This is a genomic window from Clostridia bacterium, assembly GCA_024685775.1.
In the GTDB taxonomy this organism is placed as follows: Bacteria; Bacillota; Clostridia; order Christensenellales; family CAG-1252; genus CAG-1252.
In genome coordinates this window covers 1-57,671 of record JAIKVL010000025.1, presented here as the reverse complement: position 1 = coordinate 57,671, position 57,671 = coordinate 1, and the positions used below count along the sequence as shown (strand labels likewise).

Below are 57,671 nucleotides of genomic sequence, written 5' to 3'. Positions count from 1 at the left end.
AACTTCCGCGCGCTCCGACCTTTTTAAGGAAATCCGACGCGGTCTTCCGTTTTTCGGATCGGAAACGCGATCACCCGCTCTTTTTTCGGCGCGATCTCATATTTTTTCCTTTCTTTCCCATACTACGCCTATGCTGCTGAAAGAATCAAAAGAACGGATCAAAGCGGATTTCGGCGAAAGCTCGGACCTGACCTTCTGCCCCTCCGAAGCGGGCGGTCGCCCCGCGATGTACGTCACGTTCGATACGCTTTGCGATAAAGAACTCCTCGAAAACAACGTTATGCGCCCGCTATCCTTATTAAAAGGAGAGTTAACGAAAGAGAACATCCACGAAAAAGTTTTTACGACCGCGCCCGTTCGGATCACGCAAAACCTCGAAGAAGCGGAAAGCATGATCGCGGAAGGTGCGACCGCTCTTTTGATCGAAGGCGACGAAAATCTTTACGTCTTCTCGGTCAAAAAGTACGAACGCAGGAGCGTTTCGGAACCGCCGACAAGCAGCGTCCTCAAAGGTCCGCGCGAAGGGTTTACCGAAGATATCTCGATCAATGCGTCGCTTCTTCGCCGCCGCCTGAAAAACAAGCGCCTCGTCATAAAGGAACAAATCATCGGGAAGTACAGCGGGACGAAAGTCTTCGTCTGCTATCTATCGGACGTCGCGGCGAAAAAGACGGTCGACCTCGTCAACGAGCGGTTATCGCATATCGAGATCGACGGCGTCATCGACAGCTCCTATCTGACAAAATTCATCGAGGATGCGCCGACCTCGCTTTTCCCGCAAGTCGGGTCGATCGAGAAACCGGACGTCGTCGCGGCGAAGCTCCTCGAAGGAAGAGTCGCCGTCCTCTCGGACGGAAGCCCGATCGCGCTGACCGTCCCGCATATCCTGATCGAAAGCTTTCAAGACAGTCAGGATTATTTTAAAAGGAACGCGCGCGTAACGGTCACGCGCTTTTTAAGACTTTTCGCGGCGATCTTCGCCCTGTTTTTACCCGCGGCGTTCGTCGCCGTTCAGGAATTTCAATATCAAGTCCTGCCTTTGAAATTTCTGATCACGATCATCAACAGCACGAACGGGACTCCGCTTTCCCCGACCCTCGAAATGATCCTCGTCCTCTTGATCTTCGATATTCTGAACGAGGCGAGCGTCCGCATGCCGAAGTACGTCGGAATGGCTTTGTCCGTCGTCGGCGCGATCGTACTCGGAGAGACGGCGGTCAGCGCGGGGCTTTTGAGTTCGCCCGCCGTCCTCGTGACCGCGCTTTCTTCGATCGGGCTGTACCTCGTCCCGGACGACGTCGGAACGTACAGCATTCTGCGCCTTTTGTTCGTGGCGACCGCCGCGCTTCTCGGTCTTCTCGGGATCATCCTCGCCCTCGTCCTTTTGGTCGGACACCTCGTCACCCTGCAAAGTTTCGGCGCGAACTATCTCAGCCCCTACGCGCCTTTCGTCGGCGGCGACTTGAAGGACGGATTCGTAAAACGCGAGCTTTACGATATGGACGACCGCCCGTTTTCGATCGACAATCAAAACCCGAAACGGATAAAGAAAGACGACTTTTTACTCGAAAAACTCGGCGAAACGGAGGATCCTAATGAAACCGGACGTCAGTAACGTTCAACTTTCCGAGACGCGAAAGGTCTCCTACGCCGAATTCGCCCTGATTGCGATCGTCCTTCTCACCGCGACGAAGTTTTGCACGCTGCCGTCCGTCCTCGCGGGCGCGGCGGGGAGCAAAGCGATCTGGGTCGCCGCTCTGCTCGTCCTTTTCGAAAGCGCGACGCTGTTTTTCGCAGCCGAGATCGCGAAAGCGGGAGGACTGTTTCGCCTTGCTCTCAAAAAGCCCGTCCGCATCGCCTTCGCGAGCCTTTATCTCGCGTTCTTTTTGATCAAGATCGCCGCCTTTACGAGAGAGATCTCCTCGTACTACGCGCTGTCGCTTTTCGAAGGAATCCCCGTCCTTCCGATCGCCGCCGTCTATCTCCTCGCCTGCGTCCTGCTTGCGTCTAAAGGATTCGCGGGCATCGGGCGCGTCCTCGAAGTCTTTCTGTGGCTGGCAGTCTTCGTCTTTCTTTTTATTCTGATCTTTACGACGACCAAAGGCGACTTTTTCAATTTCCTCGCAATCTTCAACGCCGATTTCGACGGATTCTCGAAAGGCGTCTTCTTTTCGTTCGCTTGGTTCGGCGACGCGGCGGTCGTCTGTTTTCTCGACCTGTCGGGCATAAAGAAAAACGGTCTCGAAAAGCGCGAGGTCGCGCCCGATCCGTCGCTCGATGAAAATCCCGAAAAGGAGCCGTCGGGCGCAAGCCAAGGAACCTCGCATAAAAAGAAGATCGCCTTCGCCGCGCTGTTCTTTTCGCTCGCGCTCGTCCTCGTCTTTTACGCGATCTTCACCTCGGTCTACGGCGACGCGGCGAAGATGACCGACTTCGCTTTCATCAAACTCAGCACCTTCAAAGCGAATGCGGACGAACTCGGCTCGGCGGACTGGCCCGTGATCTTTCTTTGGGCGATCGTCGGCGTGATCTATCTTTCCCTCGTCTTTCTGTCGGGAAGGGAATGTTTGTGCCATTTGCGGGAAAGCGCGGGAATGCAAGTAAAAAAGGATTTTTCCTGCTTCGCCTTCCTCGGGATCGCCGCGCTCTTTCTTTCGACCGTGTTTTTGGATGAAGAAGGCGATTACGTCTCCTTTATGACGAAGATCGCAAACGTCGCGTCGATCGCGATCACCCTTTTGACCGTCGCGCTCGGGATCTTCGCGACCCCTGAAAGAAAGGAGAACGCGAAATGAAGACGCGCACGAAACGAATCATGAAGATCGCTTTGCTCGTGGTCGCCGTGGCGATCGTCGGGAACCTGATCGTCTCCCAACCCATTTTGAATAAAGCGATCGTCATCGGAATGGGGATCGACGAGACGGAAGACGGGGAAGTCGAAGTCACCGTCCAGATCGCGGTGGCGGGCGAAAGCTCGGCTCCCGGCGCGCCGAATCGCTATGCGATCATGTCGGGAAAGGCGTCCACGCTGATCGGCGCGATGGATCGGATCGCGCGAACGACCGCCTATAAACCCGCTTACTTCCATTGCCACATGGTGATATTCGGAGAAAGACTCACGAAAAACGGCGTAAAAGGGATCGCGACCGAACTTTTCAACGAAGACTCCGTTATGGACGACGTCGCGGTCATGGCGGTCAAAGGGACGGCGAAAGAAACGCTCGAAAGAAGCGTCTCGGTGCAAGGCGCGTCTTCGGTCTATCTGCAACAGCTGAACAAGATCAACTGTTCGACGGGCGGACACCCGACGGCGACCTTAAAAAGTTTCGTCACGAATTTCGAGACGAAAGGCGTCACGCCCTATCTTCCTTGGGTCGAGGCGATCCCCGTCCCGAAAGCGATCGGCGGCGCGGACACGGGCGGCGACGAACGGAATTACGCGTTCGATTGCTCGAAAACCGTCTTGTTTTACAAAGACGGGAAAGGCGTAATTACGGGAGAGAACGTGACCGCCGCGATCGGGCTTTCGGCGCAAGCGGAAGGAATGCTCCTGCCGATCAAGACGGACGAAGGATTTATGGACGTCAACGTAAAGCGGTCGCTTACTTGGTGGAAGATCGAAAGAAGCGGGAAGATCTCGCTTTGCTGCCTGTACTTCGTAAACGTCGTCACGCAATCCGTAAAAAAAAGCGCGAAAGAGATCCCCGACGCCTTCGTGATCGAACACACGAAAAAGTATATTCGCGGCGTAATGGAAAACGCCTATTTCGAAGAAGCGGAAAAGGGGTTGGACATCTATTCGCTTGCGGGAAAATATCATAAAAAGTTCGGCGAAAAAAGAGAGCCGCAAAGGCTCTCTCTCGATTTGAAATTGACCGTCCGCCTCGGCGACGCATAATCATTCCAGATTCAACAGTTCGAGGATCTTGGGTTTGCCGCGCTTGGCAAGCTGCTTTTCGAGGAAGATGAACAGAACGAAGATCGCCGCGCCGCACCCCGTCAAAGCAAGCAGAATATAGAACATTTTGAGGGAGATCTCGCTGATCTTCATCATATTGAAGACGCCGGGCAGGATCAGCCACCCGCCGAGATACAGAGCCAGCATCGTAAAGAAAATCACGGCGTGTTTTACGTCCATCGGCAGGCAAACGCGGAACAAGACCATAAAGTTCGCGACCGCGACCATCAAGACCGAAAGCATATCCGCCTCCTCGATCGAGAGGGGCATCGCTTTTTTGATGACCTGTATCGCGACGATCCCGACGACGATCGTCAGCGCGCCGGGCAGCGCTTTTCGAAGCGCGTTATAGATAAAGCTGCCTTCCGCTCTCTCTTTATTCGGTTCGAGCGCAAGCAGGAACGAGGGAAGCCCCGTGGCGGTCGCGCCGACGAGGGTCAGGTGAGAAGGTTCGAAGGGATAGCTTCCGATAAAGAGGAAAATGATCGCGAGAAGGGTCGCGTAGATCGTCTTTACGAGGTACAAAGAGGCGGAACGTTGCAGGTTATTGATCGAGCGGCGACCTTCCATGACGACTTTCGGCATCGAGGCGAAATTGGAATCGAGAAGGACCAAAGAGGCGACGCTCTTCGCGACGTCGCTTCCCGAAGCCATCGCGACGCTGCAATCCGCTTCCTTCAACGCGAGGACGTCGTTTACGCCGTCACCCGTCATCGCGACGGTGTGTCTGCGCTTCTTGAAGGCTTTGATGATATTGAGTTTTTGCTCGGGGGTGACCCTGCCGAAAATCTTATAGCGGCGGATCAGATCCTCGTAATCGGGGTTTTCGCCCCAACTCGCCGCGTCCGTGTACTTTTCCGCGCCCGCAAGCCCCGCTTTCTTCGCGATCGCGGAAACGGTGACGGGATTATCGCCCGAGATCACGCGGATATCGACGCCCTGCTCCGCAAAATAGCGCAAGGTGTCGGGAGCTTCGTCGCGGATCTTATCTTCGATCAAGACGAACCCCATGACGACGGGATCGACGGCTTTGCCCTCTTCGAGCGAAAGAGTCTTGACGACGGTCAGAACTCTTTTCCCTTCCTTTTGAAACTCCGCGCACTCCGCTTTGAAAGAAGGCGCGAGACTCGGCGCGAGAAATTCGATCGCGCCCATCAAATAGAACGCGCCTCCCGCCTCTTTCGCGCCGCTCCATTTGCGATCGGACGAAAAGGGGAAGATCTCTTCCGCCGCCGCGCTCTCCTCTTCCTTTTCGGAGAACGCCTTGACGGCTTCGTAGGTCGGGTTGTTATCCTCGACGGAACGCGTTATGAACGCGAGGGCTTTTTTGATCTCTTCTTCGGAAGCGGCTTCCGCTTTCAACCCCGTCACGATCATCGAACCTTCGGTGATCGTCCCCGTCTTATCCAAGCAAAGGACGTCCACGCGCGCCAAGGTCTCGATGCTGTAAAGATCCTGCGAAAGAGTCTTATGGGTGGAAAGACGGACGACGCCGACCGCAAACACCGTCGTGGAAAGCGCGATCAGCCCTTGCGGGATCATCGAGACGACGCTGCCCGCCATTTTGAGGACGGCGTCCTCGATGGAGTTTTTAACGATGAGATGCTGTTTCAGCAAAAGAGCGACGCCGAGCGGGACGACGATGATGCTCATCAATCGAATGATCGCGCGCAAGGAGCGCAAGATCTCGGAATTGCTTTTTTTGATATAGCGCGCGCCCGCGGCGATCTTGCTTGCGTAATTATCCGCGCCGACGTGGATCACGCGCGCCGAGCATTTGCCGCTGACGACGAAACTGCCGCTTTTAAGCTCTTCCCCTTCTTTTTTCAAGATCGGATCGGATTCGCCCGTGATCATACTTTCGTTGACTTCGACGCTTCCGCTGACGACGACCGAGTCCGCGCAAATTTGCCTGCCCGCGTCAAGGATCATGACGTCGTCCAAGACGAGCTCTTCGACGGGAATGATTTTCTCCTCCGCGTCGCGCAAAACGGCGACTTTGGGCGCGGAGATCAGAGAAAGCTTTTCGATGGTCTTCTTCGCTTTGATCTCTTGAAAGATCCCGACGAATAAATTAAAGAAAACGATGCCCATAAACAAGGTATCGTTCCACTTTTTGCCGCCGCTCATCGCAAGGATCAAGACGGCAAGGATGACGTTCAGAATATTAAACAGCGTAAAGGTGTTGGAATAGACGATCTTCCAAACGCTTTTGGTTTGAAGATCCTGCTTTCCGTTTACTTTGCCCTCTCTTACGCGCTGCTCGACTTCTTCCTTCGTCAGCCACAAAGAGGTTTGTTCCGCTTGCTCTTTCTCTTCCATTTTACTTTCCGCCGTTCTGTCGAACGTATTCATACATTCCGATCCCCGCCGCGACGGAGACGTTCATCGAGTCGATCTTTCCTTGCATCGGGATCTTTACGACGCCGTCCGCAAGCTTTTTCGAGAGCGCGGAAACGCCCGCGCCTTCGCTGCCGAGGATCAGGCAGACGTCCCCTTTGAGGTCGCAAGCCGCGGCTTCCGTCCCGTCCATATCCATCGCGTAGACCTTAAAGAAAAGGTCTTTTAAGGAACGGATCGCGTCGTTGATATTCGTTACTCTCGCGACTTTGACGTACTCTGCCGCGCCGCACGCCGTCTTGATGACCGTCTCGTTGACCGAGACCGAGCGATGCTTGCCGATGACGATGCCCGCCGCGCCGAGACACTCCGCGCTTCGAATGATACTGCCGAGATTATGCGGATCTTCGACCCCGTCCAAGACGATGACGAGCCTCTCGCCCTCTTTTTTGCCTTCGACGATCTCGGAAAGCGAGCTATAAGAGTAATCCGTCGTGTAAGCGAGGACGCCCTGATGCTTCTTCGTCGACGAAAGTTTATCCAAATTCTCGCGCGTGCAAAACACGGCTTTCGCGCCGAATTCCTTCGCTTGCATCGCGAGGGCTTCCGCCATTTTGTCGCCTTTTTGCGCGCAGATCTTATCGATCGTCTTGCCCGACTTCAAAAGTTCTTTTACCGCGTTTTTCCCGAATACGATCATTTTATTTCTCCATCATCTCGAATAATTCTTCGAGTCTTTCGTTCTCCCCCGTCAAATATAAATATCCGATCACGGCTTCGAGCCCGCTCGCGCGGCGATAATCCGCAACCGAATAGTTTTTCGCGTGGTGACGGTTTTTGCTGTTTCGCGCGCGAAGGTAGATCTCTTTTTCTTCTTCCGTCAGGCTTTCGATGACCCGCTCCACTTGCTCGGACTGCGCACGCGCGTTTACCTCTTTCGCGGCTTCGACGTGAAGCGCGCCGGCTTTCGCGGTGGACTCCGAAGCGAGTTTCGTTCGGACGAAAAGCGTGTCCACCCCGTCGCCGACGAACGCGAGAACGAGAGGATTCATTTGCCTGACCTTATTTTTCTCCAACGGAAGTTTAATCATACCGTATTTATTATAATATACGCGCGTTCAAAAAGCAAAAGAAAAGAGCGGCGATTCTTCATAGAATCCCTTTTTCGATCATATATTTTCCGTGTGCAAAGGTGCATAAAGCGTCCTTGATTGTGGATAACTTTGTGGATAAGTGGATTGCTTATTCATTTTTGCATTCTTTTTCGCATAAAATGTCGTTTTTCGGCGGAGGCAAACTATGTTCAAAGTCATTCGGTTCCACACCCTTCTCCTTTCCGTCGCGGCGATCGTTCTCGCGGCGGCGGTCACGCCCGCCTTTTTTCTGTCGCGGAGAGCCTCCGAAAACGCTTTTTCGCAAGCGGAAAAAAGGCGGGTCGTCGTGGACGCGGGTCACGGCGGAGAAGACCCCGGCGTGGCGGGCGCAAAAACGGGAGTCAAAGAAAGCGACCTGAATCTCAAAACGGCGCTGACCCTCGGCGATCTCCTTTCTTCCGCGGGCTTCAAAGCCGTACAAACGCGGGTATCGGAAGGATCGCTCGTCTCGGGGAAATACAGTAAATCGAAGGATATGGAAGAAAGAAAAAAGACGATCGAGCGAGCGAAACCGCAAGCCGTCGTCAGCATTCATATGAATAACTACCCCGAAGACCCGAAAAGGCGCGGCGTACAAGTCTTTTATTCGACCGAAGCGTCCGCCGCCTTCGCCGAGCGAATGCAAACGCACCTGAACAACGCGATGAACGTCCCGACGCTCGGGCGCGGGTTCGACCCGATCCGCGGCGACTACTACATCGCAAAATGCGGAAACTGCCCTTCCGTCATCATCGAATGCGCTTTCCTTTCAAGCCCCTTGGACGAAGCCCTGATCTCGGACGCGAACTACCGACTGCGCCTCGCGATCGAGATCGAAAAAGGGATCGAAGCGTATCTGAACGCCGCATAAGGAAACTTCGAGCGGGAACGGATATTTATTTGAGGGTTCGTTTTATTCTTTACCGCTTTCGGATTTGCGTTTTTTGATTGCGTTTTTAATATTCTTGAACCCGCATTTATCCGTTACCTTTTCGGTAACCAAAAGGAAAGACGGAAGGATGAAAAGGACGATCAAGACGGCGAACAGCGCGCCGAATCCGAGCTGCGTCCCCATCGCGGCGACGACGCCGGAAGACGCGATCGACAGGATGAATCCCGTCAGCGTCAGAATGATCCCGGAAGTAATGACCGTCGGGAAAACGGCGTTCAGGGCTTCCGCCATCGCGTCAAAGCGATCGATATACTTCTCTCGGATCGAGCGGTAGCGGTTGGTCAGGACGATCGCATAGTCGATCGTCGCGCCCATTTGGATCGCGCAGATAATCAAATACCCGATGAAGCAGACCGAGCTGCCCGTCAAAAACGGAAGGACGCAATTCAGCCAGATCCCGCCCTCGATCGTCAAAGTCAGGATCACGGGTAAAAGCAAATTGCGGAAAGTAAAGAGCAAAATGAGCAAAATGAACGCGAGGGTAAAAAGGTTTACGCGCAGATTATCCATCGGGAAATACCCCGCCATATCGTAGCAGACGACCGTTTCGCCCGTCATATAGAATTCGTCGTAGTACTCTTTCAGCCCCGATTTCAAAGCCTTGATCAAAGCGAGCGCCGCCTCGTCCTCCACGCCGGCATTGATATTGAACGTCATTCGGACGTAATTCTCCCCGACGAGATTATTCTTCGCGTAGACGAGCTGCCCGAGCTGCTCTTTATACTCCGACGGTAAGATTTTCGAGAAGTTCGGACTCTCGTAAAGGTAGGCGAGGAGCTCATAGATCGGGACCTCGGCGACAGCGGGATCGAGACCGTGAGAGGAACAATAACCGTTAAAGATCATCGGACCGAACGAAGCGTAGGTCGACGCGTCTTCCCCGCCGGAAAGCGCGCCGATAAAGCCCGACATACTCTCTTTGCTCACGCGATCGGAGAGATAGACTCCGTCCGCGATCTCGATCGCGGCGATTGCCGTCGCGGAATCGACGACCGCGAACGACTCGACGTAAGACGCGACTTCGCGCTGTCTTTGATCGTCGCCGTCGTTCGGGACGACGAGAACGAGGGGATTGACTTTGCCGAATCCCGCTTCTTCGGTCGCCTTCCGACCTTTGATCAAATACTCCGTGTTATTCATATCGAACGCATAGGTATTAAAAGATTGCCCGACCCCCGCGAAAATGACGATCGCAAGGAAGACGGGAACGATGATCTTTCGCGCGTGGACGATCTTCCTCGTCGGTTTGACGACGGACGGGATGAACGAACGGTGCCGCCCTTTTTCGAGGGGTTTCGCCAACAAAACGAGAAGCGCGGGCATCAAAAAGAGAACGGAGATCAAGCTCAACAAAATGCCCTTGGTCAGAGCAAGCCCGATCTCGACGCCGATATCGAGCTTCATTAAGATCAGCGCGCACATACCCGCGATCGTCGTCAGCGAACTCGCGAGGATCTCGGGAAAACCCTTTCTTTGCGCTTCGACGGCGGCGTCTTGGGCGCTCAGCCCGCCGTCGCGTTCTTCGACGTAACGGTGAAGCAAGATGACCGAATAGTCGATGGACAGCGCAAGTTGCAGGACGAGAGAAACGAGGTTCGAGATATAAGAGATCCCGCCGAACAGAAAATTCGTCCCCATATTGAGGAGCGCGGAAACGCCGAGCGTCAAAAGCATCGGGACGAGCTCGAAGAAAGACTTCGAAGTGACGACGAGCATAACGAGGATGACGATAACGATCGCGACGCCGATTTTGAAAATGCTGACTTCGGTGGAAATTTTCGTGTAGTACGAACTCGCCGATTGCCCGATAAACGCGACGTCATACCCTTTCGTCGCGTCGATCAGCCGATCCATCGTCGCAAACGCTTCTTTGGTGGAATCGTGATCGGTAAAAAGGATCGTGATCATCGCGGAAGAGGTCTCGGACTTATAGGAAGACGAAGGATCGAAGACGGTGGTCGCCACGCCCTTTACCGACTGCAATTCTTTCGCAAGAAGCGTCGCTCTTTCTTCGGTGATCTCTTTGACGACGGCGTATGCGTTTCCTTTATCGTCGAATTCCTTTTTCAAGACGGCGAGCCCGGTCGCCGCCGTGCTCTCATCCGGCAGAAACTCCGCCACGTCGTATAAAACCTTCGTCGTCGGGATCGCGATCGCCGCGAGGACGCATAAAGCGGAAAAGACCGCGATCAAAACGTAACGAAAGCGCACGTTGAATCGCCCGATCTTGCGCGTTATTGCATCCATCGATAGTTTTCCTTTCATGACCCTGTTCCTTCGGGCGATCCTTTCGCCCGCAAAAAAATCCCGTAGGTTGACAAACCTTCCGATTTTTATCATAATATACACGTGTCGATTATGCAACCAAATGCAACCGACAGATTTTACGGAACGGAACATAACGCAACACCCTTCCCGCGAAGTGTTGCGTTTCATAAAAAAATTTCGGAGGACGTATGGAGAAGAAAGAAGATCGCAGGATCGCGATGACCAAGCGAATGCTGAAAAACGCTTTGACCGAAATGCTGAAAGAACGGGATATTTATCACGTTTCCATTCGCGAACTTTGCGAACGCGCGGACGTAAACCGCACGACCTTTTACAAGCATTACGGAAGCCAATTCGAACTTTTGGACGATATGGAAACGGATCTTTTGGATCTGACCGCAAAGATGATCGCGGAAGACACGGAAAACAGCGGAAGCAGCGTGGAAAAGATCCTCGCCTTTTTCGAAAAGGACATCGAATTCGTTCGGCTTTTGATCAATTCCAACGTAGACCCCGAATTCCCGCAAAAACTCTTTTCTTTAACGGTCATCAAAAATTCATTGAAAAAGCGAACGCCGAAAACCTCGAAAAACGAAAACGAATACATCAACCGATTCGTCCTGTTCGGTGCGTACGAACTCGTCAAAAGCTGGCTGAATAAGGACGAAAGAGAAAGCCCGAAAGAAATGGCGGAGATCATCGTCCGCCTCTTCGCTTTGAATTTCAGCGAATAAGAGGAATCTTTCCGATGCCGTTATTTCAAGGCGCGTAATCGGCGATTTCTCGGCAAGCTCGAAATGACTTTATAATCGATCATCCCGAGCGTGTCGAAGGATCTCATCCGCTTCCCACTGCTTCGCATTCGGGGATTCCTCGACGACGGCGCCCTCGCGCCTGCTCGGAATGACGTGCTTTTTCCATTCGTCATCCTGAACGAAGTGAAGGATCGCCTTGTACTCCCACCTCCGAAGCAACGCTTTTTCCAAATTCGTCATCCCGAGGCACCCGAGGGATCGCCTTGTACAGTTACCCGCAACGCCCCGCTTTTATCATTTCGTCATCCTGAACAAAGTGAAGGATCTCATCCGATTTCTTTCTATCCCGAGTAATCGGCAAGGATTCGGCGATTTTTCCACTCCGCTTCGCTTCGGTCGAAATGACAGAGAAGGCTGCCTGCGCAGATCGTTTTCCGAATCGTCATCCTGAGCCGCGAGCAACCGGCGAGCGTGTCGAAGGATCTCATCCGCTTCCCACTGCTTCGCATTCGGGGATTCCTCGACGACGGCGCCTTCGCGCCTGCTCGGAATGACGTGCTTTTTTCCAAATTCGTCATCCTGCACCGAAGGTCCGCGTAGAGGCAAAGCCTCATAGCGAGCGAAGTCAAAGGATCGCCATATATCTTACCCGCAACGCCCCGCTTTTATCATTTCGTCATCCTGAACGAAGTGAAGGATCTCGTCCGATTTCTTACCGCTTCGCCTTAGGGAATTCCTCAGTGCGTTCGGAATGACGATCGAAAAAAAACGATCGATTATTCCGATTTACGAAAAATCGCACGGACGGTCGTCCGTGCGGTTTTGTTTTCCGAAAGCATAAGCGCCGCTATCCGCGCTCGTCGCGCTCGCTAAGAGATCAACTTAAATTTTTGTCCCGAATTTCCGAACGAGGTTCCGCCGTCCATAACGGTCGCGTTGACCGTGTATCCATTCGGATACATCGGATTCGCTTTTCCTTTAAAGGTTACTTTCGAGCCGCTTTGCGACCAAGTGCCGCCGACGTCCCAAACCGAGCCTGCGCCGTCATAAACTGCGGCGAATTGATACGTTCCGTCGGCATTGACCTTATAAGCGTTTTTCCCGAGAAAAGCGACGTTTCCGCTCTGCGCTACCGTATAGTCCTGAACGTAGATCCCGGGTTTCAGCTTACTGACGCCGATCCCTCCGCCGTTGATCGCGATCGGAAGGAAGATCATCAAAAGTCCGCCGATCAAAAGGACGAGACCGATGGCGATCATAGGTACTTCGTGCTTTTTATAGGGGAATTTGCCCTTTTGCTGTTCGGCGGGGAGTTTTTTGTATCTTGCGCTCGTGATGACCATAATCGGCACCGCCGCTGCCGCGCCGATCACGGTGATAATGATCCCGAAGATCAAAAGCAAGTTCGCTTGTTTTTCTTCTTTTTGCGTAGCTGTCGCAAGGATCTTCGCGTCGCCGCGCTTGACGTACATGATCGGGCGAACGGCTTCGACGGATTCCACTCTCGCGCACTTTTCGTGCTCGTCGTGGCGATACAGCCTTACGGTATCCTGCCCGAAGTTCTGGAAAGAACTGTTGACCCAATAATAAATATGGTCTTTATTATAGCACCAAGTCGCGCCCTTGACGATCGCGTAATCGGTGGGTCTGCCGTTATTTCCCGCCGCGTCGTAATCCTCGCGGTTGCCGACGGCGATATAGTCGTTTACGATCGTCGATTCGTCATCCGAGCGATAGTCGATCGTGTTTTTATTCGCAAAGACGTAAATGCTCTTTTGCTCCGCCTCGGTAAAAGCGGTGTTCAGGAAATCTCCGTTCAGCCAAGCGCGGATCTCACTGTAACGCCAGCCGTTCGCGGGGGTGTTTTCGGGGACGCCCTCCATCGTGTTATGAAAGGTCGACCAATAGCCGGCGTTTTCGTACTGCGTCAGCCAAGCGTGCGTGTCGAGATAATACTTGGAAACGAGCTTGACGGTGTTATTCCCCTCATCGTCCACCATAACGTTCCATTCGATGGGTTCGAGCTTGAAATAGTAGGTCGCGCCGGGAACGGGCTGCGTTTCGTCGTCAAAGGGGATATAATCCGTATCCGCCGTTTCCGTGTGGAACTGCGGATTTGCGCTCGTCACTTTGACGAACTTATTTTTGCCCGAGGTATAGTAGCCGTTTTCGTCCGGCGTTGCGCTCATTTTCGAGAGTTCATCGTCCGTCGCTTTGGTCTGCGGATAATAGCCGAACCAAACGGAATCGCCCTGCCGCGTCATCGTCGTCTTGGTCGCGGCGAAAGCGATCGACGGAGCCAGCCAAACGCAAAGCACGGACAGCATCAGCACCGCTGCGATCGGAATGATAAATAAAGATTTTTTTCCAATGGTTTTCATAACTCACCTCTCAATTATTTAAGCGCAACGACGAAAACGAGATTCCCGTTCAAATCGCCTTCCTGCACATCAAATTCCGCTCGACCGTAATCTCCGTAATCTGCGGTTAAAACGTTGTTGTTGCGGAAATAGACGCCCAAACACTGATATTCTTCGTTGATCCAATACCAAAAATTCAGAGTTCCGATCTCAACGGGCACCGTCATAGAATCGGGTATTTCGCGGATAATCTCTTGGTTTTCCTTTGAATCGACCCATCTGATCTCGCTGAAAACTCCCGACAGAGAATACTCGTTTTCATCACCGACCAAACCTTGAACGTATATATGCAAATTCCCCGATGTCACGGGAGTATTATCAAAAGTCGCTCGCAGCGTCACGTCCGCGTCGGGCATCGTGAAAACGTACGCGCCGTTTTGCTCTGCGATATCGTTCCAAACGTCGGTTTCATAGGAATATTGCAGCGTGGCAAGATGATAGTTTTCGTCGGGCGTGACGGTCACGGTCACCGTTTCCCCCGCTTCCGCATACGCTTTATCAGCCGCGATCGTTCCGTGTTCGGGATTATTTACGGTGATCGCGTGCGAGCCACTCGGCACTTCTTTGTCTTTTAAGATGACAAGCAAATGTGAGTAGCCGACAGTAAAGGTATAATGTCTGTCGTCAACCTTTGTCGTCGAATTTGTTCTGCTGTCCCAGCGTACGTCTTCGACTTCATAGAGTGGATTGAGATAGGTTATGTTGAGCGTCGCAACGTGTCGTTTTATACGGGTGTTCAATTCAATCGTCTCATTGTCCATCGTGAGCGTATAAGTGATATAGTTTGCGATTTCGTTTTCGTATATTTGATCCAGTTGGTCATTGGCATTGCGCTTTGAGAAATAAACGCCTGCCACTTTTCCGAAGTCACGTCTGTTCATTACGATATTGCAATCGAAAGTAGGCATAACGAAACGGAATCTGTTTTCACCAACCTTTTGAACGTTGACGCGTTCACGGTTGCCCATCTCGTCTTCTACCGATGATTCAACAAAGACGTCTTCGTCTTCATAATACCACCCGTCGGTTGAGAGATCCGCTTCGTTTATTGAAAACTCAACAGTCGTTCCTTCAACCGCATCCGATCTTTCGGTGATTATATATCTACCTCCGCTTCCGCCAAGCGAAACCGAGTGGCGTTTTGAAACAAACGAGACTAAGAAAGTGACGTCGTGATCCGGCATAACGAAAGTCGAAGACTCAACGACTTCCCAATCCAACATACATACATTAAGTTTCCATTCGTTTGCGGGAGCCACGTTGACGGTCACGGTTGTGCCCGCTTGCGCGGTCACGAAAGCTCCTGTCTGCACGGTAGTTGAATCAACGGACACCGTGCCTTCGCCGCTTGTGTCAAAGTTTATGCGATACAACCCTTTGCCGTCGTCCGTGATCTGCTTTTCATTCAAAGTGACGGTCGGTGTCAGCGTGTTCGCTTTGTCTTGTTTATCCGCGGGAACGTCCTGCGCAAAAACGGAAACGTTGATCGTTCCCGACTTCGACGTCGTTATCTCGACTTTCGCGCCGCCGCCCTCCTCACACGCCGCAAACAGGCAAATAAGCGCCGCGACGGCAATCAACAGAATCACAATTTTTTTCATACTCAATTCTCCTCGACGCCCGAGATCGGCGTTTCTTCGATCGGGTGAGCCTCTTCGCTCTCCTTTTCTTCTTCGCGAAGCGCGAACAACGCTTCGTTCGGCTGCTGATTACTCCTCGCCATTTTCATGTATTCGACCAAAAGCTCGTAAGCGACGGGGGTCTGCTCTTTCATCAGTTCGTCGAAAGAAAGCGCGGTTTTTTCGCCCGTGTAGGCGACCCACTCGCGATTCTCGCGGTTCATGTAGTCGATGCGTCCGAGCCCTTCCGCCAAGGGGATATCGGCTTTTACGCTTTCGAGGATCAAAAGAGTCTTGCGGCGATTCAGATAAAGATCCGCCACGTCGTTGATCACGTCGACGTACAGATCCGCGACCTCCTCGAAGACCTCTTTACGGACTTTGAAATCGTCCACGAGGGTCAAAGCTTTTTTCATTCCGAGATAGTCGCGGACGATATGGCGGTCGATCCCGATCTCGATCTCTTTCGCGCTCTTTTTCTCATTCGCGCCGCCGAAATACCCGTTCACGCCGTTCTTCTCGAAGTAGGAGACGAAAGGATCCGCCGCCCGTTCGAGCGCGAAATGCGCGGTAAAACCGAGCATATAGGAAAGCTGACACTTGGAACCGTTTTTGAAAATATGATGCGCCGTAACGCCGAAAAGCTGGATGGGGTCCGCGTCCTTCAAGCGCTCCTTATGCGCCTTTTCCGAAAAAAGATCGGCGCCGAGCGAACCGAGCAAAAAGGCGTCGGGGTATAAGCCCACGATGGCGGAGATCGCGTAGGACGCGTCTTCGACGAGGTTTTGGGAAAAATAATAGTGAGTGAAATGTCGCGGCATAACTATTCTCCGATATAATTGACGATCCTTTCCTTTTCGATCCCTTGCGCCAAGACTTTTTCAAGCGCCGCGGAGAGATCTCCCACGGCGGACAAACGATGCGCGTCCGAATTCAAGACGAAATCCGCGCCGCTGTCGATCAGCGCTTCCCATTCACCGTCCAAATCGGAAAGGTGTTTCGCGTTGAGTTCGACGAGGACGCCCTTCTCGCGGCAAGCCGACGCGACTTGGTACACGTCCACCTTCAAAGAATGGTTGATATGAGCGAGCGCGCGGACGGGGTATCTCTCTATGACGTTCATAAGCGCCCGCGTGTTTCTACGGATCGCTTTTTCGCTCGTCTTAAACATCCCGTTGAAATACGTTACGGCGTAAGCCTCGAAAAAGGACCTTACGTTCTTCGGGATCGCAAACTTATGAAATCCGGCGATCAGATATTCGATCTCGGGGAGCTTCTCGAACGGAACGTCCAGATCTCCGTCGGTCGAAATAATATTCGCTTCCACACCCGCATAGACCTTGATCCCGGTCTTTTCTTCGGCTTCGCGGCAGGCCTTTTTCGCTTTCAGAAATTTTTCGTAACTCATCGTCGGGATATGAAACCCGTGATCGGTGATCGCGATCTCCGAAAGCCCTTTTCGCTGCGCTTCGAAGGCGACTTCGAGGACGGAATCTCTTCCGTCGCTGAACTTTGTGTGGATATGATAATCGCCGAGAAACATTTTTATTCCGCTTGCATGCTGAAACGATAGCCGACGCCTCTGACCGTCTCGATATAATCCATCGGGATCTTATCGCGGATGTGCGTCAGGTGGACGACGACGGTGCCCGCGTCGCCGAAGCTATCCACGCCCCAAACCTTATCGAAGATCGTTTCCTTGCGGAAGACGACGTTCGGATTGCTCGCGAGGAAATAGAGGAGATCGAATTCCTTCGCGGTCAGGAAGACTTCTTCTTTCTTATAGAAGACTCTTCTCGAAAGGGGTTTGATGACGAGGTCTCTGTACTCGATATCCACGCCCTTCTCCTGCACGTTCCCTTTGATCCGCTCGTAGCGGGAAATATGGGCTTTTACGCGCGCGACGAGTTCGGCGGGATCGAAAGGCTTTACGATATAATCGTCCGCGCCGATGCCGAGCCCACGAACCTTATCGATGCTGGCGACTTTCGCCGTTACCATTAGGATCGGGACGTCTTTCTCCTTGCGGAGCGCGCGGCAGATCTCGAAGCCGTCCGTATCCGGGAGCATAATGTCCAGAATGACGAGATCGAAGTCCTCTTTGATCGCGCGTTCTTTGCCCGCGGCGCCGTTGTTTTCGATCACGACCTCGAAGCCGTCGAGCTCCAAGTAGTCGCGCTCGATTTCCGCGATGTTCTTTTCGTCCTCAACAATTAAGATCCTTCTCAATTTCTTTTCCTCCTTTGGGGGATTTTGATGATGATTTTCAAACCGCCGTCGTTTTCGGCGGAAACCGTTCCTTCGTGCGCCGTGATGATCGTCTTTACGATCGAAAGCCCGAGCCCGCTGCCCGTCGTCGGGTTGGTTCGGGAGGGATCGCCCCTGTAATAACTCTCGAAGATATATTTGATCTCGTGCGGAGAGACGCCGGGGCCGTCGTCCGAAATTTCGAGGACGGCTTGACCGTCTTCGGAATAGATCGTGATCCGCGCTTCTCCCTCGGGCTTGGTCTTGTACTTCACGCTGTTATCGAGAATGTTTCGAACGACGCGGAGAAACTGGTCTTTATCGATATCCGCTTCCACGGGATAGGACGGAAAATCGGTAACGACACGGAGACCCTTGGTCGCGTAGATCGGGACGTTGATCGCCGCGAAGTCCTGAATGAGCTTTACGAGATCGCGCTCGCGGAAGCTGTACTCGATCGTGTCGATATCCATTTTCGAGAAATCGTTCAGTTGGTTGACGAGGGTATTCATCGTCAAGGTCGTCTCGTAGATCGTTTTCAGGTAACGCTCGGTTTTCGCGGGCGTGTTCGCGACGCCGTCCATCAAGCCTTTCGTGTAGCCTTGAATCGTCGTCAGCGGGGTTTTGAGGTCGTGGGAAATACCCGCGATGATCTCCCCTCTCTGGCGGTCGAATTCGGACTTCTGATGATCGAGATCCGCGAGCTTTTGCCGCATCATCTCGAATTCGCCGATGACCGCGCCGATCTCGTCTCGCTTGCCGCCGCGAAGCTGATAGGAGTAATTGCCCGCCGCGACTTGCTTCAAACCGCCGCGAAGGACGGTCAGCGGGGGGAAGATCGTGTGGTATTGATAATAGCAGGCGAAAAACACCGCCAATCCGCAGACGAAGATCATGATCGTGATCGCGAGACTGTTGAGGTAATTGAACTTCGCTTCTCTCGACGAGATCTTGACCGCCGCGTAGAATTTACTCCCCGACCTCGATTCGAGGACGACTTTGCTTGAAAAGATGACGATCTTCGGAGTCATCGAAGTACTCGTAAACGTGTAGCCTTTCAGCTCGTAGCCGCCGAATTTTTTCAAAAGATTCCCGTTCAGATCGTAGATCGAAAAACTGTAACCGAGTTGGTCGAGATTATCCGCTTTTTCCTTTTCCGTCAAAGAAGAATCGGTCAAAACGACGGACGCCTGTTCGAGCGCTTCCCGCGTCGTGTCCATAATCGAAAACTTGTTTTTTAACGCATTCGCGAAAAGATTATAGCCGAGAGCGAGAAGCACCATCACGGCGAAAATCAAAATATTCGTTAAAAGCAGCTTTCTTTTTATACTCATTGTTTTACTATTATATCACATCGCGCGTACAGAGCGCAAGACAGTCTTTCAGCTTTCTTCGCCCGGCTCCTCGATGAGCTCGACCTTGGAGAGTTTCTTTTGGATCTGGAAGGTCTTATCCGAAGCGGAATGAATGCCTTCCGCCGCCTTGTCCATATGCTTCTGCGTCGCTTCGAGGAGATCCGCGAAGCGGGTAAATTCGGTGCGGAAAGAAGCTAAAAGCGTCCAGATCTCGCGACTGCGCTTTTGGATCGCGAGAGTCTTGAACCCGACTTGCAAGCTGTTCAGCAGAGCGGCGAGCGTCGTCGGTCCCGCGATCAGGACGTGATACTTTGCGTGAATGGATTCGAGCAGTCCCTGCCGCTTCGTAACTTCCGCGAACAGCCCTTCGATCGGAAGATACATCACCGCGAAATCGGTGGTCTCGGGCGGCTTGACGTACTTTTCCGCGATCGTCTTCGCCTCGTCGCGAATGCGTCTTTCGAGCGCGGCGCCCATGGCGGTGATCAATTCCTTATCGCCGTTTTCGCTCGCGTCCACGAGGCGCTGATAATCTTCGAGCGGGAACTTCGCGTCGATCGGAAGCAGAACTTTTTCCTCGTTTTTACCGGGAAGGACGACGGCGAATTCGACCGCTTCGCGCTTCCTTCCGATCTGCGCGTTGACGACGTATTGCTCGGAGTACAAAACCTCTTCGATCAAGCTTCCGAGGGAGATCTCGCCCCAAACGCCGCGGGTCTTGACGCCGCCGAGGACTTTTTTGAGATCGGTGACGCCCTCGGTCAAATTGCGCATCTCTCCGAGCCCTTCTTTGACTTTGTCAAGCTGCTCTCCGATCAAAGCGAACGATGCGTTCAGTCGCTCGGTCAGCGTGGACTGCATCTTTTCTTCGACGACTTGACGCATCTTTTCAAGCTCCGCCGCGTTCTCCTGCCGAACGTCCGCAAGAGTGCGAACGATGGTCGTCCGCATATTTTCGAGATGCGTCTCGACGTTATTCATAAATTCCTGCTGGCGTTTGTCCTGCCGTTCCGCGTTTTGCGCGATATGATTCATAAATTTTTCGCTGCTCGCGCCTTGGGTATCCGCGACCATTTTGACGGCGTTCAGCGTCGCGTTATTTATGCCGTTGATCGCGCCGTTCAGAGTCTTGATTTGATAATCGCTTTCGCGTCGGACGATCTCCTCGATCTCCCTTTCGCCGACGCCGCTTTCCTTTTTCCTCGCGAGGACAAACAAAAGAACGCCGGTCAGAATCACGTTGATCGATAAAAGAATAATGATCGCAAGTTCCATTTTTATCTCCTTTTCAGTTCTTTCAAGATCTCGGGGATCTGCTTCATCAGGCTCTCTTTATCCCGCTTCGCGCCGAGGATCGCCTGCCTTTCCAACAGCTCGCCGAGGACGGCGGCGCGAAGGTTTTCCTCCACGCCGATCCGAGCGAGATCGCCCCCTCGAACGGGAAGCTGTTTTACGCTCAGGAAGACCCCTTCTTCTTTCATTTGATTTTTGATTTCGATGAGACGATTCGCGAAGACGTTTTCGGTGAAACAGCCAGTCCCCACGCTGTCCGCGTTTTTGATCGCGACGAGATCTTCGAGGTAGTTCCATTCCCGAAGAACGTACAGTCTTTTCTTGTTTTCTCCCGCCTCGCCGTTGAAATCGAACATATGCCAGCGGACGATCTCTTTGACGAACGCGATCTCCTTTTTGGAAAAGCGCAGGCGTTTCATCACGTTTTCCGTGATCGCCGCGCTCTCCACGGCGTGCAGATACATATTCCCGTCCCTGCAAGCGCAAAGCGGTTTCCCGATATCGTGCAAAAGCGCGGCGAGACGCAGCCGAGGCGGCGCGGCGGCGACGGTGTGAAGAGTGTGATAATAGACGTCGTACTTATGGTATTTCGAATTCTGCGTAACGCCGATTCCTTCGGTCAACTCGGGCAGAAAATATTCGTACAATCCGAGCTCGCGCATAAGTTCGAGCGCGCGATAAACCGCCCCGCGGACGCCGTAACGCTCGTCCGCGACGAGGATCTTCATAAATTCTTCGCGGATCCTTTCGGGGGAAATATCCGCGAGAAGAGGCGCGAATTTTTTCGCCGCCGCGAAGGTTTTTTCTTCGATCTCGAATCCCAAAGAAGCGGCGAAACGGACGAGGCGAAGCAGTCGCAGCCCGTCTTCCGAAAACACTTTTTCGGGTTCGCGCGTCGTTCGGATTACTTTGTTTTTCAGATCGTCCATCCCGCCCGTCGGATCGAAAAGCGCGCCGTCCGAAAGCCTTTTATACAAGGCGTTCACCGTAAAATCGCGGCGAAACGCGTCCTCTTCGAGGGTCTCCACGAAGGTAACTTCCGAAGGAGTGTGCCGCCCGGAAGAGATCGGATAGCTGTCTCTGCGGAAGCGCGTGTACTCGCAGAACTCATTCCCCATCGAGATCTTGACCGTTCCGATCCTCGGATTTACGTCCTTAAACGCAAAAAGCCCGCAGAGCTTTTTTTCCAGCTCTTCGGGTGCGAGGGGACCGCAAAGATCGACGTCGGACACGGGATAGGACAGAAGTTCGTCCCGAACGGCGCCACCGACCAAGTACAGCGGAGCTTTATCTTTCAGCAGGGAAAGGATCGCCATCGGGGAAAATCACCCCCCGATGATTTTAACGGTATAAACGTCCTCAGTGTTTTCGTCTACCTTGACTTTTTGGGAAATCTCCACGCCGCAGATCACGTAGACCTCTTTTCCGCAGGCGATCAAAGGCAGATCGGCGCGGTCGCGGTTCGGATATTTGATATTCGTAAGATAATTGCCGAGCGTCTTGGTGAAGCCGCCGAACGTCGTAAAGACGTCGCCCTCGCGGCGATTGCGGATGACCGCGCCGGCGGGGATCTTTTTCGGATCGAAGCGCAAACCGACGCCGCGATAATCGTCGATCACGAGTTTGCGCCCGTCGGGAAGAAGGGTCTCGCCTTTCTCAAAGGGGATCTCGTACGGCTCCGACTCGACCGCGCGCATAATGACGAGATGCCCGGGCGCTTTCAAAGCGATGAGCCCCTGCGACAGGCTGACTTCTTTTCCGGTCTCTTTATTGAGGAGAGACAGGACGTCCAAAAGGTTACATTGCTCGAAATCCAAAGCGAAGCCCTGCTCGATCATCGCCTTTCGGATGCTGTGGCGGACGAGCGCGGGATGCGCCGAATTCAAAGCGTCGATCGAGAAGACGATCCTCGATTTGTCGTCCACCTCGTACGGCACGGCGACGCTGTCCATAAACGAGACGGCTTCCTTCGCCGCTCCGGTCAATCTCTCGATGCTCTTTCTGTATTGCGGAAACATTTTTTCGACGACGGGGAAAACCTCGTGACGGATAAAGTTCCGAGTGTATTCCAAGTTATAGTTCGTGCTGTCCTCGACGTGGGGGACGGCGTTTGCCTCGGCGTACTCGCTGATTTCCGCGCGGCTCAAAGAGAGCATCGGGCGGATATACTTCCCGCTTCTCGCGCTCGGGATCCCTTCGAGACCCTTGATGCCCGTTCCGCGGAAGATACGCATAAGGACGGTTTCGCATTGATCGTCCAACTGGTGGGCGGTCGCGATTTTGGTGACGACGCCTTTTTTCAAAAGCTCGTCGAAATATTGATATCTGAGTTCGCGCGCGGCTTGCTCCAAGCCGATCAAATGCTCTTTCGCATAAGAAGGGACGTCCACCTGCGTGGAACAGACGGGGATATCGTGCTTTTCGCAGAAATCGAGGACGAAGGCTTGATCGTCCGCGCTTTCTTTGCCGCGGATTCCGTGCTCGACGTGGATCGCGACGACGTTGATCATCAAGCTGTTTTTGGCGTCGTTCAAATAATGCAGAAGGCTCATACTGTCCCTTCCGCCGGAAACCGCCACGCCGATCGTGTCTCCTCTCTCGAATAACGCTGTGTTGATCTGCATAAATTCTCCTTCAAGCGAACGCGCTTTTATCGAATAAAACGCCCGCGACGAAAAACGCAGGCGCAAAAATACGGATTTCGAAACGATCCCGCAAGACCCCCTCGCGGGAAAACCACCGGCGCGAACGCCGGTGGCAAAACGCTTTTATTCCTCCGAGATCGCGCCGACCGGGCAACCGCCTTCGCAAGCGCCGCAATCGATGCATTGATCTTTATCGACGGCGTACTTTCCGTCTCCTTCCGAAATCGCGCCGACCGGGCAGGTCGCGCTGCAAGCACCGCACATAATACATTCGTCACTGATAAGTCTGGGCATAGTTTTATTCTCCTTTTTACAAATAATCGCACCCTTATCGGGTTCTCCGTTTATTATAGCATAACCGCGTTGCGTTTTCAATAAGTTAACGAAAATATTTTGTCTTTTCGACGCAAAACGCGAGCGTTACGAGCGCAGTTTTCCTTTCAAAGTAAAGTCTTCGAATCCGTTTTGGCGAAGCGCCTCGTAAAGGACGATCGCGACGCTGTTCGAGAGGTTCAGAGAGCGAAGCTCTCCCCACATCGGGATGCGGACGGTTTTGTCGTAATTCTTTTTAAGAATCGCTTCGTCGATCCCTTTCGTTTCTTTGCCGAACAGGATGAAATCGCCGTCCTTATAGGAAACGTCCGAATAGACCTTCGCCGCCTTGGTGGACGCGTAGTACATTTCCGCGCCCGCCTTAACCGCGCTTTCGTTCTTCTCGTAAAAATCTGCGAGCGAGGGATAGACCTTGACGGTGACTTTGTCCCAATAGTCAAGCCCCGCGCGCCGAACGGACTTTTCGTCGATCGAAAAGCCGAGCGGCTCAATCAAGTGAAGGACGCTGTTCGTGGCGGCGCAGGTTCTGGCGATATTGCCCGTGTTTTGGGGGATTTCGGGTTCGATCAAGACGACGTTGAACATATTATTTTTTATCCTCGAAAACGGCGGGCATCGTCATCTTGTGAAGCGACGCGGCGTGATAGCGTTTGATGATCGCTTCCGCTTCCGCCGAAACGGGTTCTCCCGCGAGATATGCGTCGATCTCCTTATAGGTGACGCCCATTTCTTTTTCATCCGTCTGCCCTTCGAAAAGCCCCGCGGAGGGCGCTTTCTTGACGACGTGTTCGGGCGCGCCGAGGAAAGCGAGGAATTCGAAGATCTCGCTCGCGGTCAGATCGGCAATCGGATTGAAATCGCAAGCGCCGTCGCCGTACTTGGTGAAATAGCCCATATAACGTTCGCTCGCGTTGCCCGTTCCCGCCACGAGGTAGCCTTTCTCCGCGCCGATGGCGTACAAGGTCGTCATGCGAAGGCGAGGCGCGATATTCGCGAGCGCCGCATTCTTTTCGAGAGGAATGCCGAGGGATGCGATCAAGGTTTCTCTGACTTTCGTCAGATCGACCGTCAGGCAAGGGACGCCGTACTTCTCCGCGACCTTCTTCGCGTCTTCGAGGTCCTCTCCGAAATTGCGTTTGGACGAGCAGGGCATCATCACGCCGAGGACGTTCTCCGTGGCGGACGAACAAAGGGCGGCAACGAGCGCGCTGTCCTTCCCGCCGCTGTTTCCGAAAATCACGCCTTTCGCGCCGCTCTTTTTCAGCATTTCACGAATGAATTCGACTCTTTTTTCCTTTTCTTCTTGCCAGTTTCTCATCTTTTTTCCTCCGTTAAAATCGGTTTAAGGATAGTATAACACGATTAAAACGACGATAAAAACCAAAACGACTCGATTTTGTTGTAATTGCTCAATAAAATTTATTATAATAGAAAACGAGGTACTTGATTTATGAGCAAATTCTATCTTCCCGAAAACTACAAAAGCATTCTCGGCGTGTACGACACGCAGGTCGCGATCGGCGTCTTAAAGCGCGCGTTCGAAGACAAGCTTTCCGCAAGCCTGAACCTGATCCGCGTTTCCGCGCCCCTCTTCGTCGATCCGAAAACGGGATTGAACGACGATCTGAACGGCGTCGAGCGCGCCGTCAATTTCGATATCAAGGAGACGGGAAACGAAGCGCATATCGTCCATTCCCTCGCGAAATGGAAGCGCCAAGCTTTGAAAAAATACGGATTCCCCGTCGGACAGGGACTTTACACCGATATGAACGCAATCCGTCGCGACGAGGAAATGGATAACCTTCACTCGATCTACGTCGATCAATGGGACTGGGAAAAGGTCATCTCCCGCGAAGATCGCAACGAGACCTTCCTGAAAAACGAAGTCCGCAAGATCGTCGCCGCCATTGCGGACACGAAAGAGATCATGAACGCGAAATATCCTTCGCTCAAAACCAAGCTCTGCCGCGAAGTCGCTTTCGTTACGACCCAGCAACTCGAAGACCTTTATCCCGACTTTTCGCCGAAAGAGAGAGAGGACGCCTTCCTCGCCGAATACAAGACGGCGTTCGTCATGCAGATCGGCGACAAATTGAAGAGCGGCGAGAAACACGACGGTCGCGCCCCGGATTACGACGATTGGGCGCTGAACGGCGATATCCTCTTTTACAACGAAGTCCTCGGAAAAGCCTTCGAAGTCTCTTCGATGGGCATTCGCGTGGACGAAAAGAGCATGGACGAACAGCTCAGAAAGGCGGGCGCGGATAATCGCCGCAACCTTCCCTTCCATAAAGCCGTGCTGTCGGGCGAACTTCCGCTGACGATGGGCGGCGGGATCGGACAATCGCGCCTTTCGATGCTCCTTCTCGAAAAAGCGCATATCGGCGAAGTTCAGGTTTCCCTGTGGGACGACGACACGTTAACGCAGGCGAAGAAGAACGGCATAGTTATCTTATAAGAATTTCTTCAACCCAAGGAGGAAGTATGGAAAAGATCCCCGAGATTTTCGGAAACGCGGTGTTCGGCGACGACGAAATGCGCGCCCGCCTCCCCAAAGACGTCTACGATTCTCTGAAAGCGACCGCCGCAAGCGGCGCGAGGCTCCAAGGCGACGTGGCGAGCGTGGTGGCGGAAAAAATGAAAGATTGGGCGACCGAGCACGGCGCGACCCACTACACGCATTGGTTCCAACCTATGACGAACATTACCGCCGAGAAGCACGACAGCTTCATTTCTCCCGTCAAAGGCGGCGAAGAAGTCATTATGGAATTCTCCGGCAAAGAGCTTTCTTACGGCGAACCGGACGCGAGCAGTCTCCCGAACGGCGGTCTTCGCAGCACCTTCGAGGCGCGCGGCTACACGGCGTGGGATCCCTCTTCCTATGCGTTCGTCAAGGACGGGACTCTTTATATCCCGAGCGTCTTCTGCTCCTATTCGGGCGAGGCCTTGGACAAAAAGACCCCCCTTCTCCGCTCGATCCAAGCCATCGGCAAGCAAGCGGCGAGGATCCTCTCCCTTTTCGGAAACGCAAGCGGCAGTTCCGCGACTCCGACCGTAGGCGCGGAGCAGGAATACTTCCTGATCGATAAAAATCTTTATCTGAAACGCCCCGATCTCATCACCTGCGGCAGGACGCTTTTCGGCGCGCCGCCGACCAAGGGGCAAGAGCTTCACGATCACTATTTCGGAGCGATCAAACCGCGCGTGATGAGCTTTATGTCCGATCTCGATAAAGAACTTTGGAAACTCGGCGTCCTCGCCAAGACCAAGCATAACGAAGCCGCGCCCTCGCAGCACGAACTCGCTCCGCTCTTTACGGGCGCGAACCGCGCGACCGATCATAACCAACTGACGATGTCCGTTATGCGCGCGATCGCGGAAAAACACGGGCTCGTCTGCCTGCTCCACGAAAAGCCCTTCAAAGGGGTCAATGGAAGCGGAAAACACAATAACTGGTCCCTTTCGTCCGACACGGGCGTAAACCTCTTCGAACCGGGCGAGACCCCCTCGGAAAACGCGCAGTTCCTGCTCTTCCTGACCGCCGTCATCAAAGCGGTCGACGAGCATCAAGATCTTCTCCGCATCAGCGTAGCGAGCGCGAGTAACGATCACCGTCTCGGCGCAAACGAAGCACCGCCCGCCATCGTCAGCGTCTCCCTCGGCGAAGAACTGACCGACGTTTTGCGCGCGGTCGAGCAAGGCGTCACCTATAAAGGGCGCAAAAAAGTGCAGCTCGAAATCGGCGCGGACGTCCTCCCGCGCATTCCGAAAGCGACGACCGATCGCAACCGCACGAGTCCTTTTGCGTTTACGGGCAATAAATTCGAATTTCGTATGCCGGGCAGCAGCCTTTCGGTCTCGGGTCCGAACATCGTCCTGAACACGATCGTCGCGGACGCGCTGGACGAATTCGCGACCGAACTCGAAGGCAGCGAGAACTTCAAAGCCGACCTCAATAATCTGATCCGTCGCGAGATCGTAAAGCATAAACGCGTCGTCTTCAACGGCGACGGGTACAGCAAAGAATGGGAAGAAGAAGCGGAACGCCGCGGTCTTTTGAATCTCAGGACGACGGCGGACGCTCTGCCCTATTTCGTTCACGAAGAGAACATCGCGCTGTTTGAAAAACACAAAGTCTTTACCGAAGCCGAGCTTCGCTCCCGCTACGAGATCCTGCTCGAAAACTATTCGACCTCCGTTTTGATCGAATCCTTGACGCTGCTTGAAATGGCGCGCCATAACGTCGTCCCCGCCGCGGAAGCCTACGAGAACGAACTTTGCGACGTCATCATGAAAAAGACCGCGATCCTCGGCGAACAATCCGCCGCGCTCGAAAAGAAGACCTTGCAAAAGGTTTCCGATCTGAATGAAAAACTTGCCGACCTCATCGACAAACTGACCGACGAGACCGACAAAGCGAAAAAACTTTCTTCTCTTGAAAAAGCGACCTACTCGAAAGACAACGTCCTTCCCGAGATGGAAAAGACCCGCGAGATCATCGACGCGCTCGAAATCATCGTGGACGCATCCTTCTGGCGCTTCCCGACTTATAACGATCTGTTATACTCGGTGAACTGAGCGTTTATCGGACTACGAAAAAAGAGCGTTTTGCCTTTTCGCAAAACGCTCTTTTTCTTTCTGTTATTTTATTCGAAGAACAGCGGCAGGTATTGCAGGAAAATGACGTCCTTTCTCTTCGCCGCGTCGCCTTCCGCGAGGACGAAGGCTTTCCCGACCGTCTTTCCTTCCGCGTGGGAAAGAAGCTGCTCCAAAGCGTTCAGGGATTCGCCGGTCGAGACGACGTCGTCCACGATCAAGACGCGCTTTCCTTTAAGGCTGCTCAATTCGGTCTTATCGAGATAGAGCTCCTGCATTTTCGCCGTCGTTATGGATTTGACTTCCACGCGCACGGGATCTTTCATATAGAGTTTCGGACCCTTTCTCGCGACGAGGTAACTCGTCCCCGCCTGCTTCGCCATTTCGTACGCGAGGGGGATTCCCTTGGATTCCGCCGTCAGGATCACGTCGAACGCGGGGCATTTTTCAAGAAGCGCCGTCGCGGCTTTTACGGTTAATTCGACGTCCGAAAACATAACGAACGCGCCGATATACAAATTCTCGCCCGCTTTGCAGATCGGAAGATTTCTCTTCAAACCCGCGATCTCGATCTCATAAAACTCTTTCATATCATTCCTCCGTTAATTCCAAAACGCAAACGTCTTTCAAATTGCGATAGCGACCGTCGAAATCCAGCCCATAGCCGACGACGAACTCATCCGGGATCTCGAAGCCGACGTAATCTCCCTTGAATTCGAGCTTGCGGCGGCTCGGCTTATCGAGGATCGTGCAAACCCGAATGGATTTCGGTTGCCTTTGTTCGAGCACTCTTTTTAAGAAGGAAAGCGTGCAACCGCTGTCGATGATATCTTCGACGATGATGACGTTCTTTCCGGCAATCGGGTGATTGACGTCTTTCAAAATTTTGACTTCCCCGCTCGAAACCGTTCCGCTGCCGTAGCTCGAAACGGACATAAACTCGAATTTAACGGTGAGATCGAGCTCCCTTACGAGATCGGCAAAGAAAATCGACGCACCGCTCAAAATACAGATCAGCGTGACTTCCTCGCCCGCATAGTCTTTCGAAATGCGCTCGGCAAGCTCTTTGACTCTCTTTTTCAGATCTTTTTCTTCAATCAGCGTTTTCGTGATCCTTTCCACAAGGCACCTCCTGCGATTACCTTGTTTATAATAGTACACGCGCGCGAATTTTGTCAAATAAATAAACGATTGCGCCGTCCCTTATCAAAAACGCGCGACGGCGGCGATCCGAAGATGACAACAAGCAAGGAAAACCCTTTTGGAAAAGTGATTCAAGCCCCTCTCAATCCGTCTTTTGCCCTTTACAAGATTTTTAAAAACAACCGTTTACTCTTAATTTTCTCTCACTTTTCTTAATAAATGAGAGAAAAAAATGGGATGTCATTGTTACATATCATTGATTTTTCAAAAATTGTAATATATATGTATACACTTTTTTCAAAAATCAGTTGACAGAATGTTTTACGTCCGTGATAAAATAATATTGAGGTGAAAAGCATATGAAACTTGGTGAAGCAATTGAACAAATTCTTGTTGAAAGCGGACTCTCGATTTCCGCTTTCTCCCGTCAAGTCGGCTACTCCCGTCAATACATCTATGAACTTCTGAAAAGCAAAGACACGGGTTTCTGCCGCAAGATCCAACTGGACACGCTCCGTAAAATTTGCGACGCGACCGGGTACAGCTTGGAGAAACTGCTCGCGGATATCGAATATATCCCGAAGCCCAAAACGGAATTCGATCCGAACACCGTCGTCATTATCGGCAAGAACGGAGAGAAGACCTATTACACGCTTTCGGAAAAGGACGCCGTTTTGATCGAGCAACTCGCGAAGAGTTTGCACAAAGTGGCGGACTTGAAAGAGAGTAAGTAAACTCTTTTCCCGAAAGCACCTCCTCCTTAAAAGAACAAGGCGCGGAACTTTTTCCGCGCCTTGTTCTTTTCTTCTTTTCGGACAGCCAGCCGCTTTATCCGCGCGACGGGTTTTTCCGAACGTATTCGTCCAAAATATCCGCCGCAAGCCCGACGAGATCGACGCAAGGACGCTTTTTATAGTATTCCTCGGTTCGAGGTTCGGGAACGGATCGGACGGCGGAGCGATCGCCGAGAAGTTCCCTGCAAACGATCGAACCGTTTTTCTCTCGAAATGCGCCCGCAAGTTCCTGCACGAGCGCGTAATGCTTCGCCGACGCGCCGAGAACCGACGGATCGTCATAGCCGTATAAAATCCCCGCCACGATCGCCATTCCGCTGACCGCGCCGCAGACCTCGCGCATTCGCCCGAGCCCTCCCCCGAAGGAAGAAGCGAGCCGCGCGCTTTCTTTTTCCGTTAAGCCCGTATAATCGCAAAAGGCCATAACCACGGATTGCGCGCAGTTATAGCCCTTTTTGAAGTTTGCTTGTGCGATTTCCCTATGCGACATTTCAGCGGATCTGATTATAAATGTCGATGAGTTCTTTTTCCGAGAAGATCTTCGGAACGGGATAGAGGGGGTTCGTCTCGTCGAACGCGTGTTTCGCGAGCGCGGGCAGATCCTCTTCTTTGATCTCCCATTTGCCTTCGATCTTGGTGGGGATCGCCATCTTTTTGTTGAGTTCTTCGATCGCCTTGATGAACTTATTCGCTTTTTCCGCAGCGGTCGCGCCCGTTATGCCGACGAGATCCGCAAGCTCCGCAAGTTTCTTATGCGCGGAAGAACCGTACGCGCGGAGGACGACGGGGAGCAAGACCGCGTTCGCAAGTCCGTGCGGAACGCCGTAATAACCGCCGATCGCATGCGCGAGGGAGTGGACGGTTCCGACGTAAGCGCGCGTAAACGCGAGACCCGCGCGGTAAGACGCGTTTTGCATATTCAAACGCGCAAGTTCGTTATGCGGCTCGGCGTACGCCGTGTAGAGATTTTCAAAGACGAGTTTGACCGCGATCCTCGCGTTCTCCTTGGTGCGCTTGGTGTTTGCGCTGCCGATATAGGCTTCAACCGCGTGGGTCAAAGTGTCGAGACCGGTCGTCGAAGTGACGTGCGGCGGGAGGTTATAGGTCAAGGTCGGATCGAGGACGGCGTAATGCGGGATCAAGTGCAGATCGTTCATCGTGTACTTATCGCGCATCTCGGGGTTGGAGATAACGGCGGTGACCGTTACTTCGCTGCCCGTGCCCGCCGTCGTCGGGACGGCGAACAGCGTCGGGATGTTCTTTCCGACTCTCAAAAGACCTTTCATATCCGCAAGCGTCCTGTTCGGGCAAGCGGCTTGCGCGCCGCAGCCCTTGGCGCAGTCCATCGAGGAACCGCCGCCGACGGCGATCAAGCAGTCGCAGCCGTCGTCCACGAACATTTTGTACGCCGCGGCGACGTTATGCACGGTCGGGTTGGGAACGGCTTCCCCGTAAATCGAGTACGGCATTCCGAGCTTATCCATCTCGTCCGTCAAAGGCGCGTAGATGCGAATGCTGTGAAGGAATCCGTCCGTTACGATCAAAGGATGTTTCAAACCGAGCTCTTGAAGCTTCGCGGCTACGTCTTTCAGGCACCCCGCCCCCGTGATGAGTTCGGGTTCGCGCCACGGCATTAAAGACAAGCCGACGTACATAAACTTTTGAAACACTCTGCAATACAGTTTGCATTTGTTGATACCCATACCGAAAAATCTCCTTAAAATATGTTAGTAAGTATTATACATCACCGCGCGCGCTTTGTCAATAACACCCGAAGCGATTCAATCGAATCGACTGAAACAAAGACGGAAAAGCATTGAAAATAGCAGGCACATAAAGAATTCCTTTAACGGCTTTGGAGATCGATGCAAATGCGAGGCTCGACGAAAAAGCACACGGGCGCGTACTCCTTGTACGTAACCGTGCGCTTTTGAAGTCAGAAACAAAGCAGTTGCGCGATATGCAAAGCCGTTTCTTCGCGCTCAAACGAGCGGCAAAGAAGCCTTTGCGTCCAGCGCGTCGTCCGCAAAGCACGACCCGTCCCCGTAGCGGATTTGGAGATAGGCTTCCATCGCGATCATCGCCGCGTTATCCGTGCAAGTCTCCTTGGTCGGGAAATGCGCTTTCAAGCCGCGCTTTTCGCATTCTTCCGTCAAAGTCGCCCGAAGCGCGCCGTTCGCGCCTACGCCGCCCGCGATCGCGATATCCTTCAAGCCGAATTTCTTCGCGGCTTTGACCGCCGCTTTGACGAGCATCGATGAGACCGCCGTTTGGAAGGAATAGGCGACGTCCGCCTTTTTGATCTCCTCGCCCCTTGCGGTCGCGTTATGGACGTAATTGATGACGGACGTCTTGATCCCGCTGAACGAAAAATCGAATTCGCCCGTTTTCGGCTCGGGGATATAGACGGTCGCTTCGCCGCCTTTCGCCGCCCTCTCGATCTCGGGTCCGCCGGGATACGGGAGCGACAAGACGCGCGCGACTTTGTCGAAGGCTTCGCCGACCGCGTCGTCCATCGTTCCGCCGAGATACTCGAAGGAAAGATAATCCGTAACGCGGACGACCGCCGTGTGCCCGCCCGAAACGATAAGCCCGATATACGGAGGCTTCAAGGACGGATCGGCGAGATAATTCGCGGCGATATGACCGCGGATGTGATTGACTTTGACGAGGGGTTTATCGAGGGCGCAGGCAAGCCCTTTCATATAGCTGACGCCGACGAGGAGCGCGCCGAGAAGCCCCGCCCCGTAGGTCACGGCGAACGCGTCCGCGTCCTCCGCGCGAATCCCCGCTTTGTCGAGCGCGGCGGAGACGACGCTCTCGATATCGAGGACGTGATTTCGGCTCGCGATCTCGGGGACGACGCCGCCGAACTTTTTATGGATCTCGATCTGAGAAGAGATGACGGAAGAAAGAATAACGCCGTCCTTTAAGACGGCGCACGCCGTTTCGTCGCAGGAGCTTTCGACCGCGACGATCGTCAGATCTTTTTTCTCGGAAAGAGGATTTTCCATATTACGCCTTTTTCAAATATTCGACGATGAAATCTTGCAAATCGCCGTCCATAACGGCTTGCACGTTCGCATTCTCGTAGCCCGTGCGATGGTCTTTAACGAGGGTATACGGGCAGAAGACGTAGGAGCGGATCTGACTGCCCCATTCGATCTTTTTGAGTTCGCCTTTGAGGGATTGCTCGTACTCCATTTGCTCGCGCTCTTTGAGCTCGACGAGTTTGCTTCGAAGCATCTGCATCGCGACTTCGCGGTTTTGGATCTGGCTGCGCTCGTTCTGACAGGCGACGATGATGCCCGTCGGAATATGCGTGATGCGGATCGCGCTTTCGGTCTTATTAACGTGCTGACCGCCCGCGCCGCCGCTGCGATAGGTATCCACCTTCAAGTCTTCGGGGCGGATCTGGATCTCGCCGTCGTCTTGGATCACGGGCATAACTTCGAGGGAAGCGAACGAGGTATGGCGACGGCTGTTCGCGTCAAACGGAGAAATACGGACGAGGCGATGGACGCCCTTTTCCGCTTTCAGATACCCGTAAGCGTTGTCGCCGTCGATCTCGAAACTGACCGATTTGATCCCCGCTTCGTCACCCGGGAGGGAATCCAAAACCTTCATCGAATAGCCTTGCTTTTCCGCGTAACGGGAGTACATACGGAAGAGCATACTGCACCAATCCTGCGCTTCCGTTCCGCCCGCACCTGCGTGGAGCGTCAAAATCGCGTCGCACCCGTCGTGTTTTCCTTTGAGAAGCGCGGCGATCTTGATCTCTTCCGCTTGCTCCGCAAGTTTTTTGAGATCTTCTTCGATCTCGGGCAGGACGGAAAGATCTTCCGCCTCTTCTCCAAGCTCGATCATAACGGAAATATCGTCGGAAGAGGCGCGGAGCTTCTCGACTTTTTTGAGTTTGTCCGTGACCTGCTTCAACTCTTTATTGACCTTTTGGCTTTTGGCTTGATCGCTCCAAAAGCCTTCTTCGTTTTGAATCTCTTCGAGCTCTTTTTTGCGCGCTTCGAGAGCGGGAACGCCGAGCGCGTCCACGACTTCGTCTATCGTCTTATTGAGTTCGGAGACCCTTTGCTTACTTTCGTCGAATTCAACCATAATTACCTGCCGCAGCAATTCTTGTATTTCTTTCCGCTACCGCAGGGGCAGGGATCGTTACGCCCGACTTTTTGGGGCTTTTTCTCGGGGACGAGAGGTTTCGGCTGTCTGGGACCTTCCTCTTTGCGGATCTCCATTTTGAGCGCCATAAAGACGATATCGCGCTGAATGGATGCGATCATCTCGTCAAACATTTCGAAACCTTCGTTCGAGTAGCTGATCACGGGATCGTGTTGACCGATTGCGCGGAGACCGATGCCCTTGCGGAGCGCGTCCATCGCGTCGATATGGTCGATCCATTTGGAGTCGACGACGCGCAGCATGATCGCTCTTTCGAAGTCGCCGAAGGAGATGCCCTGCTCTTTGTAGGACGCTTCCTTCTCGTCGTAGGCGTTGACCGCGGCGAGCGCGACCGCGTTGATGACCTTATGCAGATTCAAGCCCGAAGCGAGTTCCTTCGTGACGACGTAGGAGCCTTCGGGGAGAAGCCTGTCGTTGATCTCTTTATTGATCCTGTCGTAATCCCAAAGGACGTAATCTTTGGAGTAATCGACGACGCCCGCGACGAATTCCGCGACGACGGACGGGATCATCTTGACGATCTCCTCGTGGACGTCTTCGCCGGTCAAAACCTTATTCCTTTCGGCGTAGATGATCTCGCGCTGACGGTTCATAACGTCGTCGTAGGCAAGGACGTGCTTACGGACGCTGTAATTGCGGTTTTCGACCGCGAGTTGCGCGCGCTCGATCGCGCGGGTGATGATTTTAAGCTCGATCGGCGTATCTTCATCCAAATTAAAGGTATTCGCGATGGAGTACATCCTTTCGCCGCCGAAGATTCTCGCGAGATCGTCTTCCATCGAGACGTAGAACACCGAGGAACCGACGTCGCCTTGTCTTCCCGAACGACCGCGGAGCTGGTTATCGATGCGGCGGCTTTCGTGACGCTCCGTTCCGATGACTCTGAGACCGCCCTGCGCCAATACTTCTTTCTTTTCCGCGTCGGTCTGCTCTTTGTACTCTTTATAAAAACGCTTGAAATCCTCTCTCGCGCGGAGCGCTTCTTCCGAGACTTCTTTCGCAAAGCCCATCGCTTCGACGATCGCTTCGTGAGAATAATTGTTCTTTTCGAGCGCGGCGCGCGCAAGATATTCAGGATTGCCGCCGAGCATGATATCCGTTCCGCGGCCCGCCATATTCGTCGCGATCGTGACCTGTCCGAGGCGACCCGCCTGCGCGACGATCTCCGCTTCGCGCTCGTGATTCTTCGCGTTCAAAACGTTATGGGGAATTTTCTCCTTTTTGAGAAGAGCGGAGAGTTCTTCACTCTTTTCGACCGTAATCGTGCCGACGAGGACGGGTTGCTTTCTCTCATAACAATCGCGGATATCCGCGACGATCGCGCGCATCTTGCCGGCTTTCGTTTTATACAAAAGATCGTTCATATCCTTGCGCTGAACGGGAAGATTCGTCGGGATCTGGACGACGTCCAAACCGTAGATCTGCTTGAACTCGGTTTCCTCGGTCTTGGCGGTACCCGTCATACCCGAGAGCTTTTTGTACATACGGAAATAGTTTTGGAAAGTAATCGTCGCGAGGGTCTTGTTCTCGTCCTTAACGCGGACGCCTTCCTTCGCTTCGATCGCCTGATGCAAGCCGTCGCTGTAACGGCGACCGATCATCAATCGACCCGTGAATTCGTCGATAATGATGACTTCGTGATCGTTGACGATATAATCGCTGTCGCGCTTCATCATAAATTGCGCTTTCAAGGCGATGTTGATATGATGGTTCAGATCGTTGTTTTCGATGTCGCCGAGGTTATCGATCGCGAAATAACGCTCCGCTTTCGCGACGCCCTCTTCGGTCAGGCGAATGCTGTTCTCCTTTTCGTCCTTCTCGTAATCTTCCTCGTGAAGGGTCTTGACGAAACGATTGACCGTTATATAGATTTCGCTGCTTTTATTTCCTCTGCCCGAGATGATAAGCGGGGTCCTCGCTTCGTCGATCAAGATGCTATCCACCTCGTCGATGATCGCGAAGTTCATTCCGCGCTGCACGGTCTGCGCTTTCGAAACCGCCATATTGTCGCGGAGGTAATCGAAGCCGAGCGCGTTATTCGTCGCGTAAAGGATATCGCATTCGTAGGCTTTTTTCTTTTCTTCGGAGGTCATTCCTTCGATCGAGACGCCGACGGTAAGCCCGAGGAAGCGGTGGACTTTGCCCATCCATTCCGCGTCACGTTTGGCGAGGTAATCGTTCACCGTGACGATATGCATCCCCTTTCCGGTAAGCGCGTTCAAATAGGCGGGCAAGGTACTGACGAGGGTCTTACCTTCACCGGTACACATTTCCGCGATCCTGCCTTGATGGAGCGCGATACCGCCGAGAAGCTGGACGTAGAAATGGCGCATCCCGAGGACGCGGGTCGCCGCTTCGCGGACGACGGCGAACGCGTCGGGAAGGATATCGTCGAGCGTGGCGCCCTGCGCGAGTTTTTCTTTGAACGCGGGGGTCATCGCCTTCAATTCGTCGTCCGAAAGAGACGCGTAATGCGGGGCGAGAAGTTCTATTTTATCCGCGATCTTGCGGAGCTTTTTGACTTGTCTGTCGTTTACGCTTGGAAATAAACTCATAATACACCTCGATTTTATTTTACTATACCAAAGATCATAAGTAAAACTATTTTAGATCAATAATGCTCGGCGCTTCCTCTTTTTGGACGGGCGGTTTTTCCTTGGTCGTGGCGAAGGTCAGCGCGACGACGCGGGTCGCGCCCGCCTTTTTGAGCGCGCGGGCGAGTTCGCCCGAAGTCGAACCCGTCGTCAGGACGTCGTCCACGATCAGGACGACCTTATTTTTCACCGCGGACGGATCGTTTATTACGAACGCGTCCTTCATATTTTCTTCGCGGGCTTTTCTGCCGCCTTCGAGCGTGGAGGAAGTCAGCGTGTCTTTCACCCGAGACGCAACAGACGGAAGATAAGGAATATTCAACCCTTTCGCGATCTCCGAAGCGAGAAGCGCGCTTTGGTTGTAGCCGCGCTTTTTCTCCCGATTCTTATGGAGCGGAACGGGGACGACCACGGACGCCGTCAAACCCCGATCGAGAAATTTATCCGTCATAAAGCGCGCCATATAGGGCGCGAGATATCGCTTATTGTTGAATTTCAGATCCATCACGAGGTTCGGGATCGCGGCGGAGTACGCAAACGGCGCGACGGCGACGTCGAATCCCTTTTCGTTCTCTTGGCAATCCAAGCAATACTCCGCTTCGGTCACGAGCAATTTTCCGCATTTCAAGCAACCGCGTTCGATAACCTCTTGCTTTTGGTAGCAATTCGAACAAACCGCGTAACGGGTCTTGCCCGCGAGTTCCCTTCCGCAGAACAGGCAGTTATACTCCGACACGAAGAGCGCGGAAAGCAGTTTTCTCGGGTCAAATTTCATTTTGCGTCAGGAAGCGGGACAAGGCGGTATGCCTCTTTTCCGTGTAGTTATTCTTGATCATTCGGACGACGTCTCCTTTGTTTCCGACGAGGACGACGGCGCGGCGCGCGCGGGTGATCGCCGTGTAAAGAAGATTGCGCGACGTCACGATCGGGTTATAGCGGTTAAACGCGACGACCGCGATCGGGAATTCCGAGCCTTGGCTTTTATGGACGCTGATCGCGTAGGCGAGAGAAAGCTGATCGATATCGCCCGAGGTGTAGGTCGCGATCTTGCCGTCCTCGAAACGGACTTTGACCTGCGCTTCCGCTTTATCGACTTCGAGGATCTTTCCGATATCGCCGTTGAAGACGCCTTCGCCCGCCTCGTAGCCGCCGCCCGAGGGAAGGATCCAACCGAGGTGATAATTATTGACGGTGTGGATCACGCGATCCCCTTCGCGGAAGACGCGATCGCCGTGCGCGATCTCCTTTTTCTCCTGCGAGGGCGCGTTCAAAACCTTTTGCAGCTCGGCGTTCAGATCTTCGACGCCGCCGTCTCCTTTTTTCAGGGGCGCGAGGACTTGCACATCCGACGCGTCCAGTCCGAAATAGCGTGGCAAACGCTCGGTGCAAAGCGAGATCACGTCCTTTACGACGCTTTCGCCTTCTTTTACGTTATCGAAGAAAAAGTCGCGGCTCCCGTTATCGAACTCGGGGACGTTGCCTCCGTTGATCATATGCGCGTAGATCGCGATATTGCTGTCCGCCGATTGGCGATAGATATGCGTCAGGTATTTTACGGGGATCTTCTGCGAGGCGATGATATCCGATAGGACGTTGCCCGCCCCGACGGACGGAAGCTGATCCTTATCGCCGACGAGGACGATCTTTCCTCCTTGCGGAACGGCGCGAAGAAGGGCGTTGAAAATATATTCGTCCGCCATACTGATCTCGTCCACGATGATGACGTCCGCGTCGATCTTCGTCCCCGAATAATAATCGCTCGAATGAATGTCGAGAAGGCGATGGATGGTCTTCGCTTCCGATCCCGTCGCCTCGCTCATCCTTTTCGCCGCCCGCCCCGTCGGCGCGGTCAACGCGAAAGAATAGCCCTCTTGACGCAGGATCTCGATAATGCATTTGATGATCGTCGTTTTGCCCGTCCCGGGGCCGCCGGAAATGACGACGCAGCCGCTGTTCACCGCCGCCGTCACCGCCTCTTTTTGCGAGGGGTGGAGCTTGACGTTCTCGCGCTTTTCGAATTGCTCGATCTCCCGTTCGAGATTGAGGTCGAGGTCGCTGCTCGACTCCATAATGCGAAGAAGGGTCTTCGCGATATTCTTTTCGAGGTTGTGATAGGAAGACAGCATAACGCCGTTCATATGAAGATCGTTCAGGTAGACGACCGTTCCGTCCAGTTGCATTTCGTCGAGGACGGTCAAGACCGCGCTTTCCTTCTCTCCGTCGAAACCGAGAAGTTTCATCGTCTCGCGGACGAGCATTCCGATCGGAAGATAGGTATGCCCCTTGGTGGAAGCCGACGTTTTGAGGACGTGGACGATCGCCGCGCTTATGCGGAAAGTGCTGTCCTTCTCGATCCCCATTTGAAGCGCGAGCATATCGGCGGTGGAAAAGCCCACCCCGTCCACGTCTTCGATCAGGCGAAAGGGATTATTTCGAATGATCTGCTCGGTCAAGCCCTCGTAGGTGCGATAGATTTTCAGCGCAAGGTTCAAAGAGATCTCGTACCCCTGCAAAAAGATGATCGTGTTTTGCATCGCGCGGAAGGACGAAAACTGCTCCCCGATGCTTTCCGCTTTCTGACGGCTGACGCCGCGAACCTTTACGAGTTCGAGCGGCGTAAATTCGATGACTTCGAAGGTCTTTTCGCCGAAGTGGCTCACTATGTTTTTCGCGGTGACTTCGCCGATCCCCTTAAACAGACCGCCCGAAAGATACTTGATCATACTTTCGCGATTGGTCGGCGGAGAGACTTTGACCGCGACGACCTTGAACTGCTCGCCGAAATTTCGATTCACGACGTAATCGCCGGACATAACGACCCTTTCCCCTTCCGTAACGGGGGGAAAGACGCCCACGCAGGTCACGCGCTTGGGCGTGGAAACGCCGACGACGGAATAGCCGTTCTCCGCGTTTCTGAAAATAATACTCTCAATGGTTCCGACGAGTTCCATAGAGAGTATTATATCATAAAAATAGGTAGTTAGTAAAGGCGGTAGAAAATTTCCGAGGGAATAAACGGAGATTTTGTAAAACGATCAGAGTTCTCCCTCGCATTCGATGCCGCCGACCGAATAAACGCGAGTATAGCCCATGTGGTCCATCGTGTACTTGACCTGCGCGCTTCGAAGCCCTTTCGAGCAATAGACGACACAGACCGTGTCTTTGGTTGGGACGGTTTCCGAGATGTGAGAATAGATCTCGGTAAACGGCGTGCAAAGCGCGCCTTTCAAATGCCCTTCCCTATATTCTTCTCTCGTTCGCGCGTCGAGAAGGAGCGCCCCGTTTTCGACAAGTTCGCGCGCCTTTTCCCGAGAGATCGGGATGAACGGCGCGGGCTCGACGTAGGCGGAAGATTCGTTTACGTCCGCGCATTCTCCCGCTTTCTCGCTTCTTACGCGAATCACGACTGTTTCGCGCGGCGGAACGAAAAACGACAGCGGCTCGCCGAGCGGCAGATCTTTTTTCTTCCAAAGATCGCGAACGGAAAGAAGACGCCCGAGAAGCCCCGCTTCTTTTGGGTCGATCGACATCGAAAGAGGCTCGTCGCTTCGGTTCAGGAATGCGATCGCCTTTTCCGCGGAGTTTTTCTTCCCGAGTTCCTTTACCCAAACTTCGCCGAGTAAGGCTCCGCTTTCGCCCTTGATCTCTTTCACGACGAACGCCTGCAAACACGCTTCGTCCTGATCGAGCGCGATCAGTTCTTCGTTTTTCAAAACGGCAAGCGTTTCCGCGGGGATCTTCGTCAAGTCGCAACCGATCATCAGCGGCGTGGACATCATACACCACATCGCAAAATGCGTTCTTTCTTCCGCGGGCGAAAGCCCGTTCCCGATCTGCATCATATCGAGATCGTTAACGTGACCCGGAGAGCAGAATCTCCGAAGCGGTTTGATATTGTCGATCTGGCGCAGGATCGAGGCGAAATCCGGTCGGATATCCGCGGCGGTGCGCCAGGAATCCGCGATCTCGACCGCCCATTCTCCGGGGAAAAACTTGCGGCAGATATTATAGACGACGCTCTTTCCCTTGCGTCCGCGGATCTCGTTCAGGATCTTTCCGATCTTGACGTACTCTTCTTTTTCGTCCACGCCTTCGCGAAGCGCGCCGCACCAATCGACTTTGAGAAAATCAAAATCACAATCGACGAGGAAGGTTTCGAGGTCCTCTCTTTCGTGACCGAACAAACCGACGTCTGCGCCGTTTTTCCCCTCGTTGTCGTAATAATACCCGCAAGACGCCCTGCCCGCCTCCGAATAAATGCCCGCTTTCAGCCCGAGCGCGTGCGCGTATTCCGCAAGGACCTTGATCCCGTTCGGAAAACGCTCTTTATGAAACAAAAGTTTCCCGTCCGCATCGCGACCGCCGAAAAAGCCGTCGTCCGTGTTCGCGTAAACGTAGCCGCTCGCCGCGAGCCCCGTCGAAACGAGCGCGTCGAATTGCGCTTTGAGTTTTTCTTCCGATATGTTCGTCCGGAAGCAGTTCCAAGACGCCCACCCCATGATCGGGGTCTTTCTTTTGAGATCCTCCGTCATACGCCCCTCCTTTAACGAAGCGCGAGGGGGCCGTACGTCGCCACGGTACCCTCCGCGTTATACGCCTCGATATTCGCCACGCCCGCCTTAACTGTGATAAAGCAGGCGACGTATCCGTTCGCTTCGGTGGGGCCGCCCGCGATCAAGGTGGCACTCGCGCCGCCTTGCGTATAGTCGAGGAAATGCTCGTGCCCCGCTATTTCGAGCTTGACCTCGTGATGCGCGAGAATGGCGGCAAAGCGCTCGTACTGTTCGTCCGCTTTCTCCCCCTTGGGCTCCTCATCGAGGATCTCTCTGGAAAAGAGCGGGATATGGCACAGGCAAACGTTATAGCCCGTAGCGATCACGGGGAGCGCTTCCATCTCCGCAAGTTGCTTTTCACGGTAACTCTCGCACACGTTCACGACGCCGAATTCCGCGTCCTCATCCGGCTTGGTATCCCCGCCGTCGAAAATGAGGAAATTCACTTCGCCGTAACTCGTCGTAAAATAATAATTCTCCAAGCCGATCACGGATTTGATTTCGCCCGAATACTTGCCGCGGATCTCGTGATTGCCCCGCACGAAGAGCGCGGGCTTAACGCCGCCCGTGATCTTTCCGGCGGGAATGACCGCGAAGTTTATGATATCTTCGAATTCGTTTACATAATTGATCTCGTCCCCCATCACCAAGAGGAGATCGTAATCGGAGCGCATTTCCGCAAGCGTTGCGGCGCGATCCGTCTTCTCGTGCCAATCGGTCAGAGAAAGCATCTTCAATTCGTCGCCGGTGACTTTGTCGGCGAATTTGTAACCTTTCGACTTGATAAACGTGCCGAGTTTGGGATCCCGCGACGCGTTTCGCAGCACTTTTGCGGAAGCCACCGTATAGGTGTTGCCGTAAAGGTGCTCGTACGGAACGCGCACGGTATGCACCCTGCGATCGAGGCGATATTTACCGTCCGACGCGTCGTAAACGACGTACTTTTGATCGCCGTAGGTATATTCCAAATAGCCGACGGAAACGGCGTTCGTGCACCACACGACGGAGAAATCCTTCCCCGTGTCGAAGACGACGGGCGCCGCCTCGAATTCGAGTTTTTCACCGTTCGCGGAGATCGCCGTCACGCCCGCGGAAAGTCCGACAAAGACGGCGACCGCGACGAACGCGAGGATCGCTTTCTTCTTCGCGAGAGGGATCAAAAACAAAGTCGCGATCGCGACGAGCCCCGCCGCGAAATACGGAAGCGTTTTCAAAAAAGTAACGCTTTCCGTCATTCTTCCGTAATACGTCAAGATCGGAAGCGCCGCCCCGAAAAGAAGCGCGACGATCTCCGCGACCAAACAAAAGACGCCGTTTCTCTCCCCTTCCTTACGATAGACGGCAAGAAACAGCGAAACGCCGAAAAACAAAGTCAAAGCGATCGAGAGCGAAAGAAGTAAGATCCCTATGAACGCGGGACCGAAAAGCGAACGATCTCTCTCGAAAAAGGAACTCGAAACGAAGACGTAGATCTCCGCGTAAGCGAGAAGAGTAAAAACCGCGAGAAACGCGCGCGAAGAGGCTACGCTTTTTATCTTTTGCCAAACCGCTTTCATTTTTTCCTTACCCCGCTATTCGATCCAAGAATTTTCACGCGCCGAAAGGATGTCTTTATCCTTTTGCGGGCAGAATTTTTCCCAATCGGCGTCCTTTAATTGTTTCAGAATACTGCCGGCTTCCGGCGTGTAACTGAATTCGTAGGCGCGAGTCATTTTCCCGCTTCCCGTTTTACCGCTGACGGTCGCCGTGAATTCCGAATTCACGTCGATCTTGCGGAAAACGCCGCTTCCCCATATCTCGAAACGGAAGCTCAACGCGCTGACGTTGATATTTTTCATTTTACCGCCCATACAATCGTTCAAACAACGGATCGTTTCCGAAGACGCGTTGACCGAGGCGGGATCGAGCGTAAGTTCCAGCGTGTAATACCCCGCGGACGCGGAAGGAAGCGCAAGATCGAACGAGCAGTTCGCCATAACCGAATAGTCGGCTGTTTTCCCCGATTCGTCTGCGAGCGCCAAGGGAAGATTAAAGAGAACCTCGGGTCTGTCCGGATAATAATTATAGGGCGTTCCCGGAGTTTCTTTCGGAGTGGGATCGGGGAAAGCCGCGTCGAAAGTCTTGGTCGAGCGATCGTACGAAACGTTGAACGTCGTCACGTCGAAGCGCGTGTTTCCCATCGAAGCGTGGCGAACGCCCGTGTTCGTTCCGCTCGCATAGGTCAACGCCTGATAAAAGAAGTCCGTTCCGTCTTGGACGATCCTGAAATAATCCGAACAGCCGTATTTATTCCCCGAGAGGGAATCGACGTGACAGAAGAAATTATAGCGTTTTACCCTGAGATGATTATAGCAAACGTTTACGAGCGCTTCGGCGATCTGATCGGACGACGCGTTTTGAACGAGCGCGGAAGACGGATCGTACGCCGCTTTTCCCTCCGAGTAAATGTTCGCGGGCGGAGCGAGGAGCACGCCGTCCTTTTCGGGAACGAACGTTTTCGCGGGTCCGAGGATCGCGCCGTAGACGAGAAGTCCGCCGCTTGCGGCGATCAGGATCGCGAGAATGATGACGATAACTTTTTTCATAGATTCCTCCGTTTATCGATTCGAAGCGGGCGCGGCTTCCGCCGCTTCCCTCTCCGTCAGTTTTTCGAGATCGGACGCTTTCAACGCCCTTTCCCATCCCTTCTCTTTGAGTTGCGAAAGGATGCTTGCCGCTTTTTTATCATAGCTGAATTCATAGGATCGCTTCAACATCGCTTTTCCCGTCTTCCCGCCGAGCGTCGCGGTCAGATCGGACGAGACCTCGATCGAACGGAACAGCCCGCACTCCCAAATCTCGAAGGTAAAGGTCAAGGAAGAGACCGTCAGGTTCTTCATCTTGCCGCCCGCGCCCTCGTTCAAGCGACGAAGCGTTTCCGCGGAAGCGTTCGCCGCGGCGGGGTCGAGCGAAAGGAAAAGCCTGTAATACGGAGCGGCGGGAGACGGAGACTCGACCGAAACGGTCGCGCCCGTCATAACGGAGTAATCCGTCCCGCGCCAATCCTTCGCGTCCAAACCGAGGGGCAGCCCGAACAGCCCGTACACGCGATACGGGGTCCGCGCGAACGCGCCGGGATTCGCCTCCCTGACGTCCGGACGATCGGGAAAAGCCGCGTCGAACGTCTTCGCGGAGCGATCGTAGGAGACATTCAAGGTCGTGGCGTCGAGGCGGGTCGAGCCGATCGCGGCGTGACAAACGCCGACGTTCCACCCGCCGCCGTAGGTCAGCGCCTGATAGAAGAAATCCGCGCCCCTTTGCAAGATCCTGAAATAATCCGAACAGGAGTACTTATTGCCCGCAAGAGCGTCGACGTGACAGAAGAAGTAATACCGCTCCGCCATCAGCGAATTATAGGTGACCGCAAGGAGCGCATCCGCCGCCTGCTCGGGCGTTAGGTTTTGAACGAGAGACACGGAAACGTCGTTCGGCGTCTCGCCCGCCATATAAATATTCGGCGGAGGCGCTTCGAGAACGCCGCTCGATTCGGGAACGAACGTTTTCGCGGGTCCGAGGATCGCGCCGTACGCGAGAAGCCCGCCGCTAACCGCGATCAGGATCGAAAGAAGAATGACGAACGCCGCTTTCATTTCCTCACCCCTCTCCGCATTAGCTTGCCGTTCCCAAGAGGATCATATAGCGGAATCCGCTCCTTTCCCCGTAGGTCGCCGCGCCACCGATATAGCTGAACGATTTATAACAGAACGCGCTGTTTAACGCCTGCCGAACCGCATTCGAGCAATCATCCATCGTCGGGCAGTACGCCGCGTCGATAAAGATCTCGATCGTAACGTAATCGGTGTCGGACGCGTTTCGCACCGGCACGAGTGTTTGAACGACCGCATCCAACTCGCCGGCGTTTACGATCACAAGATCGTTCGATTGCGATTCCGCAGCCGTTCCGTAATGAACGAACGCATAGGGATTGCCTTCCGTAACCGCCGCGCAGTTTTCCTCGGTATAGTTAACGGCTACGTAGTGGAACTCGCTTTTTTGTCGGTCGCTGATCAAAAAGTTTTTCAGCGCGAACGTTTCGTAAGAACCGTTTACGCCGAGGTTCGCGTGCGTAGCGTCGTAGACGAACCATTTCTTTTCCCCGCTTCCGTCGTCGACCCAGACTCGATTCCAAGCGTGCGAATTTCCGTGCACGCGAACGCATTTGATATCCTCGATACCCGCGAGAATGCAGACCGCTTTCGCGATCCCGTCGCAAACCGCGAGATGATAGTCGAAGACACCTTCCGCATACCAAGCGGTCGCATACTGCCAAAGGATCGAACCCGAATCCGAAGCGGTGATCGCTCCGTAATCGTAGGTCACTTCCGCGACCATCCATTGCATGATCGCATAGAGTTTTTGAACGTCCGTCATATCGTCCGAAATATATTCGCGACAGATCGTTTTCGCTTTATTCATCATCCGCTCCGCGGCGGACCCCGAAGTCGGGATGGGTTTATAGCCGTGAGAGAAAGCGTAAAAGAGTTGGTCGGAGGAAGTAACGGAGACGGAATTCATCCTCGTCAAATACGGGAAATCCTCGAAGGAATCGCCCCGCGCCTCGCCCATTCGGTTTATCGCGAGGAAGTCCTGCTGCGCGCGTTCCTCGATCGCATAGTCTTGCCCGGGCAAAAGGGTAGCGACTTTATCGAGGCGGAAATTATCCTCGCTCATGCAACGCATCCTAAAATATAGGGGACTGCCGCCGTGCGAATATTGGAACGCCCAATTTTGCGCGGTGGTTTTTTTGAGGAGCTGATCCACAAGATCTTCAAATTCCGAGACCGTCAGGTTCGGATAAGAAAAGTATTTGTAATACGTCACTTTATAGAACAGCAAGTAGTCGTATAACAACCGCAATTCTTTCTCATCTCGGATACTGATCAAGTCGGAAGAATTATTTCCGTGTAAGGTAAACGTCTCGTAGTAATCCATAAGCTCGTTGCGCCGGCAGACCTTGCAGGTTTCCGCTTCGTATTGATGCGGCGCGTACTCGGTCCCCGTGTACTCGTAAGAATCGGAGCAACGCGAGCAAGCGCTGTAAAAGTGCGCGTAGGTAACGCAGGTTTGCGGGATATTATCGTAGACGACGTAATCGTGACCGAGCGCGGGAGTCGCCTCGGAATAGGTATAAGCGCAAGCCGAACACCCGTAAGTATCCTCGCCCGCATTCACACAGTCGGGCGACACGGATGCGAGGACGGAGAACGAATGCGGCGAGCGCGTCAAAGCCGACTCGCAACGCGAACACTTTGCCCAATGTGCCGAATCATCGTAATACGAGCCGCTCGGCGAATGCCCGAGCGCGGGGATCGCCCCGTACGTCGAATAGGAGCAGCGCGAGCAAGTAACGTATGCCGCCCAGCCTTCCTCGGTGCAAGTTACGGCTTGCGCGGGATGATCGATAAGCACGTGATCCTCGTTTACGGGGATCGTTTCCTGCGCAAGGATGACGTAAGCGCAGACCGAGCAATGCGAGCCTTCGGTCAAGCCCGTTTCGGAGCAATTCGCCTCCACTCCCGGATCGATCGCGGGCGTATGCGGAAGAAGATCCATCGGGATCGAGCAACGAGCGCAATAATAGTAATGTCCCGAGCTGTCTCTGCCCAATTCGCTCCCCTCCGAATGCCCAAGCGGCGCAAACATCTCTATCGTCGTGTACGAACAGCAAGTACACTCTTCATAAGCGTTATGCCCGCTTTCGGTGCAGGTCGCCTCCTTCCTATCGTAAGAAACGATCGTGTGACCGTTTGCGGGCAATTCACAATAGGTCGAATAGTCGCAACGCGAGCAGGTGACGTACGCCGAATAGCCGCTTTCGGTGCAGGTCGGTTCGAGACCTTCGTGCGGAATCTCGTCGTGTCCGAGCGCGGGAATGACGGTATAGGTCGTGTAGTCGCAAATTCGGCAAGCTTCGTATTCCGCGTGACCATCCGAAAGACAAGTAGGCGCTTCGGCGGCGTAATGCTCCAAAGCATGCCCCGCCGCGGGGATCGTCTCTTGCGCGAGGGTGACGTAAGCGCAGACCGAGCAATGCGCCCCTTCGGTCAAGCCCGTTTCGGTGCAAGTCGCTTCCACCCTCGGATCGGTGACGGGCGTATGCGCGGTAGAATCCATCTGAGCCGAGCAACGAACGCAAAGATGGAAATGCCCGCTTTCATTCGATTGAAGTTCGCCCGGATGATGCCCGAGCGCGGGGATCCTCTCAAAGGTGGTATACGAGCAGCGAGAACACGTCTCATACGCGGCGCACCCGTCTTTCACGCAAGTCGGCTCGGCGTAGGGATGGTTTTCGATCTCGTGACCGAGCGCGGGGATCTCTCGATAGGTCGTAAAATCGCAATTCAAGCAATGGGAATAAGCGTCGTGTCCCGCGGTGAGGCAAGTCGGGGGCTCGCTTTCTTCCTCGACGAGCGTATGCCCTTTCGCGGGAAGCTCCGCGTAAGAAGAGAACGAGCAACGCGAGCAAACGAAATAATTCGCGAAGCCGCTCTCCGTGCAAGTCGCGGGTTTCCCGGGGTACTCCGTCTTACTGTGTCCGAGCGCGGGGATCTCTTTGTAATCGGTATAATCGCATCGCGAGCAACGGACGTACGCTTCGTTTCCGGGCGTTACGCAATCGGGCTCCGCGGCGGGATATTCCGTTAAATCGTGACTGCCGATCCGAGGGACGATCTCGGGCGTTCGGGTCCGATAGCCGCAAACCTTGCAATGCGCGCCTTCCGTCCGCCCGTCGCGGAAACAACTCGGCTCGACCGCTTCCTCGATTTCGTTTTCGTGCGGTTCGACCCCGAGCCGCTCGGAACAGCGCAGGCAGGTGCGGAAATGCCCGCTTGAATCGCTCGACAAATTATAAGACTTTTTATGACCCAACGGATCGATCGAGGTTTTCTCCGAATAATCGCACAGCTCGCAATACCGATACGCATTCCAACCTTCTTCCTCGCAACCCGGGCGCTTCGCCGCGACGGATACGAGTCGATGCTTTTCGGGATCGGCGGGGATCTCGACCTGCGCTTTGAAGACTTTTTCGCAAGCCGCGCAATGCATTCCTTCCGTCCGCCCCGCGGAAGAACAGGTCTCCTCTACCGCGGCGTCCTCCGTAAAGTCGTGATCCGCGTACCCTCGAACGTCGCAATTACGGCAAACGCGGATATGCTGCGTTTCGTTCAAATATTCCCAATCGGAAAAATCGTGACCCGTGGCGGGAAGTTCTTCAAAGGACGAATATGCGCAAAGCGCGCAGGTGTAATAGGCTTTCCAGCCGTCCTCCGTGCAGCTTGCGTTTCGTTTCTCGTGGAAGACGAGCTGATGGCGATCGGGATCGGGCTCCGTCCTGTCCGAAACGTAAGAATACGCGCAGAGGGGGCAGGTATATTTCGTGTAACCGCCGGACACGCAAGTCGCTTCCGCGGTTTTTTCCTTCATTTTGCAATCCTTCGTCTCGGTTACGGTCGGATCGGAAAGAAAATAGCGTGAATGCGTCCCGTTCTCGTTGGATTTCCACGCCGAGTACTCCCCTTCGGGAAGTTCGGGTTCGAGAGGCTCGGAATTTCCGAGAATGCTCGACAAAAGATCGCAGGAAGCAAAGCAAAAAAGGAGCGCGACGACGCTGACGATCAAAATCAATAAAGCGAATGATTTTTTCATAGCCGAACTCCCCGAAAACCTTTGCTCGCCGAAACGGCGATCTTCTCTGCGTTTCTTCGAAACGCTTTTTTTATTGTAACACGGAAAACCCCGTAAAATCAATACGCTCTCCCTTTTCCGTTTCCCCCGTTTTATAAAAAAACGGCGTATGATCTACGCCGCTCTTACAAATCCGTGACCGGATCTCTTTTCGTTATTTACGCAAAAGCGCTTTGATTTCTTCCGCTTTGTCCGTTTGCTCCCAAGGGAAGCCTTCCCTTCCGAAGTGACCGTAATTCGAAGTCGCGCGGTAGATGGGTCTGCGAAGCGCGAGCGTGTCGATGATCGCCGAGGGGCGAAGATCGAAGACTTTCGCCACGATCTTTTCGAGTTCGCCGTCCGGAAGGACGCCCGTTCCGAAAGAATTGACGTGCAAAGAGATCGGGTGCGCCACGCCGATCGCGTAGGACACTTCGAGCTGCATTCTTTCCGCCGCGCCCGCCGCAACCATATTTTTGCAGACGTAACGCGCCATATACGCCGCGCTGCGGTCGACCTTCGTCGGGTCTTTTCCGGAGAACGCGCCGCCGCCGTGGGGGCAATAGCCGCCGTAGGTATCCACGATGATCTTTCTGCCCGTGAGTCCGCTGTCGCCGTGCGGTCCGCCCGTCACGAAGCGACCGGTCGGGTTGACGTAGATCAGCGTGTTCTCGTCCAGCAAAGACGAAGGGATCGCCTTTTTGATGATCTTCTCTTCGACGTCTTTCCGAAGGACTTTGATATCGACTTCGGGAGAATGCTGCGTCGAGACGACGACGGTATGGACTCTCTTGGGTTTCCCGTCGACGTACTCCACCGTGACCTGCGCTTTTCCGTCCGGGCGAAGATAGGAGAGTTCCCCTTTCTTTCTCGCTTCGGTCAAGCGAAGGGTCAGCTTATGCGCGAGGGTGATCGGGAGCGGCATTAAGCTCTCGGTCTCGCGGCACGCGTAACCGTACATCATTCCCTGATCGCCCGCGCCGATCAAATCGTATTTATCGCCGGACGCGCTGTCCGTGCTTTTATCCACGCCCATCGCGATGTCGGGCGACTGCTCGTCCAAAGAAACCATAACGGAACAGGTGTCGGCGTCGAAACCCATATCGCTGGACGTGTAGCCGATGTCGCGGATCACGTCTCGAACGATCTTTTGAACGTTCGGAGTCGCGGACGAGGTGATCTCGCCGACGAGGATCGCGATGCCCGTCGTAACGACCGTTTCGACCGCGACGCGCGCGGCGGGATCGCTCTTTAAGATCTCGTCCAAAACCGCGTCGGAGATCTGATCCGCCACTTTGTCGGGATGCCCTTCCGTTATACTTTCGCTCGTTATCAATCTTACGTCTTGCATTTGTGTAAAGTAGGGGGCGGAAACCGCCCCCATTCATTCGCCATTAAGCCAAATAGGAGTTTTCGTCCTGTGCGTTGCTGTCCACGAGAGCGTTCGGTTGAACGTTCACGTTCTGATACATTTTGAGACCCGTTCCGGCAGGGATCAACTTGCCGAGGATAACGTTCTCTTTGAGCCCGAGAAGCGGATCGACTTTGCCTTTGATCGCCGCGTCGGTAAGGACCCTCGTCGTCTCTTGGAAGGAAGCGGAAGCGAGGAAGCTCTCGGAAGCCAAGGAGGCCTTGGTGATACCGAGAAGAGTACGCTTCGCGGTCGCGGGTTCTCCGCCGAAGGAAAGGACCTTGCGGTTGCTCTCTTCGTAGGTCGAAAGATCCACGAGTTCGCCGGGGAGGAAATCGGTGTCGCCCTGCTTCTCGATCCTGACCTTACGCATCATCTGACGGATAATGATCTCGATATGCTTGTCGTTAATATCGACACCGGACAGACGATACGCGTCTTTGACTTCGCGGATCAAGTAATCCTGAACGCCCTTTACGCCGCGGGTACGGAGGAGATCCTGCAAGTTGATCGCGCCTTGGGTAAGCTGCGTTCCGGGATCGACTTCCTGCCCGTCCGTCACGAGGACTTTCGCGTTCAAAGCGGGGACGTACTCCTTTCTGTCTTGCTCGTTCTCGACGACGATCGTGCGCTTCTTGTTCTTTTCGGTGATCGTCACGGTACCTGCGATATCGGAAATGATCGCCTGCGCTTTCGGATTGCGGCACTCGAAGAGTTCTTCGACGCGCGGCAAACCTTGGGTGATATCTTCGGAAGACGCGACACCGCCGGTGTGGAACGTACGCATCGTAAGCTGGGTACCCGGCTCGCCGATGGACTGCGCCGCGATGACGCCGACCGCTTCGCCGATCTTGACGGGGTTGCCGCTCGCCATATTCTTACCGTAACACTTGGAGCAAAGCCCCGTCGCGCACTTACAGGTAAACACGCTGCGGATCTTGACGCTCTCGATGCCCGCCTTTTCGATCTCTTTCGCGGCTTCTTCGCTGATCATCGCGTCCGCCGGGACGATCTCTTCACCCGTCTTCGGATTGACGATCGCGTCGATCGTGTATCTTCCGATGATACGATCTTTCAAAACCTCGATCAAATCGCCTCTGCCGCCGTAGATCGCGCTGACGACGATACCCTTCTTGTCGCCGCAATCCATATCGCGGATGATGACCGATTGCGAGACGTCGACGAGCCTACGGGTGAGGTAACCGGATTCCGCCGTTTTAAGCGCGGTATCCGCGAGACCTTTACGACCGCCGTGGGAAGAAATGAAGTATTCGAGAGCGGACAAACCTTCGCGGAAGTTGCTCTTGACAGGAAGCTCGATGGTTTTACCGGTAGGATCTTTCATAAGACCACGCATACCGGCGAGCTGACGGATCTGGCTCATATTACCACGAGCGCCGCTCTGCTCCATCATCTTGATCGGGTTGAATTTATCCCAGCACTTGGACAAAGCGTCGGTAACGTCGTCCGTAACTTTGTTCCAGATCGCGATGACCTGCTTCGCTCTCTCCGCGTCCGTAATGTGACCGCGGCGGAAGAGCTTCTCGACGTCCGCGACTTTCTTTTCCGCGTCCGCGATGATCTGGTCTTTCTCTTTGGGGATATGCATATCGAAGACGCTGGTCGTCAATGCGCCGATGGTAGAGTACTTAAAGCCCTGCGCCTTGATCTTGTCGAGGACGACGGCGGTCTCGGTGCTGCCCTTGTACTTAAAGCACTTTTCAACGATCTGTCCGAGCTGCTTCTTGCCGACGAGGAAGTCGATTTCGAGAGCGAGCGCGTTCGCGGGATCGCTGCGGTCGACGAAGTGGAGATCCTGCGGGATCGCCTCGTTGAAGATGAAGCGGCCGAGCGTCGTGTGGATTCTGCCCGTAACGACTTTGCCGTCGATCTCTTTGCTGACGCGGACGTAGATCTTCGCTTGGAGTTCGATATCCTTATTCGCATAGGCGAGTTTCGCCTCGTCCACGCTCATAAAGTACTTGCCTTCGCCCTTCGCGCCTTCTTTCTCGATCGTCAGATAGTAACTTCCGAGGATCATATCCTGCGTCGGGGTCATAACGGGTTTGCCGTCCGAAAGCTTCAAGATGTTGTTCGTCGAGAGCATAAGGAATCTCGCTTCCGCTTGCGCCTCGATGGAAAGAGGAACGTGGACAGCCATTTGGTCGCCGTCGAAGTCCGCATTGAACGCGCCGCAAACGAGCGGGTGCAGTTTGATCGCCCTACCTTCGACGAGGACGGGTTCGAACGCTTGGATACCGAGGCGGTGAAGCGTCGGAGCGCGGTTCAAAAGGACGGGATGGTCTTTGATGATATCTTCGAGAACGTCCCAAACTTCGCTTCTCGCTCTTTCGACGTAACGCTTCGCGTTCTTGATATTGTTGCAGATATTTCTCTCGACGAGCTCTTTCATAATGAAAGGCTTGAAGAGTTCGAGCGCCATTTCCTTCGGCAAACCGCATTGATAGAGTTTGAGTTCGGGGCCGACGACGATAACGGAACGACCGGAATAGTCGACACGCTTACCGAGAAGGTTCTGACGGAAGCGACCTTGCTTACCTCTGAGCATCGCGGTCAGGGATTTGAGTTCGCGGCTCTTTCCGGAAGAATTGGATTTCGCTTTCTTGCTGTTGTCGATCAGGTTATCGACCGCGACTTGAAGCATACGCTTTTCGTTGCGAATCATCGCGTCCACGCCGCCGGTTTGCAGGAAGTGCTTCAAACGTCTGTTACGCGAAATGACGAAACGATAAAGATCGTTCAGATCGGAAGTCGCGTATCTGCCGCCGTCGAGGGGAACCATCGGGCGAAGCTCCGGGGGAAGGACGGGAAGCGCTTCGATAATCATCCATTCGGGCTTGGAACCCGTCGCCTTAAAGGCTTCGACGATTTCGAGCTTCTTCGCGAGTTTCATTCTCTTCGGCGCTTGCGCGTTATCCTTCGAGGACTTTTGATCTTCGGCGATCGCTTTGCGGATCTCGACGATCTCTTTGTCAAGGTCGATCTCTTGGAGAAGGATCTTGATGCTTTCCGCGCCCATACCGACTTTGAAGCTGCCTTCTCCGTAGGTGTCGATCGCGTCGCGATATTCGATGTCGTTCAAGACTTGCTTCTTATGAAGACCCGTCGTGCCCGGATCCAAGACGACGTAGCTCGCGTAATAGACGACGTGCTCCACCTCTTTCGGCGGCATATCGAGGATCGTGGCGATACGGCTCGGCGTCCCTTTCAAATACCAAAGGTGCGCGACCGGAGCGGCAAGCTCGATATGACCCATGCGCTCGCGGCGGACTTTGCTTTGCTCGACTTTAACGCCGCAGCGATCGCAAACGACGCCCTTATGGCGAATTCTCTTATACTTTCCGCAGGCGCACTCCCAGTCTTTGGTCGGCCCGAAGATCTTTTGGCAGAATAAGCCGTCCGGCTCGGGTTTTTGCGTCCTGTAATTGATCGTTTCCGGCTTGGTGACTTCGCCGCAAGACCATTCTCTGATCTTTTCGGGAGAAGCAAGACCGATTTTTATGGAATCGAAGTTATTAATTTCAAACATAATTACGTCCCTCCATTAAAAGATGCTGTCTTCGTCGTCTTCCACGCCGAAGAGATTCTTGATGTCCGCTTCGTCCGCAACGGTCTCGAAGGGGCTGTCCGCATCGTCCTCGCCGACGGTGTCTTCTCCGAAGATGCCGCCGAGATCGATCTCGCTGTTCGTCGGAGCTTCTTGCTGCGGTTCGATGGTCGCGACGTCCTCGATCGTGTCGGGGATCTCTTGATCGTTTTCACCGAGCGCGCGAATATCGAGCCCGAGGGAACGCATTTCGCGAACGAGAACGCGGAAGGATTCCGGAATACCCGGCTCGCTGATGTTTTGTCCCTTCGTGATGGAGGCGTACGCCTTTTCACGACCGGACACGTCGTCCGACTTGACGGTCAACATCTCTTGCAGGATGTTCGCCGCGCCGTACGCTTCGATCGCCCAAACTTCCATTTCGCCGAGACGCTGTCCGCCGAACTTGGCTTTACCGCCGAGCGGTTGCTGCGTGACGAGGGAGTAAGAACCGGTCGAACGCGCGTGGATCTTATCGTCGACAAGGTGGGCGAGTTTCAGGTAGTACATATAACCGATCGTGACTTTATTCTCGAAGGGTTCGCCCGTACGTCCGTCGAAGAGCTGGACTTTGCCGTCCGCGGGAAGCCCGTTGGAGACCATAAGCTCTTTGATTTCGGATTCGTCCGCGCCGTCGAAGACGGGGGTCGCGATCTTCCAATCGAGCATCTTACAGACGAGACCGAGGTGAACTTCGAGGACCTGTCCGATATTCATACGAGACGGAACGCCGAGGGGGTTCAACACGATCTGCAAAGGAGTGCCGTCCGCCATAAAGGGCATATCCGCTTTCGGAAGGACGCGGGAGACGACGCCTTTGTTACCGTGGCGTCCCGCCATCTTATCACCGACGGAGATCTTTCTCTTTTGCGCGATATACACGCGCACGAGTTTATTGATACCCGCGGAGAGGTCCGCTTTGTTTTGTTTGGTGAAGACTTTAACGTCGACGACGACGCCGTACTCGCCGTGAGGAACGACGAGGGACACGTCTCTGACCTCTCTCGCCTTCTCGCCGAAGATCGAGCGGAGAAGCCTTTCTTCCGGCGTGGGATCGGTCTCGCCTTTCGGCGCGACTTTACCGACGAGGATGTCGCCCGCGTGGACCTCTGCGCCGATGCGGATGATACCGTTCTCGTCGAGGTCTTTCAGCATATCTTCGCTACGGTTCGGGATATCGCGCGTAATCTCTTCGTCGCCGAGTTTGGTCGAACGCGCTTCGGTGTCGTAGGTTCCGATGTGGATACTCGTAAACACGTCGTCGCGAACGAGTTCGTCGGAAATAAGGACCGCGTCTTCGTAGTTGTAACCTTCCCAAGTCATAAAGCCGATCAGGATGTTTCTTCCGAGCGCGAGCTCGCCGTTTTGCGTGGCGGGGCCGTCCGCGAGGACTTCGCCTTTCTTAACGAACTGACCGATTTTGACGACGGGTTTTTGGTTGATACACGTTTCGTGGTTGGAGCGTTGGAACTTCAAGAGCTCGTAGGTCTTGATCTCGTCGTCTCCCTTGACGGTGATCGAATCGCCGGTGACGGAAGTGACGACGCCGTCGAACTCGGAGAGGACGACGATCCCGCTGTCGTGCGCGATCTTATATTCGATACCCGTTCCGACGATCGGAGCTTCGGGGCGAATAAGAGGAACCGCCTGACGCTGCATGTTCGAGCCCATCAAGGCGCGGTTCGTATCGTCGTTTTCAAGGAAGGGGATCAGGGACGCCGCGACGGAGACGAGCTGCTTCGGCGACGTGTCGAGGTAATCGACCTTGGACGCTTCCACGTTGCGGATCTCTTCGCAGATACGGCAGGAAACGATGGGGTTTTTGAGCCTTCCGTCCTCGCCGATCGGTTCGGTCGCCTGACCGATGATGTACTTATCTTCTTCATCCGCCGTCATATAGACGATCTCGTCGGTGACGATGCCCGTCGCCTTGTCGATCTTCCTGTACGGGGTCTCGATGAAGCCGTATTCATTTACTTTCGCATAGGTCGAAAGAGAGGAGATCAAGCCGATGTTCTGACCTTCGGGGGTCTCGACCGGGCACAAACGTCCGTAGTGGGAGTGGTGAACGTCACGGACTTCCATGCCGGCTCTTTCGCGGTTCAAACCGCCGGGGCCGAGAGCGGAGAGCTTTCTCTTATGGGTAAGTTCGGCGATCGGGTTTTCCTGATCCATAAACTGCGAAAGCTGCGCGCTGTTGAAGAACTCTTTGATCTTCGCGGTAACGGGTTTAACGTTGATAAACTTTTTGATTTCGGCTTCGTCCGCGTTCGTCGTGTTCATCTTTTCGATGATCTGACGCTCCATGTTTTGGAAGCCTTTTCTCATCTCGTGTTGGAGAAGTTCGCCGACCGCGCGGACGCGCCTGTTCGCGAGGTGGTCGATGTTATCGAAGGAACCGACGCCGTGCGGAATGTTGAGGTTGTAGTTAACGATCGCGACGATATCGTCCATACGGATCTGACGGGATACGAGCCTGTCCGCATTCGCTTTGACGGCTTCTTCCTTCTCCTCGTCGCTTTCGAGACCTTCCCAGATCTCCATCAGGGTCGGATAGTGGACGTGCTCCAAGACGCCGAGCTCTTTCGGATCTTTCTTGACGAAAGCGGAAAGATCGACGGTGTTGTTACCGATGACCTTGACTTTCGATCCGTCCGCTCCGACGACGTACGCGACGTTCACGCCGGCGTTTTGGATTTCCCAAGCCTTTTCGATATCGACCGAGGTTCCCTTTTCCGCGAGGACTTCGCCGTATTGATCGACGATGTCGTCCGCGAGCTCTCTCTCCGCGATACGATTCGCGAGGGAAAGTTTCTTGTTGTATTTATTTCTGCCGACGCGGGAGAGATCGTAACGCTTCTTGTCGAAGAAGATGCCCGGGATATTCGCCTCGACGCCTTCTTTGGTGATGATCTCGCCGTTTTTGATGGTCTTGTAAAGCTCGGTCTTCGCTCCGTCCAAGGTGCGCTCGCCTTCTTTATCTTTTTCCATCGTCGTCCGCATGATCTTGTCGTCCTCGCCGAAGAGGTCGATCAAGGTCTGATCTTCGGTCAGTTCGAGCGCGCGGAGCATCAAAGACGCGGTGACTTTCTTTTTGCGGTCGACCTTGACGTACAAAACGCCGGTGGAATCCTGCTCGAATTCCATCCACGCGCCGTTCTTCGGGATGACCGTGCATTTATAGGTGATTTCGCCGTCTTTATCCACTTCCTTCTCGAAGTAGACGCCCGGGCTTCTGACGAGCTGCGAGACGATGACGCGCTCCGCGCCGTTAATGACGAAAGAACCCGTCTCCGTCATAAGGGGGATGTCGCCCATGAAGATCTCGTCCTCTTTGATGAGATCGCCTTTCTCGCGGATCGTAAGACGCACTTTGACGCGAAGAGGCGCGTTGTAAGTAACGAGGTTCTCGCTCTTACAGGCTCTTGCGGAGAAATGCGGCTCTTCCACTTTGTACTCGCCGAACTCCAAAATGAAACGCTCGGCGCCGTTCGTCGCCCTTTGAACGATCGGGGAGAACTCGTCGAAAATTTCGCGAAGACCTTCTTCCAAAAACTTCTTATACGAACCCTTTTGCAGCTCGATAAGATACGGGAGATCCAGGACCTCCTTCGTTTTGGAGAAACTCATTCTTTCCACGTTGCCGTACTTTACCTTGTGAACAGACATTGAAAAAACCACTCCTTCCAAATTTAAACGCTTTCGCTTCCGCCCTTTTTTCCTTCACCTACGGTGGGGAAAATTTTTTTGAGGAAAA

At 53.9% G+C, this 57,671-nt stretch carries 42 protein-coding genes; 8 read left to right on the top strand and 34 right to left on the bottom strand.

Annotated elements, in window-relative coordinates; all coding sequences use genetic code 11:
- Positions 1-130: 130 nt before the first annotated feature.
- From K5753_04540 to K5753_04530, 3 genes are read left to right on the top strand one after another with little or no spacing between them, the layout of a single operon-like run.
- Positions 131-1,615, top strand: a complete 1,485-nt coding sequence (locus tag K5753_04540) for a spore germination protein (GenBank protein MCR4726471.1) — start codon at positions 131-133, stop codon at positions 1,613-1,615.
- Positions 1,596-2,795, top strand: a complete 1,200-nt coding sequence (locus K5753_04535; GenBank protein ID MCR4726470.1) for a spore germination protein — start codon at positions 1,596-1,598, stop codon at positions 2,793-2,795. The genes K5753_04540 and K5753_04535 overlap by 20 nt, the downstream gene beginning before the upstream one ends.
- Positions 2,792-3,898 (top strand): hypothetical protein, encoded by a 1,107-nt coding sequence (locus K5753_04530; GenBank protein ID MCR4726469.1) that lies wholly within the window; start codon positions 2,792-2,794, stop codon positions 3,896-3,898. The genes K5753_04535 and K5753_04530 overlap by 4 nt, the downstream gene beginning before the upstream one ends.
- Here the strand turns inward: K5753_04530 and K5753_04525 are convergent, their stop codons facing one another.
- Genes K5753_04525 through K5753_04515 form a run of 3 tightly spaced genes read right to left on the bottom strand, consistent with a single transcriptional unit; the run spans position 3,899 to position 7,389 of the window.
- Positions 3,899-6,313: an HAD-IC family P-type ATPase gene (locus tag K5753_04525; protein MCR4726468.1), complete on the bottom strand. Its 2,415-nt coding sequence runs from the start codon at positions 6,311-6,313 to the stop codon at positions 3,899-3,901.
- Positions 6,282-6,998: a 23S rRNA (guanosine(2251)-2'-O)-methyltransferase RlmB gene (gene rlmB / locus K5753_04520; GenBank protein MCR4726467.1), complete on the bottom strand. Its 717-nt coding sequence runs from the start codon at positions 6,996-6,998 to the stop codon at positions 6,282-6,284. The genes K5753_04525 and rlmB overlap by 32 nt, the downstream gene beginning before the upstream one ends.
- Before the next feature lies 1 nt (position 6,999).
- Complete coding sequence (locus K5753_04515) at positions 7,000-7,389, bottom strand: ribonuclease III (protein ID MCR4726466.1); 390 nt, start codon at positions 7,387-7,389, stop codon at positions 7,000-7,002.
- Between the two features lie 208 nt (positions 7,390-7,597).
- Between K5753_04515 and K5753_04510 the strand changes: the two genes are divergently transcribed.
- Entirely contained in the window at positions 7,598-8,302 is a 705-nt protein-coding gene (locus K5753_04510) for an N-acetylmuramoyl-L-alanine amidase (protein ID MCR4726465.1), read from the top strand.
- Positions 8,303-8,344: 42 nt separating this feature from the next.
- Here K5753_04510 and K5753_04505 read toward each other — a convergent pair whose 3' ends face one another.
- Positions 8,345-10,648 (bottom strand): MMPL family transporter, encoded by a 2,304-nt coding sequence (locus K5753_04505; GenBank protein ID MCR4726464.1) that lies wholly within the window; start codon positions 10,646-10,648, stop codon positions 8,345-8,347.
- Between the two features lie 191 nt (positions 10,649-10,839).
- Between K5753_04505 and K5753_04500 the strand changes: the two genes are divergently transcribed.
- On the top strand, positions 10,840-11,385 hold the full coding sequence (locus tag K5753_04500) for a TetR/AcrR family transcriptional regulator (protein MCR4726463.1): 546 nt from the start codon (positions 10,840-10,842) through the stop codon (positions 11,383-11,385).
- 69 nt (positions 11,386-11,454) lie between these two features.
- Here K5753_04500 and K5753_04495 read toward each other — a convergent pair whose 3' ends face one another.
- The 13 genes from K5753_04495 to nadE form a co-directional block, all read right to left on the bottom strand.
- Complete coding sequence (locus K5753_04495) at positions 11,455-11,637, bottom strand: hypothetical protein (protein ID MCR4726462.1); 183 nt, start codon at positions 11,635-11,637, stop codon at positions 11,455-11,457.
- Between the two features lie 638 nt (positions 11,638-12,275).
- Positions 12,276-13,787: a DUF6273 domain-containing protein gene (locus tag K5753_04490; GenBank protein MCR4726461.1), complete on the bottom strand. Its 1,512-nt coding sequence runs from the start codon at positions 13,785-13,787 to the stop codon at positions 12,276-12,278.
- 14 nt (positions 13,788-13,801) lie between these two features.
- Complete coding sequence (locus K5753_04485) at positions 13,802-15,427, bottom strand: hypothetical protein (GenBank protein MCR4726460.1); 1,626 nt, start codon at positions 15,425-15,427, stop codon at positions 13,802-13,804.
- A gap of 2 nt (positions 15,428-15,429) precedes the next feature.
- Complete coding sequence (locus tag K5753_04480; protein ID MCR4726459.1) at positions 15,430-16,266, bottom strand: zinc dependent phospholipase C family protein; 837 nt, start codon at positions 16,264-16,266, stop codon at positions 15,430-15,432.
- A 2-nt stretch (positions 16,267-16,268) separates the two neighbouring features.
- On the bottom strand, positions 16,269-16,988 hold the full coding sequence (locus K5753_04475; GenBank protein ID MCR4726458.1) for a PHP domain-containing protein: 720 nt from the start codon (positions 16,986-16,988) through the stop codon (positions 16,269-16,271).
- A gap of 2 nt (positions 16,989-16,990) precedes the next feature.
- A complete protein-coding gene (locus tag K5753_04470; GenBank protein MCR4726457.1) occupies positions 16,991-17,674 on the bottom strand; it encodes a response regulator transcription factor in 684 nt (227 codons plus the stop codon).
- On the bottom strand, positions 17,671-19,026 hold the full coding sequence (locus tag K5753_04465; GenBank protein ID MCR4726456.1) for a HAMP domain-containing histidine kinase: 1,356 nt from the start codon (positions 19,024-19,026) through the stop codon (positions 17,671-17,673). The genes K5753_04470 and K5753_04465 overlap by 4 nt, the downstream gene beginning before the upstream one ends.
- A gap of 48 nt (positions 19,027-19,074) precedes the next feature.
- A complete protein-coding gene (gene rmuC / locus K5753_04460; protein ID MCR4726455.1) occupies positions 19,075-20,322 on the bottom strand; it encodes a DNA recombination protein RmuC in 1,248 nt (415 codons plus the stop codon).
- Positions 20,323-20,324: 2 nt separating this feature from the next.
- On the bottom strand, positions 20,325-21,656 hold the full coding sequence (locus K5753_04455; protein MCR4726454.1) for a CCA tRNA nucleotidyltransferase: 1,332 nt from the start codon (positions 21,654-21,656) through the stop codon (positions 20,325-20,327).
- A 9-nt stretch (positions 21,657-21,665) separates the two neighbouring features.
- The gene (gene tilS, locus K5753_04450) at positions 21,666-22,964 is read right to left on the bottom strand and encodes a tRNA lysidine(34) synthetase TilS (protein ID MCR4726453.1); all 1,299 of its coding nucleotides are present in this window, start codon (positions 22,962-22,964) and stop codon (positions 21,666-21,668) included.
- Positions 22,965-23,108: 144 nt separating this feature from the next.
- A complete protein-coding gene (locus K5753_04445) occupies positions 23,109-23,279 on the bottom strand; it encodes a 4Fe-4S binding protein (GenBank protein ID MCR4726452.1) in 171 nt (56 codons plus the stop codon).
- Between the two features lie 126 nt (positions 23,280-23,405).
- The gene (locus K5753_04440) at positions 23,406-23,903 is read right to left on the bottom strand and encodes a tRNA (cytidine(34)-2'-O)-methyltransferase (GenBank protein ID MCR4726451.1); all 498 of its coding nucleotides are present in this window, start codon (positions 23,901-23,903) and stop codon (positions 23,406-23,408) included.
- Between the two features lies 1 nt (position 23,904).
- The gene (nadE, locus tag K5753_04435) at positions 23,905-24,636 is read right to left on the bottom strand and encodes an NAD(+) synthase (protein MCR4726450.1); all 732 of its coding nucleotides are present in this window, start codon (positions 24,634-24,636) and stop codon (positions 23,905-23,907) included.
- A gap of 132 nt (positions 24,637-24,768) precedes the next feature.
- On the opposite strand from nadE, the gene asnA reads away from it, so the two are divergent.
- Both asnA and K5753_04425 read left to right on the top strand, forming a co-directional pair.
- Entirely contained in the window at positions 24,769-25,776 is a 1,008-nt protein-coding gene (asnA, locus tag K5753_04430) for an aspartate--ammonia ligase (protein MCR4726449.1), read from the top strand.
- 26 nt (positions 25,777-25,802) lie between these two features.
- Positions 25,803-27,896 (top strand): glutamine synthetase III, encoded by a 2,094-nt coding sequence (locus tag K5753_04425; protein ID MCR4726448.1) that lies wholly within the window; start codon positions 25,803-25,805, stop codon positions 27,894-27,896.
- 68 nt (positions 27,897-27,964) lie between these two features.
- On the opposite strand, the gene K5753_04420 is transcribed toward K5753_04425, so the two are convergent.
- Together K5753_04420 and hpt are read right to left on the bottom strand one after the other, a co-directional pair.
- Complete coding sequence (locus tag K5753_04420) at positions 27,965-28,504, bottom strand: adenine phosphoribosyltransferase (GenBank protein MCR4726447.1); 540 nt, start codon at positions 28,502-28,504, stop codon at positions 27,965-27,967.
- A 1-nt stretch (position 28,505) separates the two neighbouring features.
- The gene (gene hpt / locus K5753_04415; protein MCR4726446.1) at positions 28,506-29,036 is read right to left on the bottom strand and encodes a hypoxanthine phosphoribosyltransferase; all 531 of its coding nucleotides are present in this window, start codon (positions 29,034-29,036) and stop codon (positions 28,506-28,508) included.
- A 380-nt stretch (positions 29,037-29,416) separates the two neighbouring features.
- On the opposite strand from hpt, the gene K5753_04410 reads away from it, so the two are divergent.
- The gene (locus K5753_04410; protein ID MCR4726445.1) at positions 29,417-29,791 is read left to right on the top strand and encodes a helix-turn-helix domain-containing protein; all 375 of its coding nucleotides are present in this window, start codon (positions 29,417-29,419) and stop codon (positions 29,789-29,791) included.
- A gap of 94 nt (positions 29,792-29,885) precedes the next feature.
- Here the strand turns inward: K5753_04410 and K5753_04405 are convergent, their stop codons facing one another.
- The 15 genes from K5753_04405 to K5753_04335 form a co-directional block, all read right to left on the bottom strand.
- Complete coding sequence (locus K5753_04405; GenBank protein MCR4726444.1) at positions 29,886-30,341, bottom strand: C-GCAxxG-C-C family protein; 456 nt, start codon at positions 30,339-30,341, stop codon at positions 29,886-29,888.
- A 1-nt stretch (position 30,342) separates the two neighbouring features.
- Positions 30,343-31,506, bottom strand: a complete 1,164-nt coding sequence (locus tag K5753_04400) for an iron-containing alcohol dehydrogenase (protein ID MCR4726443.1) — start codon at positions 31,504-31,506, stop codon at positions 30,343-30,345.
- A 327-nt stretch (positions 31,507-31,833) separates the two neighbouring features.
- Positions 31,834-32,865, bottom strand: a complete 1,032-nt coding sequence (tsaD, locus tag K5753_04395; protein MCR4726442.1) for a tRNA (adenosine(37)-N6)-threonylcarbamoyltransferase complex transferase subunit TsaD — start codon at positions 32,863-32,865, stop codon at positions 31,834-31,836.
- Between the two features lies 1 nt (position 32,866).
- Positions 32,867-33,964: a peptide chain release factor 2 gene (gene prfB, locus K5753_04390; protein ID MCR4726441.1), complete on the bottom strand. Its 1,098-nt coding sequence runs from the start codon at positions 33,962-33,964 to the stop codon at positions 32,867-32,869.
- Positions 33,965-33,966: 2 nt separating this feature from the next.
- Positions 33,967-36,600, bottom strand: a complete 2,634-nt coding sequence (gene secA, locus K5753_04385; GenBank protein MCR4726440.1) for a preprotein translocase subunit SecA — start codon at positions 36,598-36,600, stop codon at positions 33,967-33,969.
- A 46-nt stretch (positions 36,601-36,646) separates the two neighbouring features.
- Positions 36,647-37,414 carry a ComF family protein gene (locus K5753_04380; protein MCR4726439.1) on the bottom strand — a complete coding sequence of 256 codons (768 nt, stop codon included), beginning with the start codon at positions 37,412-37,414 and terminating at the stop codon, positions 36,647-36,649.
- Positions 37,404-39,590 carry an ATP-dependent RecD-like DNA helicase gene (locus K5753_04375; protein MCR4726438.1) on the bottom strand — a complete coding sequence of 729 codons (2,187 nt, stop codon included), beginning with the start codon at positions 39,588-39,590 and terminating at the stop codon, positions 37,404-37,406. The genes K5753_04380 and K5753_04375 overlap by 11 nt, the downstream gene beginning before the upstream one ends.
- 84 nt (positions 39,591-39,674) lie before the next feature.
- The gene (locus K5753_04370; GenBank protein MCR4726437.1) at positions 39,675-41,171 is read right to left on the bottom strand and encodes an alpha-galactosidase; all 1,497 of its coding nucleotides are present in this window, start codon (positions 41,169-41,171) and stop codon (positions 39,675-39,677) included.
- Between the two features lie 11 nt (positions 41,172-41,182).
- Entirely contained in the window at positions 41,183-42,748 is a 1,566-nt protein-coding gene (locus K5753_04365) for a metallophosphoesterase (GenBank protein ID MCR4726436.1), read from the bottom strand.
- A 15-nt stretch (positions 42,749-42,763) separates the two neighbouring features.
- On the bottom strand, positions 42,764-43,777 hold the full coding sequence (locus K5753_04360) for a hypothetical protein (GenBank protein MCR4726435.1): 1,014 nt from the start codon (positions 43,775-43,777) through the stop codon (positions 42,764-42,766).
- Between the two features lie 12 nt (positions 43,778-43,789).
- Positions 43,790-44,821, bottom strand: coding sequence for a hypothetical protein (locus K5753_04355; protein MCR4726434.1), 1,032 nt, complete (start codon positions 44,819-44,821; stop codon positions 43,790-43,792).
- A gap of 19 nt (positions 44,822-44,840) precedes the next feature.
- Positions 44,841-48,878, bottom strand: a complete 4,038-nt coding sequence (locus K5753_04350) for a hypothetical protein (protein MCR4726433.1) — start codon at positions 48,876-48,878, stop codon at positions 44,841-44,843.
- Positions 48,879-49,071: 193 nt separating this feature from the next.
- Positions 49,072-50,247, bottom strand: a complete 1,176-nt coding sequence (gene metK / locus K5753_04345) for a methionine adenosyltransferase (protein ID MCR4726432.1) — start codon at positions 50,245-50,247, stop codon at positions 49,072-49,074.
- Positions 50,248-50,290: 43 nt separating this feature from the next.
- A complete protein-coding gene (rpoC, locus tag K5753_04340; protein ID MCR4726431.1) occupies positions 50,291-53,857 on the bottom strand; it encodes a DNA-directed RNA polymerase subunit beta' in 3,567 nt (1,188 codons plus the stop codon).
- A 15-nt stretch (positions 53,858-53,872) separates the two neighbouring features.
- Positions 53,873-57,583, bottom strand: coding sequence for a DNA-directed RNA polymerase subunit beta (locus K5753_04335; GenBank protein ID MCR4726430.1), 3,711 nt, complete (start codon positions 57,581-57,583; stop codon positions 53,873-53,875).
- Positions 57,584-57,671: the final 88 nt, after the last annotated feature.

What these genes read in the sequence shown, in the direction of transcription:
- K5753_04540 (MCR4726471.1), top strand. Translation starts at nt 131, where the DNA reads ATGCTGCTGAAAGAATCAAAAGAACGGATCAAAGCGGATTTCGGCGAA.
- K5753_04535 (MCR4726470.1), top strand. Translation starts at nt 1,596, where the DNA reads ATGAAACCGGACGTCAGTAACGTTCAACTTTCCGAGACGCGAAAGGTC.
- K5753_04530 (MCR4726469.1), top strand. Translation starts at nt 2,792, where the DNA reads ATGAAGACGCGCACGAAACGAATCATGAAGATCGCTTTGCTCGTGGTC.
- K5753_04525 (MCR4726468.1), bottom strand. Translation starts at nt 6,313, where the DNA reads ATGAATACGTTCGACAGAACGGCGGAAAGTAAAATGGAAGAGAAAGAG.
- rlmB (MCR4726467.1), bottom strand. Translation starts at nt 6,998, where the DNA reads ATGATCGTATTCGGGAAAAACGCGGTAAAAGAACTTTTGAAGTCGGGC.
- K5753_04515 (MCR4726466.1), bottom strand. Translation starts at nt 7,389, where the DNA reads ATGATTAAACTTCCGTTGGAGAAAAATAAGGTCAGGCAAATGAATCCT.
- K5753_04510 (MCR4726465.1), top strand. Translation starts at nt 7,598, where the DNA reads ATGTTCAAAGTCATTCGGTTCCACACCCTTCTCCTTTCCGTCGCGGCG.
- K5753_04505 (MCR4726464.1), bottom strand. Translation starts at nt 10,648, where the DNA reads ATGAAAGGAAAACTATCGATGGATGCAATAACGCGCAAGATCGGGCGA.
- K5753_04500 (MCR4726463.1), top strand. Translation starts at nt 10,840, where the DNA reads ATGGAGAAGAAAGAAGATCGCAGGATCGCGATGACCAAGCGAATGCTG.
- K5753_04490 (MCR4726461.1), bottom strand. Translation starts at nt 13,787, where the DNA reads ATGAAAACCATTGGAAAAAAATCTTTATTTATCATTCCGATCGCAGCG.
- K5753_04485 (MCR4726460.1), bottom strand. Translation starts at nt 15,427, where the DNA reads ATGAAAAAAATTGTGATTCTGTTGATTGCCGTCGCGGCGCTTATTTGC.
- K5753_04480 (MCR4726459.1), bottom strand. Translation starts at nt 16,266, where the DNA reads ATGCCGCGACATTTCACTCACTATTATTTTTCCCAAAACCTCGTCGAA.
- K5753_04475 (MCR4726458.1), bottom strand. Translation starts at nt 16,988, where the DNA reads ATGTTTCTCGGCGATTATCATATCCACACAAAGTTCAGCGACGGAAGA.
- K5753_04465 (MCR4726456.1), bottom strand. Translation starts at nt 19,026, where the DNA reads ATGAGTATAAAAAGAAAGCTGCTTTTAACGAATATTTTGATTTTCGCC.
- rmuC (MCR4726455.1), bottom strand. Translation starts at nt 20,322, where the DNA reads ATGGAACTTGCGATCATTATTCTTTTATCGATCAACGTGATTCTGACC.
- K5753_04455 (MCR4726454.1), bottom strand. Translation starts at nt 21,656, where the DNA reads ATGGCGATCCTTTCCCTGCTGAAAGATAAAGCTCCGCTGTACTTGGTC.
- tilS (MCR4726453.1), bottom strand. Translation starts at nt 22,964, where the DNA reads ATGCAGATCAACACAGCGTTATTCGAGAGAGGAGACACGATCGGCGTG.
- K5753_04445 (MCR4726452.1), bottom strand. Translation starts at nt 23,279, where the DNA reads ATGCCCAGACTTATCAGTGACGAATGTATTATGTGCGGTGCTTGCAGC.
- K5753_04440 (MCR4726451.1), bottom strand. Translation starts at nt 23,903, where the DNA reads ATGTTCAACGTCGTCTTGATCGAACCCGAAATCCCCCAAAACACGGGC.
- nadE (MCR4726450.1), bottom strand. Translation starts at nt 24,636, where the DNA reads ATGAGAAACTGGCAAGAAGAAAAGGAAAAAAGAGTCGAATTCATTCGT.
- asnA (MCR4726449.1), top strand. Translation starts at nt 24,769, where the DNA reads ATGAGCAAATTCTATCTTCCCGAAAACTACAAAAGCATTCTCGGCGTG.
- K5753_04425 (MCR4726448.1), top strand. Translation starts at nt 25,803, where the DNA reads ATGGAAAAGATCCCCGAGATTTTCGGAAACGCGGTGTTCGGCGACGAC.
- K5753_04420 (MCR4726447.1), bottom strand. Translation starts at nt 28,504, where the DNA reads ATGAAAGAGTTTTATGAGATCGAGATCGCGGGTTTGAAGAGAAATCTT.
- K5753_04410 (MCR4726445.1), top strand. Translation starts at nt 29,417, where the DNA reads ATGAAACTTGGTGAAGCAATTGAACAAATTCTTGTTGAAAGCGGACTC.
- K5753_04405 (MCR4726444.1), bottom strand. Translation starts at nt 30,341, where the DNA reads ATGTCGCATAGGGAAATCGCACAAGCAAACTTCAAAAAGGGCTATAAC.
- K5753_04400 (MCR4726443.1), bottom strand. Translation starts at nt 31,506, where the DNA reads ATGTACGTCGGCTTGTCTTTAATGCCGTGGCGCGAACCCGAACTCATC.
- tsaD (MCR4726442.1), bottom strand. Translation starts at nt 32,865, where the DNA reads ATGGAAAATCCTCTTTCCGAGAAAAAAGATCTGACGATCGTCGCGGTC.
- prfB (MCR4726441.1), bottom strand. Translation starts at nt 33,964, where the DNA reads ATGGTTGAATTCGACGAAAGTAAGCAAAGGGTCTCCGAACTCAATAAG.
- secA (MCR4726440.1), bottom strand. Translation starts at nt 36,600, where the DNA reads ATGAGTTTATTTCCAAGCGTAAACGACAGACAAGTCAAAAAGCTCCGC.
- K5753_04380 (MCR4726439.1), bottom strand. Translation starts at nt 37,414, where the DNA reads ATGAAATTTGACCCGAGAAAACTGCTTTCCGCGCTCTTCGTGTCGGAG.
- K5753_04375 (MCR4726438.1), bottom strand. Translation starts at nt 39,590, where the DNA reads ATGGAACTCGTCGGAACCATTGAGAGTATTATTTTCAGAAACGCGGAG.
- K5753_04370 (MCR4726437.1), bottom strand. Translation starts at nt 41,171, where the DNA reads ATGACGGAGGATCTCAAAAGAAAGACCCCGATCATGGGGTGGGCGTCT.
- K5753_04365 (MCR4726436.1), bottom strand. Translation starts at nt 42,748, where the DNA reads ATGAAAGCGGTTTGGCAAAAGATAAAAAGCGTAGCCTCTTCGCGCGCG.
- K5753_04360 (MCR4726435.1), bottom strand. Translation starts at nt 43,777, where the DNA reads ATGAAAAAAGTTATCGTCATCATTCTCGCGATCCTGATCGCCGCAAGC.
- K5753_04355 (MCR4726434.1), bottom strand. Translation starts at nt 44,821, where the DNA reads ATGAAAGCGGCGTTCGTCATTCTTCTTTCGATCCTGATCGCGGTTAGC.
- K5753_04350 (MCR4726433.1), bottom strand. Translation starts at nt 48,878, where the DNA reads ATGAAAAAATCATTCGCTTTATTGATTTTGATCGTCAGCGTCGTCGCG.
- metK (MCR4726432.1), bottom strand. Translation starts at nt 50,247, where the DNA reads ATGCAAGACGTAAGATTGATAACGAGCGAAAGTATAACGGAAGGGCAT.
- rpoC (MCR4726431.1), bottom strand. Translation starts at nt 53,857, where the DNA reads ATGTTTGAAATTAATAACTTCGATTCCATAAAAATCGGTCTTGCTTCT.
- K5753_04335 (MCR4726430.1), bottom strand. Translation starts at nt 57,583, where the DNA reads ATGTCTGTTCACAAGGTAAAGTACGGCAACGTGGAAAGAATGAGTTTC.